Annotated in this window: 45 protein-coding genes, 1 pseudogene and 2 other annotated features; of the genes and pseudogenes, 40 read left to right on the top strand and 6 right to left on the bottom strand. The window is 35.8% G+C overall.

All coding sequences use genetic code 11. The features are described 5' to 3' along the window. Window positions 1-323 precede the first annotated feature (323 nt). The 14 genes from rarD to yihA all read left to right on the top strand — a co-directional run bounded on the left by rarD (window position 324) and on the right by yihA (window position 20,028). Window positions 324-1,256 carry an EamA family transporter RarD gene (rarD, locus tag FDO66_RS06770; protein WP_141431886.1) on the top strand — a complete coding sequence of 311 codons (933 nt, stop codon included), beginning with the start codon at window positions 324-326 and terminating at the stop codon, window positions 1,254-1,256. A gap of 549 nt (window positions 1,257-1,805) precedes the next feature. Next, window positions 1,806-2,045: a binding site (T-box leader), on the top strand. 82 nt (window positions 2,046-2,127) lie between these two features. Continuing rightward, window positions 2,128-3,870, top strand: coding sequence for an acetolactate synthase large subunit (gene ilvB / locus FDO66_RS06765; protein ID WP_141431885.1), 1,743 nt, complete (start codon window positions 2,128-2,130; stop codon window positions 3,868-3,870). Beyond that, window positions 3,867-4,382, top strand: coding sequence for an acetolactate synthase small subunit (gene ilvN, locus FDO66_RS06760; RefSeq protein WP_141431884.1), 516 nt, complete (start codon window positions 3,867-3,869; stop codon window positions 4,380-4,382). Before ilvB ends, ilvN begins: the two co-directional genes overlap by 4 nt. A 56-nt stretch (window positions 4,383-4,438) precedes the next feature. Beyond that, window positions 4,439-5,461 (top strand): ketol-acid reductoisomerase, encoded by a 1,023-nt coding sequence (gene ilvC / locus FDO66_RS06755; RefSeq protein WP_141431883.1) that lies wholly within the window; start codon window positions 4,439-4,441, stop codon window positions 5,459-5,461. Then, on the top strand, window positions 5,448-6,986 hold the full coding sequence (locus tag FDO66_RS06750) for a 2-isopropylmalate synthase (protein ID WP_141431882.1): 1,539 nt from the start codon (window positions 5,448-5,450) through the stop codon (window positions 6,984-6,986). Before ilvC ends, FDO66_RS06750 begins: the two co-directional genes overlap by 14 nt. A 20-nt stretch (window positions 6,987-7,006) precedes the next feature. Beyond that, entirely contained in the window at window positions 7,007-8,086 is a 1,080-nt protein-coding gene (leuB, locus tag FDO66_RS06745) for a 3-isopropylmalate dehydrogenase (RefSeq protein ID WP_141431881.1), read from the top strand. Between the two features lie 267 nt (window positions 8,087-8,353). Next, window positions 8,354-9,763 (top strand): 3-isopropylmalate dehydratase large subunit, encoded by a 1,410-nt coding sequence (leuC, locus tag FDO66_RS06740; protein WP_141431880.1) that lies wholly within the window; start codon window positions 8,354-8,356, stop codon window positions 9,761-9,763. A gap of 14 nt (window positions 9,764-9,777) precedes the next feature. Further along, on the top strand, window positions 9,778-10,365 hold the full coding sequence (leuD, locus tag FDO66_RS06735; protein WP_141431879.1) for a 3-isopropylmalate dehydratase small subunit: 588 nt from the start codon (window positions 9,778-9,780) through the stop codon (window positions 10,363-10,365). A 220-nt stretch (window positions 10,366-10,585) separates the two neighbouring features. Then, window positions 10,586-11,614, top strand: a complete 1,029-nt coding sequence (locus tag FDO66_RS06730) for a tetratricopeptide repeat protein (RefSeq protein WP_141431878.1) — start codon at window positions 10,586-10,588, stop codon at window positions 11,612-11,614. Window positions 11,615-11,852: 238 nt separating this feature from the next. Then, entirely contained in the window at window positions 11,853-13,139 is a 1,287-nt protein-coding gene (gene tig, locus FDO66_RS06725) for a trigger factor (RefSeq protein WP_141431877.1), read from the top strand. A 381-nt stretch (window positions 13,140-13,520) separates the two neighbouring features. Next, window positions 13,521-14,786, top strand: coding sequence for an ATP-dependent protease ATP-binding subunit ClpX (gene clpX / locus FDO66_RS06720; protein WP_141431876.1), 1,266 nt, complete (start codon window positions 13,521-13,523; stop codon window positions 14,784-14,786). 209 nt (window positions 14,787-14,995) lie between these two features. Beyond that, window positions 14,996-16,663, top strand: coding sequence for an ATP-dependent protease LonB (gene lonB, locus FDO66_RS06715; protein WP_141431875.1), 1,668 nt, complete (start codon window positions 14,996-14,998; stop codon window positions 16,661-16,663). Between the two features lie 456 nt (window positions 16,664-17,119). Next, on the top strand, window positions 17,120-19,447 hold the full coding sequence (gene lon, locus FDO66_RS06710; protein ID WP_141431874.1) for an endopeptidase La: 2,328 nt from the start codon (window positions 17,120-17,122) through the stop codon (window positions 19,445-19,447). Beyond that, a complete protein-coding gene (yihA, locus tag FDO66_RS06705) occupies window positions 19,444-20,028 on the top strand; it encodes a ribosome biogenesis GTP-binding protein YihA/YsxC (protein ID WP_141431873.1) in 585 nt (194 codons plus the stop codon). Before lon ends, yihA begins: the two co-directional genes overlap by 4 nt. Before the next feature lie 198 nt (window positions 20,029-20,226). Here yihA and FDO66_RS06700 read toward each other — a convergent pair whose 3' ends face one another. Beyond that, entirely contained in the window at window positions 20,227-20,712 is a 486-nt protein-coding gene (locus tag FDO66_RS06700) for a LiaI-LiaF-like domain-containing protein (RefSeq protein ID WP_141431872.1), read from the bottom strand. Window positions 20,713-20,925: 213 nt separating this feature from the next. On the opposite strand from FDO66_RS06700, the gene hemA reads away from it, so the two are divergent. The 7 genes from hemA (at window position 20,926) to FDO66_RS06665 (ending at window position 27,995) form a co-directional block, all read left to right on the top strand. Then, window positions 20,926-22,269: a glutamyl-tRNA reductase gene (gene hemA, locus FDO66_RS06695; protein WP_141431871.1), complete on the top strand. Its 1,344-nt coding sequence runs from the start codon at window positions 20,926-20,928 to the stop codon at window positions 22,267-22,269. A 14-nt stretch (window positions 22,270-22,283) separates the two neighbouring features. Continuing rightward, entirely contained in the window at window positions 22,284-23,117 is an 834-nt protein-coding gene (locus tag FDO66_RS06690; RefSeq protein WP_141431870.1) for a cytochrome C assembly family protein, read from the top strand. A gap of 35 nt (window positions 23,118-23,152) precedes the next feature. Then, window positions 23,153-24,076: a hydroxymethylbilane synthase gene (hemC, locus tag FDO66_RS06685; RefSeq protein ID WP_141431869.1), complete on the top strand. Its 924-nt coding sequence runs from the start codon at window positions 23,153-23,155 to the stop codon at window positions 24,074-24,076. 5 nt (window positions 24,077-24,081) lie between these two features. Continuing rightward, a complete protein-coding gene (locus FDO66_RS06680) occupies window positions 24,082-24,876 on the top strand; it encodes a uroporphyrinogen-III synthase (RefSeq protein WP_141431868.1) in 795 nt (264 codons plus the stop codon). Next, window positions 24,873-25,853 carry a porphobilinogen synthase gene (hemB, locus tag FDO66_RS06675; protein ID WP_141431867.1) on the top strand — a complete coding sequence of 327 codons (981 nt, stop codon included), beginning with the start codon at window positions 24,873-24,875 and terminating at the stop codon, window positions 25,851-25,853. The genes FDO66_RS06680 and hemB overlap by 4 nt, the downstream gene beginning before the upstream one ends. A 25-nt stretch (window positions 25,854-25,878) precedes the next feature. Next, the gene (hemL, locus tag FDO66_RS06670) at window positions 25,879-27,165 is read left to right on the top strand and encodes a glutamate-1-semialdehyde 2,1-aminomutase (protein WP_141431866.1); all 1,287 of its coding nucleotides are present in this window, start codon (window positions 25,879-25,881) and stop codon (window positions 27,163-27,165) included. Between the two features lie 104 nt (window positions 27,166-27,269). Then, window positions 27,270-27,995 (top strand): response regulator transcription factor, encoded by a 726-nt coding sequence (locus FDO66_RS06665; RefSeq protein ID WP_141431865.1) that lies wholly within the window; start codon window positions 27,270-27,272, stop codon window positions 27,993-27,995. Here the strand turns inward: FDO66_RS06665 and FDO66_RS06660 are convergent. Then, complete coding sequence (locus tag FDO66_RS06660; protein ID WP_141431864.1) at window positions 27,973-28,149, bottom strand: anti-repressor SinI family protein; 177 nt, start codon at window positions 28,147-28,149, stop codon at window positions 27,973-27,975. The two genes, FDO66_RS06665 and FDO66_RS06660, sit on opposite strands and share 23 nt — an antisense overlap. Before the next feature lie 440 nt (window positions 28,150-28,589). Between FDO66_RS06660 and FDO66_RS06655 the strand changes: the two genes are divergently transcribed. The 3 genes from FDO66_RS06655 (at window position 28,590) to ysxE (ending at window position 36,215) form a co-directional block, all read left to right on the top strand. After that, window positions 28,590-33,728: an AAA family ATPase gene (locus FDO66_RS06655; protein ID WP_141431863.1), complete on the top strand. Its 5,139-nt coding sequence runs from the start codon at window positions 28,590-28,592 to the stop codon at window positions 33,726-33,728. A gap of 103 nt (window positions 33,729-33,831) precedes the next feature. After that, window positions 33,832-35,022, top strand: coding sequence for a stage VI sporulation protein D (spoVID, locus tag FDO66_RS06650; RefSeq protein ID WP_141431862.1), 1,191 nt, complete (start codon window positions 33,832-33,834; stop codon window positions 35,020-35,022). Between the two features lie 134 nt (window positions 35,023-35,156). After that, window positions 35,157-36,215: a spore coat protein YsxE gene (gene ysxE, locus FDO66_RS06645; protein WP_141431861.1), complete on the top strand. Its 1,059-nt coding sequence runs from the start codon at window positions 35,157-35,159 to the stop codon at window positions 36,213-36,215. Between the two features lie 13 nt (window positions 36,216-36,228). On the opposite strand, the gene FDO66_RS06640 is transcribed toward ysxE, so the two are convergent. Then, window positions 36,229-36,423, bottom strand: coding sequence for a hypothetical protein (locus FDO66_RS06640; protein WP_141431860.1), 195 nt, complete (start codon window positions 36,421-36,423; stop codon window positions 36,229-36,231). Between the two features lie 199 nt (window positions 36,424-36,622). Beyond that, window positions 36,623-36,875 (top strand) — a binding site (T-box leader). 56 nt (window positions 36,876-36,931) lie between these two features. Here FDO66_RS06640 and FDO66_RS06635 point away from each other — a divergent pair. The 3 genes from FDO66_RS06635 to FDO66_RS06625 all read left to right on the top strand — a co-directional run bounded on the left by FDO66_RS06635 (window position 36,932) and on the right by FDO66_RS06625 (window position 42,979). Further along, on the top strand, window positions 36,932-39,577 hold the full coding sequence (locus FDO66_RS06635) for a valine--tRNA ligase (RefSeq protein ID WP_141431859.1): 2,646 nt from the start codon (window positions 36,932-36,934) through the stop codon (window positions 39,575-39,577). 230 nt (window positions 39,578-39,807) lie between these two features. Next, a complete protein-coding gene (locus FDO66_RS06630) occupies window positions 39,808-41,112 on the top strand; it encodes a bifunctional folylpolyglutamate synthase/dihydrofolate synthase (RefSeq protein ID WP_141431858.1) in 1,305 nt (434 codons plus the stop codon). A 142-nt stretch (window positions 41,113-41,254) separates the two neighbouring features. Beyond that, window positions 41,255-42,979, top strand: coding sequence for a diguanylate cyclase (locus FDO66_RS06625; RefSeq protein WP_141431857.1), 1,725 nt, complete (start codon window positions 41,255-41,257; stop codon window positions 42,977-42,979). Window positions 42,980-43,068: 89 nt separating this feature from the next. On the opposite strand, the gene FDO66_RS06620 is transcribed toward FDO66_RS06625, so the two are convergent. Genes FDO66_RS06620 through FDO66_RS06610 form a run of 3 tightly spaced genes read right to left on the bottom strand, consistent with a single transcriptional unit; the run spans window position 43,069 to window position 45,236 of the window. Beyond that, window positions 43,069-44,262: a hypothetical protein gene (locus FDO66_RS06620; protein ID WP_141431856.1), complete on the bottom strand. Its 1,194-nt coding sequence runs from the start codon at window positions 44,260-44,262 to the stop codon at window positions 43,069-43,071. Between the two features lie 2 nt (window positions 44,263-44,264). Continuing rightward, window positions 44,265-44,729: a PilW family protein gene (locus tag FDO66_RS06615; RefSeq protein WP_141431855.1), complete on the bottom strand. Its 465-nt coding sequence runs from the start codon at window positions 44,727-44,729 to the stop codon at window positions 44,265-44,267. 3 nt (window positions 44,730-44,732) lie between these two features. Then, window positions 44,733-45,236: a type IV pilus modification PilV family protein gene (locus FDO66_RS06610; RefSeq protein ID WP_141431854.1), complete on the bottom strand. Its 504-nt coding sequence runs from the start codon at window positions 45,234-45,236 to the stop codon at window positions 44,733-44,735. Window positions 45,237-45,418: 182 nt separating this feature from the next. Between FDO66_RS06610 and FDO66_RS06605 the strand changes: the two genes are divergently transcribed. The 13 genes and pseudogenes from FDO66_RS06605 to radC all read left to right on the top strand — a co-directional run. Next, on the top strand, window positions 45,419-45,673 hold the full coding sequence (locus FDO66_RS06605) for a hypothetical protein (protein ID WP_141431853.1): 255 nt from the start codon (window positions 45,419-45,421) through the stop codon (window positions 45,671-45,673). Between the two features lie 15 nt (window positions 45,674-45,688). Continuing rightward, window positions 45,689-46,999, top strand: a complete 1,311-nt coding sequence (locus FDO66_RS06600; protein ID WP_181444473.1) for a VanW family protein — start codon at window positions 45,689-45,691, stop codon at window positions 46,997-46,999. Window positions 47,000-47,023: 24 nt separating this feature from the next. Then, on the top strand, window positions 47,024-48,685 hold the full coding sequence (locus FDO66_RS06595) for a GspE/PulE family protein (protein WP_141431851.1): 1,662 nt from the start codon (window positions 47,024-47,026) through the stop codon (window positions 48,683-48,685). A gap of 13 nt (window positions 48,686-48,698) precedes the next feature. After that, window positions 48,699-49,736 carry a type IV pilus twitching motility protein PilT gene (locus FDO66_RS06590; RefSeq protein WP_141431850.1) on the top strand — a complete coding sequence of 346 codons (1,038 nt, stop codon included), beginning with the start codon at window positions 48,699-48,701 and terminating at the stop codon, window positions 49,734-49,736. Between the two features lie 2 nt (window positions 49,737-49,738). Continuing rightward, entirely contained in the window at window positions 49,739-50,953 is a 1,215-nt protein-coding gene (locus FDO66_RS06585; protein ID WP_141431849.1) for a type II secretion system F family protein, read from the top strand. Between the two features lie 108 nt (window positions 50,954-51,061). Beyond that, window positions 51,062-51,574: a type II secretion system protein gene (locus tag FDO66_RS06580; RefSeq protein ID WP_395939756.1), complete on the top strand. Its 513-nt coding sequence runs from the start codon at window positions 51,062-51,064 to the stop codon at window positions 51,572-51,574. A gap of 1 nt (window position 51,575) precedes the next feature. After that, window positions 51,576-52,340 (top strand): prepilin peptidase, encoded by a 765-nt coding sequence (locus FDO66_RS06575; protein WP_141431848.1) that lies wholly within the window; start codon window positions 51,576-51,578, stop codon window positions 52,338-52,340. 16 nt (window positions 52,341-52,356) lie between these two features. Continuing rightward, entirely contained in the window at window positions 52,357-53,346 is a 990-nt protein-coding gene (gene pilM, locus FDO66_RS06570; protein WP_141431847.1) for a type IV pilus biogenesis protein PilM, read from the top strand. A gap of 3 nt (window positions 53,347-53,349) precedes the next feature. After that, entirely contained in the window at window positions 53,350-54,000 is a 651-nt protein-coding gene (locus tag FDO66_RS06565; protein WP_141431846.1) for a hypothetical protein, read from the top strand. After that, complete coding sequence (locus tag FDO66_RS06560) at window positions 53,997-54,755, top strand: hypothetical protein (protein ID WP_141431845.1); 759 nt, start codon at window positions 53,997-53,999, stop codon at window positions 54,753-54,755. The genes FDO66_RS06565 and FDO66_RS06560 overlap by 4 nt, the downstream gene beginning before the upstream one ends. A 129-nt stretch (window positions 54,756-54,884) precedes the next feature. Continuing rightward, window positions 54,885-55,955: an SPOR domain-containing protein gene (locus FDO66_RS06555; RefSeq protein ID WP_141431844.1), complete on the top strand. Its 1,071-nt coding sequence runs from the start codon at window positions 54,885-54,887 to the stop codon at window positions 55,953-55,955. 527 nt (window positions 55,956-56,482) lie between these two features. Beyond that, window positions 56,483-57,055, top strand: coding sequence for a Maf family protein (locus tag FDO66_RS06550; protein WP_141431843.1), 573 nt, complete (start codon window positions 56,483-56,485; stop codon window positions 57,053-57,055). A 59-nt stretch (window positions 57,056-57,114) separates the two neighbouring features. Then, window positions 57,115-57,600: pseudogene (gene radC / locus FDO66_RS06545) on the top strand (RadC family protein); the annotation flags it as partial. Window positions 57,601-57,671: the final 71 nt, after the last annotated feature.

The raw sequence follows: 57,671 nt of genomic DNA, 5'->3' as shown, positions 1-57,671 counted from the left end.
TAGTCGAAAGTACGGACAAATGGTCGCTCAATGATCGTGTTCAAATAGCGGTATAGTAACGGTTGAATAAAACGTGGCACGTTCGCATGCGGGAGTTCGAATCTCTCCTGGGACGTAACAAGTAGAAAAGAGTCAAATCCTTCAAACATAGGATTTGGCTCTTTTTGTTATAATGAAAAACTTTTACCTTAAAATTTTTATTTTTTTAGAAAATAATATAAAAAATAGAATTGAAATGTATGCAAAGATAGGATAATTTTAAATTAGAGAGATCGGTTGTTAGTGAGATTGACTTAAATTTTTTAGGTTGTGGGGAATGTAAAATGAACAAAAATGATAAACACGTTGAAACCGTTGGTATGCTATATACCTTTTTTGCGTTTTTGATGTGGGCATTTTTAGCCTTGTATTGGAATGCATTACAGAGTGTATCCTCTACTGAAATATTAGCTCATCGTATTTGTTGGGCTTTTGTCTTTATGATTACCATTTTATGCTTAAAGAAAAATAAGCTTTCTTTATTTTATGCAAACTTTAAAACCCTCATTTTTACCCCTCGTTTATTGTTTTTAGTCATTTGTTCTTCTTTAGCTATTAGTGCAAACTGGGTTATTTATATTTGGGCTGTCAATCACGAACGAGTCGTAGAAGCAAGCTTAGGTTTGTACATAACCCCACTCGTAAGTATTTTGTTTGGGATGATATTTCTCAAAGATCGAACAAATTTGCTACAGATCATTGCCATCTCCATGGCGGCTTTTGGGGTTCTTATTTTAACATTGAAATACGGACATGTTCCTTGGATTGCGCTTTCCCTAGCTCTAACTTCTGGAATATACAGCTTATCGAAAAAATTTATTCATTTCGACTCCGTTATTGGAATGACTTTTGAAACGTTGATGGTCATGCCTTTTGCACTAATGTATTTAATTTATCTTCATGGTAAAGGAATTTCAGCTTTTGGGGCTGGGCCGATCCATATCACATTATTATTAATCGGAGCTGGAGTTGTAACGGCACTCCCTCTTATTTGGTTTGCTGAAGGTGCAAAAAGAATAACACTTACTATGATCGGATTTTTTCAATACATTACACCGTCGGTTACTTTTATTCTAGGTATTTTTGTTTTCAAAGAATCGGTAATTTTTATACAGTGGATTTCATTTTTATTTATTTGGGCAGCTTTGCTTGTTTTTACGCTTTCTAAGACTAAGTTAACTACTATAGTAAGGATTTCTGACAAAAAAGAAGCCTGATTTCTTATTCAGGCTTCTTTTTTTATAAAAATACATTTGAAAATGTTATCATTCGATAGAATTCGTGTAAACTAATGTAGTTTTCAGTAGCATAAATATTCATTCTGTGCTATTATATGACATAACGATGATAGATTTTACTTTCTTTTTTCATCACATACTTATTCCTTAATTAATTTAGGTGCAGAAATATACATAATTTACTCATAGATGACCAATTATTCAAAATACTTCATGAAATTTATTTTTATCCATCACAATTGTTTAAGTTGTAAATAATTGGATTAAAAACCAAAACAAAAATAGCAGAAAATAAAAAAATCTTACTTTTTTTCAAAGAAAAAATTAAGTGAGATATTCTTTATTTATCAATATTGTAAGCGTTCGCATAATTAAAACTTATTATAAATTATCAAATTATTCATGAAAATGGGTGTTGACTTAACTTCTAAATCAGCGTAAGATAGTCCCAACAAAGCAATACAATAACGTTGCTAATTAAAAATTAAATTTTAAATGAATGTTTAATGTAAAATTGGAAAATATATTGTTAAAGTGTTGAAGAGGATAAGTAATTTTATATTTGGATTCCACAGAGAGCCGGTAGTGCTGAGAGCCGGTGAACCAGTATAAGACGAACTCACCTCGGAGCATCGATTTGAACGTTAGTAGGATCGGTCGAGTGTTTTCACTCGTTATCAAAAGGACGCGATGTTGTCATAAGTGCACGAATTTTTCGTGAATTAGGGTGGTACCGTGGAATGGAAATAAAACCTTTTCACCCCTTTATTCTACTTTGATAGTAGATATTTAGGGGAGAAGAGGTTTTTTGTGTTTTATGGATATTTGAAATTTATAGGAGGTAAAAACAATGTTGCAAGAAGCTGCCTTTACTGAAAATAAGGCTGAACCTGAGACTGTAAACAAAAAGAAAACTGGATCTGATGTATTGTTAGAAGCGCTAGAAAAGGAAAATGTTGAAGTTATTTTTGGATATCCAGGAGGAGCAGTTCTTCCGTTATATGACAAAATATACGATTCCAAAATTAAACATATTTTGCCTCGTCATGAACAAGGTGGGATTCACGCAGCAGAAGGCTATGCAAGAATCTCTGGTAAACCAGGAGTTGTTATTGCAACATCTGGACCTGGTGCAACCAATGTTGTAACGGGTTTAGCAGATGCCATGATGGATTCTTTACCACTTGTTGTCTTTACAGGACAAGTAGCAACAAGTGTAATTGGTACGGATGCTTTTCAGGAGGCAGACATTCTTGGAATTACAACACCTATTACGAAGTACAATTACCAAATCAGAAGTATTGAAGAAATTCCACGTATCATAAAAGAGGCATTCTATATTGCTACTAGTGGAAGACCTGGTCCTGTGCTCATTGATTTTCCAAAAAATATTGCTGCTTTTGTATCAGAAGAGTCAACACAAAAACAGGAAGAAATCGAAGTTCATTTGCCAGGTTATCAACCAACGACGAAGCCTAATTATTTGCAGATTAGAAAGTTAACTGAAGCAGTAAGCAGAGCGAAAAAGCCTGTTATTTTAGCAGGAGCGGGTGTAGTTTTTTCAAAAGCTTCAGCAGAATTAAAGGAATATGTTGAACAGCAGAAAATACCTGTGGTTCATACTTTACTTGGATTAGGCGGCTTTCCTGCAGATAACGACCTATTTTTAGGAATGGGTGGTATGCACGGGTGTTACACTGCTAACATGGCTTTGTATGAATGTGATTTGTTAATAAACATTGGTGCTCGTTTTGATGATCGCTTAACAGGAAACTTACAGCACTTTGCACCAAAGGCAGTTATCGCTCATGTGGATATTGATCCTGCAGAGATTGGTAAAGTAGTGCCAACGCAAATTCCAGTGGTTGCTGATGCAAAAGAAGCTTTGCAGCAATTAATCCAAGCTCAAGGAAAACCGCCTGTTCATGATGAATGGTTGAAAACCATAAATGAATGGAAAGAAAAGTATCCATATCATTATGAAAATAAAGGTGGATTAAAGCCACAAAAAGTTATGGAATTGTTATTCTCAAAAACAAAAGGGAATGCAATTGTAACAACTGATGTTGGACAGCATCAAATGTGGACTGCACAATATTACAAATTTAATGAAGCGAACAAATGGGTTACTTCAGGTGGATTAGGCACAATGGGATTTGGTTTACCTGCCAGTATTGGTGCACAAATTGCTGATCCGAATGCATGTGTAGTATCGATCAGCGGAGATGGCGGTTTCCAAATGTGCGCACAAGAGCTAGGAGTTATTAGAGAATTAAATCTTCCGATTAAAATTGTGATTTTAAATAACCAAGCTTTAGGAATGGTTAGACAATGGCAGGAAATTTTCTATGATAATCGCTTCTCTCATAGTAAAAATTCAGTTCAACCGGACTTTGTGAAATTAGCTGAAGCATATGGAATTAAAGGTTATCAAATTCAAACTGAAGAAGAAGCTGAAGCAATTTTAGATGATGTGATCAATAGCAATGAACCAGTTTTATTGGATTTTAGAGTAGATCCAGATGAAAATGTCTTCCCTATGATCGCACCAGGAAAAGGATTGCATGAAATGGTAGGAGTGAAACCATCGTGAAAAGAATCATCAGTTTAACCGTTCTGAATCGGGCAGGTGTCTTGAACCGCATTACGAACTTATTTTCAAAAAGAAATTATAACATTGAAAGTATTTCGGTTGGGCTCTCAGAGCAAGAAGGAATTTCAAGAATCACTTGTGTCTTACATGTGGATAATAGTCAAGAAATCGAACAAGTAACGAAACAGCTTAATAAGCAGGTTGACATCATTAAAGTAACTGATATTACAGACCAATCGATTGTGGCTCGGGAGCTGGCATTAATTAAAGTGTTAGCAACCCCGCAAACAAGAAATGAAATTTATTCATTAATAGAACCATTTAGAGCATCTGTTGTAGATGTCAGTAAGGAAAGTGTCGTTATTCAAATAACGGGTGAATTCGATAAGGTGGAAGCCTTCATTGATTTGATTAAGCCTTATGGCATTAAAGAACTTGCAAGAACGGGGACAACAGCTTTTCCTCGTGGAACACAACGCAGTAGCTCAAAAAATTCGTTTTCAATTGTTTAATTATAACAATAGAATAAATCAAACTAATTCATAACATTCGAAAGGGAGTATTTAAAATGGCAAAAATGTATTATAACGGAGACGCAAATGCAGCATATTTAGAAGGAAAAACAGTAGCAGTAATTGGATACGGTTCACAAGGTCATGCGCATGCATTAAACATGAAAGACAGTGGCGTTAACGTAATCATCGGCTTAAGACAAGGAAAATCATGGGATAAAGCAGTTGAAGATGGATTTGACGTATTTTCAGTTAGTGAAGCAACTGCTAAAGCAGATGTTGTAATGATCCTATTGCCAGATGAGCTTCAACCTAAAGTATATAATGAAGAAATTAAACCAAACCTTAAAAATCAAGCTCTTATGTTTGCTCATGGCTTTAACATCCACTTCCACCAAATCGTGGCACCAAAAGAATGTGATGTATTGCTAGTAGCACCAAAAGGCCCAGGACATCTTGTAAGAAGAACGTTTGAACAAGAAGCAGGTGTACCAGCATTATTTGCAATCTATCAAGATGTGACAGGCGAAGCAAGAGAGCTAGCGTTATCTTATGCAAGAGCAATCGGTGCATTACGTGCGGGAGCATTAGAGACAACTTTCAAAGAAGAAACTGAAACAGATTTATTCGGTGAACAAGCTGTTCTATGCGGTGGATTAACTGCATTAGTAAAAGCGGGCTTTGAAACTCTTGTAGAAGCTGGATACCAACCTGAATTAGCTTATTTTGAATGTTTGCATGAATTAAAGCTTATTGTAGATCTAATGTACGAAAACGGTATGGCAGGAATGAGATATTCAATTTCTGATACAGCTCAATGGGGAGATTTTGTAACAGGACCAAGAATCGTAACTGAAGACGTGAAAAAAGAAATGAAAGCAGTATTAACAGATATTCAAGAAGGTAAATTTGCAAGAGGTTGGATCTTAGAAAACCAAGCAAATAGACCAGTATTTAATGCTATTAATGAAAGAGAAAATGAACACTTAATTGAAAAAGTTGGTAAAGAGCTTCGCGCAATGATGCCATTTGTTAACAGCGGAAAGAAGAAAGAAGTGGTTGGTAGTGGAAAAAATTAAAATATTTGATACGACATTAAGGGATGGGGAGCAATCACCTGGAGTTAATTTAAACTTCTCAGAAAAACTTGAAATTGCAAGACAGCTTGAAAAATTAAATGTCGATATAATTGAAGCTGGTTTCCCAGCTGCTTCAAAAGGAGATTTCTCTTCTGTTCACGAAATTGCAAAAACAGTAAGAAATTGCTCTGTTACTGGACTAGCTCGTGCTGTCCAATCAGATATTGACGCTGCGTGGGAAGCATTAAAGGTTGGAGCAGAGCCGAGGTTGCATGTTTTTATTGCAACCTCTCCCATTCATCGCCAATATAAGCTGAAGATGACAAAAGAGCAAGTGATTGAAAAAGCAGTAGCTATGGTTCAATATGCAGCAAAACGCTTCCCTGTTATTCAATGGTCTGCAGAGGATGCCTGTCGAACAGAATTGCCGTATTTAGCTGAAATCGTTGAAGCAGTCATTCAAGCTGGAGCCAGAGTTATTAACATACCTGATACAGTTGGTTACATTACTCCTCAAGAATATGGAGAAGTCTTCAAATATTTAAAACAAAATGTTCCTTCTATTGACAAAGTATCATTATCAACTCATTGCCATGATGATTTAGGGATGGCTGTTGCTAACTCACTTGCTGCTGTTCAGAATGGAGCGACTCAAGTTGAGTGTACACTGAACGGAATTGGTGAAAGAGCAGGTAATGCTGCTTTAGAAGAAATTGCAGTAGCGCTGCATATAAGAAAAGACTATTATCAAAAAGAAACTCGTCTTAATTTAAAAGAAATAAGTAAAACAAGCAGCTTAGTTAGCAAGCTAACCGGCATGATTGTTCCTAATAATAAAGCTGTTGTTGGTAAAAACGCATATGCTCATGAATCAGGAATTCACCAAGATGGAGTATTAAAAGAAAAATCCACATATGAGATTATTTCTCCTGAACTTGTCGGTTTTCAATCAAACTCGATGGTTCTTGGAAAGCATTCTGGCAGTCATGCGTTTAAAACTCGATTACATGAGCTAGGTCTAGAGGTTGGTGATGAAGATATTAAAGATCTTTTTGTCGCTTTTAAGGATTTAGCGGATCGTAAGAAAGAAATGACGGATGACGATTTAGTTGCTCTTGTGTTAGAGGAAAAGCTATCCAAAGAAGATCGTTTTTATAAATTAGAAACGATTCAAATCCATCATGATTCAAAACAGGTTCCATCAGCTACCATTACGTTATCTGGTATTAATAACGAGGTTATTCAAGAGACTGGAACTGGTGCGGGTAGTGTAGAGGCTTTATATAATACATTAGAAAAATGTATTCAAGGTGAGGTTGAACTTCAAGACTACCGGACACAATCTGTTGGCGGCGGAAGAGATGCGTTAGCCCATGTTTATGTCAAAGTACGTTTTAAAGGGATCGAAACAAGTGGTCGTGGCCTTGACCAAGACGTATTAGACGCTTCTGCTAAAGCCTATTTGAATGCGGTAAATAGAGCGATATATATGAAAGAAAAAGAAACAGCAACCGTTCAAGGGTAGTGTATTAGGAGGAAGCAAGCATGAACAAACGAATCGCCGTATTGCCTGGTGACGGAATAGGAAAAGAAATTATTCAAGGTGCGATTGATGTTTTACAAACGATTGGAGAACGTTTTAATCACCAATTTGAATTTCAATATGGATTAATAGGTGGTTCTGCAGTTGATGAAGCAGGATCTCCCCTTCCTGATGAAACAATTGAGTTATGTAAAAACAGTGACGCAGTACTTTTAGGTGCGGTTGGAGGACCTAAGTGGGATGGAAACCCTGTTCCCTTACGCCCTGAGCAAGGTTTGTTGAAAATTAGAAAAGAGCTTCAGCTTTTTGCAAATTTAAGACCAACCACTTATTATGAGAGTCTTGCAGATTCTTCTCCTTTACGCAAAGAAATTATTCAAGATGTCGACATGCTAATGGTGCGAGAATTGACAGGCGGTATCTATTTTGGGAAACCAAGTGAGCGTACTGAATTAAATGGAAAAAATGGTGCGGTGGATACATTGCTTTATCAAAAGGAAGAAATTTATCGTGTGGTAAAACAAGCATTTGAGTTAGCAAAAATCCGCGGTAAAAAAGTTACTTCCGTTGATAAAGCTAATGTACTAGAATCTAGCAGATTATGGCGAGAAACAGCAGAGGAAGTAAGCAAAGATTATCCAGATGTTGTTTTAGAGCATATGCTTGTGGATAATGCTGCGATGCAATTAATTAGAAATCCAAAGCAATTTGATGTAGTTGTTACAGAAAATATGTTTGGAGATATTTTAAGTGATGAAGCGTCCGTATTAACCGGGTCCTTAGGAATGCTGCCATCTGCAAGTATTTCAGAAAATGGACCGTATTTATTTGAGCCAATCCATGGATCAGCACCAGATATAGCTGGTAAAAATTTAGCAAATCCACTTGCAACTATACTATCAGCTGCTATGATGCTGCGACTGTCATTTGGTCTCGAGGATGAAGCGGCATTGATCGAAGCAGCCGTAAATGAAGTTCTGGAAAATGGCTATCGAACAAATGATATCGCTGCACCTAATAAAAAAATCGTTTCTACGACTGAAATGGTTCATGCGGTCATAGCAGTGATTCAAGAAAAATGAAGCTGTATCTAACATGGTTGATGCATGAATTAATGTAAAACCATCATTATGAGGGTGGCCCTAAACAAAGTAACAAGTACCTTTAAGATTATACTTTTTTCGACAGTATATCTTAGAGCCTTAATTGCTTTTGGGACACCCTCTTCATTTAGTGAACTTACTTTAGCAAAGAATAAGAATGATTCGAACAACCTGCCTTTATAGATTTAGGTAGGAAGTTTCTATAACATTTTAAAAAGAAAAATTCGATAATATAGGGGGATAGCTATGGGAAAGTCAATTATTGAGAAAATATGGGAAAAACATACCGTTTGCCAAGAGGAAGGGAAACCGGATTTATTATACATTGACCTTCATTTAGTTCATGAAGTTACTTCTCCACAAGCATTTTCTGGATTAAGAATGAAAAATAGAACGGTAAGAAGACCAGATAGAACATTTGCAACAATGGACCATAATGTTCCAACTGTCAATCGTTTTAACGTTGATGATCCAGTTGCTTTAAATCAGATGACAACATTAGAAAAAAACTGTTTAGAATTTAATGTACCTTTAGCAGGTTTAGATAGTCCAGAGCAAGGGATTGTTCATGTTATTGGACCAGAATTAGGCTTAACTCAACCTGGAAAAACGATTGTTTGCGGCGATAGCCATACATCCACTCATGGTGCTTTTGGCGCTCTTGCTTTTGGGATAGGAACGAGTGAAGTTGAACATGTTTTAGCGACTCAAACGCTGTGGCAAACAAAACCGAAGACTTTAAAGCTTGAGATTAATGGGAAGCTAGCACAAGGTGTTACAGCAAAAGATGTTATTTTATATGTTTTATCCAGGCACGGAGTAAATTTTGGTACGGGCTATGTCATTGAATATGCTGGTGATGTGATTAAAAATTTATCAATGGAAGAGCGAATGACCGTATGTAATATGTCGATTGAAGGTGGAGCAAGAGCAGGTCTTGTTTGTCCAGATGAAACAACATATAGCTATTTAAAAGGAAGAAAATATGCTCCGAAAGATTTTGAAAAGTATACACAAATTTGGAGTGAGCTAGTATCTGATAACGATGCAATTTATGATAAGGTCATTGTCATCGATGGAAATGATATTGCACCAATGGTAAGCTGGGGAACAAACCCAGCAATGACGGCAAAAATTACTGAATCTATTCCGACATTAGCTGATTGTCAGGATGAAATTGAACGTAAGTCTTTAACAAATGCTTTACAGTATATGGACTTAAAAGAAGGACAGAACATTAAAGATATAGAGATTCAACATGTCTTTATAGGCTCCTGTACAAATTCACGTATCGAAGATTTAAGAACGGCAGCTGATATGATCAAAGGGCAAAAGGTTCATCCAAATGTGAGAGCGTTGGTCGTTCCTGGATCACAGCAAGTAAAGAAAGTTGCTGAAGTAGAAGGTTTAGACATAGTGTTCAAGGAAGCTGGTTTTGAATGGCGTGAAGCAGGCTGTAGCATGTGTTTAAGTATGAATAATGATATTGTTCCAAGCGGTGAACACTGTGCATCCACTTCTAATCGTAATTTTGAAGGAAGACAAGGAGCTGGAGCGAGAACACACCTTGTCAGCCCATCAATGGCTGCTGCGGCTGCTATTTACGGCAAGTTTGTTGATATAAGAGAATGGAAGACTGCAGAAATTGTAAATTGATTGGAGGGATCATGATGAGTGGATTTAAAAAACTAACTGGTAAAGCTGTTGCAATGGATCGTGCAAATGTAGATACGGATCAAATCATTCCAAAGCAGTTTTTAAAAAGAATAGAGAAAACTGGATTTGGAAAATTTGCTTTTTATGATTGGCGCTTTAAAGAAAATGGAGAACCTAATCCAGAGTTCGAATTAAACTATCCTGAGAATCAAGGAGCATCGATTTTAATTGCGAATAAAAATTTTGGTTGTGGATCTTCAAGAGAACATGCTCCTTGGGCTTTACAGGACTATGGTTTTCAAGTGGTAATTGCCCCATCATTTGCAGATATTTTCTATCAAAACTGTTTAAAAAATGGTATGCTTCCTATTCAGCTTGAAAATGAGCAAGTAGATTACTTGTTAAAAGCTGCTAAAAACCAGCCTTATACTTTAACGATTAATTTAGAAGATGAAACCGTTAAAGATGACCAAGGATTTTCAGCATCATTCACGATCCATCCATATTGGAGAAAAATGCTTTTAAATGGATGGGATGAAATTGAAATTACGTTGCAATACGATGATCAAATTGGTGAATATGAAAAGCAAACGCAATTTTAGGAAATTAGAAATCTAATAAAAGAGGCTTATTCAAAAGGAAGGACTGCAAACTCCAATTAGAGTAAAGTTTTAAAAATTGGAGGGAACAACTAACTTTTGAATGAGTCTCTTTTTCTAATAGCTTTAGATCATCTTTTTTTAAGTCTGAGATCGTTTTTGTTTTTTTGTTATCTATGCTAAACTTACTTCAAATCAATTTTAACAAGGCGGTTATTTTCATATGAAAAAACGGGAAAAGCCAATGCAAAAAGGAAATGTCATACTTTTTCCCGATCTTGAAAGAAGACTAAAGGAAAAAGGTCTTGATTGTCTGAAGGAAAAAAAATATCGTGAAGCAATTGAGTTATTTGAAGAGGCAAAGAAATTAGAACCAGAAAACAGTGATATTTATATCGGCTTGATACTTTCTTATTATGAAACAGGTTCCCTTAACAAAGCAAAAAAGCTTGTTAGATTCGTCTTACAAGAAGGTATCGGTGATTATATAAAAATGGTCGATCTTTATATCATGATTCTAGTTCAACTGCATGAATATGAAGAAATTATTTCAACAATTGAAGGTTTGTTAGAAGATAACCAGATTCCAAAGGATAAGTATGAGCATTTTTCGAAAATGCTCCACTTTAGTAGAAAAATGTCGAGTGCTCGAACTGAGAAAAAAGAGAAGCAAGCAGATTACAAGCATGATGCTGATCAGGAACTAAAGCTATTTATTGATCAAGATCCAAGAGAAATGATGATGCGAATTGCAAAGCTCGCGGATGAAAATATTCGACCTTATTTAAAAGATATAAAAAGGTATTTACTACTAGCTGAGGGACATCCTTTTTTAAAAACAATGCTGCTGAATGTTTTAAAAGAACATGAGTATGATCAATCTGTTGATGTAGAAAAATTCGGGAAACAAAAATCGATTATCCCTATTGAGCTGGAAGATATTCATCGGCAGTCGCAAGCTAAAAGTATTAAAAAAATTGTAAAAGAAGCATTGGAAAATGATGATCCTATTTTATTTGAGAATATTAAAAGCTTAATTGAACGCCATTTTTTTCTTATCTATCCGTTTAAGCTTGAGCCTGTTACAAATGATGCATGGGCAGCTGCCTATCATTATATCGTCAATCAATATTACGGCAAGGATGAGAATATAACAAAGTATGCAGAGCTGTATAACATTGAAAAAGAAGAGATAGAACAAGCTCAAATGGTAATTAGAGAACTAGAAGAAATTTCTTACCCTAATATATAGTATGGCAGTTGAACAAATAAAAACGTATGGTATAATATAATGGTTGTATTATGTGAATTTAACTATGTTTACAATTAATAATGGGTTGAGGTCAACCAAAAGAAAAGTTCCAAGCAATTCTCAAATATATATTGTTTTCTATAATGACAATATCAAATACTTAGGAATTATTGGAGGATGACAGACCCTTTTGGGTAGTCCTCATTCATGATAATAGATGTTGGAGGGAATTTAACGAATGTCAGTAAAATGGGAAGCTTTAGAAGGTAATCGTGGAGTTTTAACAGTTGAAGTAGGTGCAGAAAAAGTAAACGAAGGTTTAGATGCTGCATTTAAAAAAGTTGTTAAACAAATAAATGTACCAGGATTCCGTAAAGGTAAAATGCCTCGTGGAATGTTTGAAAAACGTTTTGGTGTGGAATCATTATATCAAGATGCAATTGATTTTCTTTTGCCTGAAGCTTATGCTAATGCAGTAGAAGAAGCAGGAATTGACCCTGTAGATCGTCCTGAAATCGATATTGAAAAAATCGAAAAAGGAAGCACTCTTGTTTTTAAAGCAACTGTAACAGTAAAGCCAGAAGTGAAGCTTGGCGAATATAAAGGGATTGAAGTAGAAGCCTTCAATACTGCTGTAACAGATGAGGATGTACTAGCGGAAATCAAAACTCTACAAGGAAGACAAGCTGAGCTTGTGTTAAAAGAAGAGGGTGCAGCTGAAATCGGAGATACAGTTGTAATGGATTTCGAAGGCTTTGTAGATGGAGTGGCTTTTGAAGGAGGTAAAGGTGAGAATTATTCACTTGAGCTTGGTTCTGGACAATTTATTCCTGGATTTGAAGATCAATTAGTAGGTCTTGCTGCTGGTGAATCAAAGGATGTTGAAGTAACTTTCCCTGAGGAATACCACGCGGCTGATTTAGCTGGAAAGCCTGCTGTTTTTAAAGTTACGGTACATGAAATTAAAGCGAAAGAACTTCCAGAATTAGATGACGAGTTTGCAAAAGACGTAGATGAAGAAGTTGAAACTTTAGATGCGCTTAAAGAAAAAATTAAAGATCGTCTAGTTCACGATAAAGAACATCAAGCTGAACATTATCTACGTGATACTGTTGTTGAAAAAGCAGCTGAAGTTTCTGAAATCGATATTCCAGCTGTTATGATTGAAACTGAAATTGACCGTATGGTAAGAGAATTCGAGCAACGCCTTCAAGGTCAAGGAATGAATTTAGAACTTTACTACCAATTCTCTGGTCAAAATGAAGAAGCACTTCGTACGCAAATGAAGGAAGATGCTGAGAAGCGTGTGAAGAACTCTTTAACTCTTGAAGCCATTATTCAAGCTGAAAAAATCGAAGTAACAGATGAAGAAGTAAATGAAGAGCTTCAAAAAATGGCAGATATGTATAATATGAAGGTAGAAGATGTTCAAAAAGCTCTTGGAAGCTTAGAAGGCGTTAAAGCTGACCTTCAAATGAAAAAAGCAGTTGATTTTCTTGTAGAAAACAGTAAATCTGTTGCATAATAGAAGTAATTAAAACAAGGCACGATTTAATCGTGTCTTGTTTTATACAAAATTTTTTTACATATAATTTGTTAAAGGGTCACTGGTATATAAGCAATTGATCAATGGATTGTTAGTCAAGCCAGTATTTTGGGTATGATGTACAGGAAAGGTTACATAAAGGAGCTTCTTTCATTTCATAATAGTGATAAATGGATGCGCTGATAAAATTCTTTTGGTGTGGATCACAATAAAATACCTTCTAAGAGTTTTCATTTCCTGTACATTGTCAAAATGTGTTACAATGCAATACATAATTAAAGGATGTTTTAAACAAATTCAGATTAACTGTGATCCGCAAGCTTTCTATAAACAGTAGAAGTTTTACAAGGGGTGAAGGCATTGTTTAAGTTCAATGATGAAAAGGGACAATTAAAATGTTCTTTCTGTGGAAAAACACAAGATCAAGTGCGTAAGCTAGTTGCCGGTCCAGGTGTATACATTTGTGATGAATGTATTGAGCTTTGTACGGAGATTGTAGAAGAAGAGTTAGGTACTGAAGAAGAAGTAGAATTTAAAGATGTACCAAAACCAGCAGAAATTAAAGATATTTTAAATGAATATGTAATTGGTCAAGATCAAGCAAAAAAATCGTTATCCGTTGCTGTTTACAATCACTATAAGAGAATTAACTCTAACAGCAAAATTGATGATGTTGAGCTTTCAAAAAGTAATATTTGTATGATTGGTCCAACTGGTAGCGGGAAAACCTTACTTGCACAAACACTTGCACGTATACTTAATGTTCCATTTGCCATTGCAGATGCTACGTCGTTAACTGAGGCAGGATACGTTGGTGAGGATGTTGAGAATATTCTTTTAAAGCTTATTCAAGCGGCAGATTATGATGTGGAAAAAGCTGAAAAAGGAATTATTTACATTGATGAAATCGATAAGATTGCAAGAAAATCTGAAAATCCGTCCATAACGAGAGATGTTTCAGGTGAAGGTGTTCAACAAGCGTTATTGAAAATTTTGGAGGGGACCGTGGCTAGTGTACCTCCTCAAGGTGGAAGAAAACATCCGCATCAAGAATTCATTCAAATTGATACGTCAAATATCTTATTTATATGTGGTGGAGCATTTGATGGAATTGAGCCAATTATTAAGCGCCGCTTAGGTCAAAAGGTAATTGGTTTTGGGTCAGATCCTAAACAAAAGGAAATTGAACCAAAAGATTTATTATCAAAGGTTTTACCAGAGGATTTACTCAGATTTGGATTAATTCCAGAGTTTATCGGACGTCTACCTGTTATTGCTAGTCTAAATTCTCTTGATGAAAAAGCATTAATTGAAATATTAACAAAGCCGAAAAATGCTCTTGTTAAACAATATCAAAAAATGCTTGAGCTTGATAATGTAGAACTAGAATTTGAAGAGGCTGCGTTGCATGAAATCGCTAAGAAAGCGATTGAACGTAAAACAGGAGCTCGTGGATTGCGTTCTATCATTGAAGGAATTATGCTTGATGTAATGTTTGAGCTTCCTTCAAGAGATGATATCGTTAAATGCATCATAACGAAAGAAACGGTTATAGAGAATAGCACACCAAAGCTAATCTTAGCTGATGGTACGATCATAGAAGAAGAAACAAAAACATCTGCATAAGATAAAAAAATCAAACCCTTTGTGGTTTGATTTTTTTTAGCCAATTGAAATGTAAGGCTTGTAGAAAAACTTATTAGGAAAGCGATGTTGAATTAAATAATCCATTCAATTTTCCCTTCCAATTTTTCACTATTTCTTTTTGTTTATTCCTATTGTCTGAGGGAGATACTAGCAATTAACAACAAGATATAGTTTCAGGAGGGAATGCGATGAGTTGGACGGGGATCGCTTTATTTATTCAGCTTTTTTTTGGGGTTGTGATAGGGCTTTATTTCTGGAATTTATTAAAAAACCAGAGATCACAAAAAATTTCAATTGATCGTGAGTCAAAAAAGGAAATGGATCAGCTTAAAAAGATGAGATCAATCTCATTGACTGAGCCTTTATCAGAAAGAGTTCGACCAACAAGCTTTAGCGATATTATTGGACAGGAGGATGGTATTAAATCATTAAAAGCAGCTTTATGTGGACCCAATCCTCAGCATGTCATTATATACGGACCTCCAGGAGTGGGCAAAACAGCAGCTGCTCGATTAGTATTGGAGGAAGCTAAAAAAAATAAGAAATCACCATTTCATCTATCGTCTGTTTTTATCGAGCTTGATGCGACTACAGCTAGATTCGATGAGAGAGGGATTGCAGATCCATTAATTGGTTCAGTTCATGACCCTATTTATCAAGGAGCAGGGGCTATGGGGCAAGCAGGGATTCCACAGCCGAAACAAGGAGCTGTGACGAATGCTCATGGAGGGGTATTGTTCATTGATGAAATTGGAGAGCTGCATCCAATTCAAATGAATAAATTATTAAAGGTATTAGAGGATAGAAAAGTATTTTTGGAAAGCGCTTATTATAGTGAAGAAAATACTCAGATTCCTACTCACATTCATGATATTTTTAAAAATGGACTGCCAGCAGATTTTAGATTAATAGGAGCAACCACACGAACCCCAAGCGAAATTCCTCCTGCCATTCGATCAAGATGTATGGAAGTGTTTTTTAGAGAATTAACGGAGGATGAAATAGCAAAGGTTGGGAAAAAAGCAGCTGAAAAAGTAAAAATGAATATAAGTGAAAAAGGGATACAAACACTCTCTTCTTATGCAAAAAATGGAAGGGAAGCTGTTAATATGATTCAAACATCAGCGGGCTTAGCGATTACAGACGATCGCAGCTTTATAAGGGATGAAGATATTGAATGGGTCATTCATTCAAGTCAGTTGACTCCAAGATTAGAAAGAAAAGTTCATTCCTTTTCTACAGTTGGGCTGGTCAATGGCTTGGCGGTTCAAGGTGCAAGCATGGGTACTTTATTGGAGATTGAGGTAACGGTTATACGAGCAAAAGACAAAGGGTCGATTAATATTACAGGAATTGTAGAAGAAGAAAGCATTGGAAACCAAGGTAAATCCATTCGGAGAAAAAGCATGGCAAAGGGATCAATTGAAAATGTGATAACGGTTCTGCGATCAATGGGTGTCCCAGCTGATGAATATGATATCCATGTTAATTTCCCAGGAGGAATCCCTATTGATGGCCCATCAGCGGGAATTGCCATGGCCACAGGAATATATTCTGCGATTTATAAAATCCCGATCGATCATCATATTGCTATGACAGGGGAGCTTAGTATACATGGAAATGTTAAAGCAATTGGCGGGGTATACGCGAAAGTCCAAGCAGCAAAAAAGGCAGGTGCAACAAGTGTTATAATCCCAAAAGAAAACATGCAAGGTATGCTTAAGGAAATAACCGACATTAACATTATTCCAGTTACACATCTTCATCAAGTTCTGGATCATGCTTTAGTTAAAAAATTTTCAGAAAACAAAACGATAACAGCTTCAGTTGAATTAACAAAAAAAGAAAGTATTTAAACAAGAAAAGCGGCCGATTAAAAACGCCACGTCCTGTGGCAACATCGGCACTCATACATCCTGTACGTCGGAAGCGCCTTGATCATCGTCGTACTAACTGGGGGTCTTCGACTGAGATAAAGGAAACACGATGAGCAAAAGCGAATCGATGTTGACTTATCGCAGGGAGAAGACCTGAAGTTTGATAGACGATAGGCGCTGTAGCTAGACACCAGTCGGAGTTCTGAAAACTTATATTTTCTTAACCAGCTAAAAGCTTCGTTTCGGTAAATATGACATCGAATCGAAGCTTTTTCGAAGGGATCAAATGAATAGGATATAGATATATTTCTTACTTCTAGTTATTAAGTAGGAAGGGAATAGTCATGTTGATAGACACTGGTTCATAAATAAGTTAGAATTGTACAAAGAATTATTCTTGTAATGGAAAGTAGATTTTCATTTTGGAGGTGCATTATGGAAGAAACGAAAGAAATTATTGTTCCCCTCCTGCCGCTTCGAGGTTTGCTTGTATATCCAACGATGGTCCTTCATCTTGACGTAGGGCGTGAAAAATCGGTTCAAGCTCTTGAAAAAGCAATGGTTGATGACCATTTAATTTTCTTAACCACTCAAAAAGATGTATCGATAGATGAACCATCAGAAGAGGATTTTTATAATATTGGAACATTATCAAAAGTAAAACAAATGTTAAAGCTTCCGAACGGTACTATTCGTGTATTAGTAGAGGGACTGAATAGAGCTGAAATCATTGATCTCGTTGAAGAAAATAATTATTATGTTGCGAGCTTGAAATTATTTGAAGATCGTACAACAAAAGACGCAGAAGATCAGGCGCTTATGCGAACGATGCTCGAATATTTTGAACAGTACATAAAAATTTCTAAGAAAGTGTCAGCTGAAACGTATGCTTCTGTTACAGATATTGAAGAGCCTGGTCGTATGGCAGATATAATTTCTACACATTTGCCATTAAAGCTTAAAGAAAAGCAAGAAATATTAGAAACACTTGATATTAAAAAGCGGATGAATTTAGTTCTTGAAATTATTCATAATGAAAAAGAAGTCGTTAATCTTGAGAAAAAAATTGGTCAACGCGTCAAAAAATCAATGGAAAGAACACAAAAAGAATATTACTTACGTGAACAAATGAAAGCTATTCAAAAAGAGCTTGGTGATAAGGAAGGAAAAAGCAGTGAAATTGCAACTTTAACTGAAAAAATTGAGGCTGCTGGAATGACAGAAGAGGTAAAGAAAACAGCCTTAAAGGAATTAGAAAGATATGAAAAAATCCCAACAAGCTCTGCGGAAAGCTCAGTAATCCGCAACTATATTGAATGGCTTATCTCATTGCCGTGGACAAAGACAACAGAAGATGATTTGAATATTCACAAGGCTGAAAGAATTTTAAATAAAGAACATTACGGTCTAGAGAAGGTAAAAGAACGTGTTCTTGAATATTTGGCTGTTCAAAAATTAACTGATTCATTAAAAGGGCCTATTCTTTGTTTGGCTGGACCTCCTGGTGTGGGAAAAACAAGCTTGGCTCGTTCCATTGCAACCTCATTGAATCGCCATTTTGTTCGTGTTTCGCTTGGTGGGGTTAGAGATGAATCTGAAATTAGAGGACATCGAAGAACATATGTTGGAGCCATGCCAGGCCGGATTATTCAAGGAATGAAAAAAGCTGGAACGATTAATCCTGTATTTCTTTTAGATGAAATCGATAAGATGTCAAATGATTTTAGAGGAGACCCTTCAGCTGCTATGCTTGAGGTCTTAGATCCAGAGCAAAATCATCATTTTAGCGATCATTATATTGAAGAATCTTATGATTTATCGAAGGTGATGTTTATTGCTACTGCAAATAATTTGGCGACAATTCCTGGTCCATTACGAGATCGGATGGAAATCATTACGATTTCTGGTTATACAGAATTAGAAAAAATTCATATTGCTAAAGACCACTTGCTTCCAAAGCAAATTGCAGAGCATGGACTTAAAAAAACACAGTTGCAAATTCGCGAGGATGGTATTCAACAGATCGTAAGGTACTATACAAGAGAAGCCGGAGTTCGTAGTTTAGAACGCCAATTAGCAACAATTTGCCGAAAAACAGCCAAAATCATTGTCTCTGGAAAGAAAAAAAAGGTCATCATCACAGAAAACAATGTAGAGGAATTTTTAGGCAAGCGTCGATTCAGATATGGGCAGGCTGAATTAGAGGATCAAGTTGGAGTAGCAACTGGGCTTGCCTATACGACTGTTGGTGGAGATACTCTTCAAATAGAAGTTTCTCTCTCACCAGGAAAAGGTAAATTAGTTTTAACTGGTAAACTTGGAGATGTAATGAAGGAATCTGCACAGGCTGCATTTAGCTATATACGATCAAAAGCGGATGAGCTCGGAATTGATCCTAATTTCCATGAAAAATATGATATTCATATTCATGTTCCAGAAGGTGCTGTTCCAAAGGATGGTCCATCAGCTGGAATTACAATGGCAACTGCACTTGTGTCTGCCCTCTCAGGGAAACCAATTCGCAAAGAGGTTGGCATGACTGGAGAAATTACACTGCGGGGAAGAGTACTTCCTATTGGTGGATTAAAAGAAAAAACATTAAGTGCTCATAGAGCAGGGTTAACAAAAATTATTCTACCAAGGGATAATGAAAAGGACATAGATGATATACCTGAAAGTGTCCGTGACGATTTAGAATTTGTTCTTGTCTCACATGTTGATGAAGTTCTGAAGCACGCATTGAACGGGAGTGCGCATCATTGAAAATAACTAGTGCGGAAATAGTAATTAGTGCGGTAAGGCCAAATCAGTATCCTGAGACGGCCTTGCCTGAATTTGCTTTAGCTGGGCGTTCAAATGTGGGTAAATCCTCTTTTATAAATAAAATGCTAGGTCGGAAAAGCTTAGCAAGGATTTCTTCAAAGCCTGGTAAAACTCAAACATTGAACTTTTACTTAATTAATGAAAAATTGCATTTTGTTGATGTTCCGGGATACGGCTATGCAAAGGTTTCTAAAAAGGAACGGGAAGCATGGGGGAAAATGATTGAAACGTACTTAACATCGAGAGAGCAGTTACGGGCGGTTGTCCTCTTAACGGATGTTCGTCATCCTCCTACTGCGGATGATCTGATGATGTACGAGTTTTTAAAGCATTATGGTTTAAGGTGCATTATCATTGCCACAAAAGCGGATAAAATTCCTAAGTCCAAATGGCAAAAGCATTTAAAGACTACGAGGGAAACATTAAATCTTGACCCTGAAGATCACCTAATCCTTTTTTCATCAGAAACGGGACTAGGCAGAGATCAAGTATGGAAGATTTTTGAAAGCTATATGGTATAGAAAAGCGGAAGCGCCTTGATCATCGACGTACAAACTGGAGGGACTTCGACTGAGATAAAGGATACACGATGAGCGATAGTGAATCGATGTTGACTTATCGTAGGGAGGAGGCCTGAAGTTTGATAGTCGATAGGCGCTGTAGCTAGAACATTAAAACAAGCCTGGCGGATTTCCGTCAGGCTTGTTTTAATGTTCTTGTTATTTTCTTTTTATAAATAGTAGATATATGCCAGCTAGGAAGCAAAATCCTGGTACGAAGTATTTTACATCTATGATACTATTTTTTAAAAACGTTAGACGATTGATAATATCATCGTAAAAAAGCAAAATTATGGATAAAATAAGGAAGAGAACGCCTTGGAAGGATCCCGATCCCGATTTTTGACTTCTTAGAAGAAAGCCTAATGCGATAATGAAAATAAACATTCCAATTTGATCAGGCCAGATGCTGATTCGATTGACTAGATGAAAATGTAAGCCAAATCCAGTTAGTATAACCCCGGGAAGAATAGAATCGGCATTTTTTGAACCATAGCCTTGAAATAAAAAAGCAATTCCTACAATGATTAATAGAGTAGGCCATGTGAAGTACGGTTGTAGCATTGTAAAAGTTGATTGCTGTAGAAAAATATAGGCTCCAAAGCCTAATAATATAATTCCAGCAAAAACCCTCTGAGTTTTCATATATTATCACCACTTCCAGTAAGCTATACTTGAATATGCCTGTAATTTTTGATACTGTACAGAAGAAAGTGATTTTGAAATTTCTTCTGTCTTCAATCATATATCTTATCATATGAATTCATCAATTGTTCATATTTTTTCATAAAAGTAAAATAGCAAAATGGTATAATAAAATGAGGTTATTTGCAACTTTTTTTGGGGGGTGTAAAGGTCATGCATATCATTGTAGTTGGTTTAAATTATAAAACGGCCCCTGTCGAAATTCGTGAACGATTAACATTTAATCCGTTGGAATTAGGAAACGCCATGAAGCAATTAAAGGATCAAAAAAGCATCCTTGAAAATATCATCCTATCTACCTGTAATCGTACTGAAATCTATGCAGTTGTGGACCAATTGCATACTGGTCGGTACTATGTCAAAGAGTTTCTATCGAATTGGTTTGGAATCGAGCAAAATGAATTTTCACCTTATTTGTTTATTTATGAACAGGATGGAGCGGTTGAACATTTATTCAATGTAGCATGCGGATTAAATTCCATGGTTCTAGGAGAAACACAAATTTTAGGACAGGTCCGGACAAGCTTTCTATTTGCACAAGAACAAAACACTATTGGCACTGTGTTTAATCAACTTTTTAAGCAAGCGATTACCCTTGCAAAAAAAGCTCATTCTGAAACAGAGATTGGGGCTAATGCTGTTTCTGTCAGCTATGCGGCAGTAGAGCTTGCCAAAAAGATTTTTGGTTCATTAGAGGAAAAGCATGTTCTCGTTATCGGAGCAGGAAAAATGGGTGAATTGGCTATTCAAAATCTTCAAAGCAATGGAGCTAAGCAAGTTACCGTCATTAATCGAACGCTTGAAAAAGCTCAAGCACTGGCGAATAGATTTGCTGGAGAAGCAAAGTCTCTCGATGAATTACAATGTGCCTTAATGGATGCAGATATTCTGATTAGCTCAACTGGTGCGAAGAACTACGTAATCACAAAAGAAATGATGGCTTGTTTAGAGAGCGGGCGTCGTGGGAAGCCTATTTTTATGGTGGACATTGCTGTACCTCGCGATCTCGATCCGCGTCTTGTTGAGCTTGAAAGTGTCTTTCTTTATGATATCGATGATTTAGAGGGAATTGTAGAAGCAAATTTGCAAGAACGGAAAAAAGAAGCAGAAAAAATTAGGATCATGATCGAAGCTGAAATCGTTGAGTTTAATCAGTGGTTAAATATGCTTGGAGTCGTGCCTGTGATTTTTGCTTTACGTAAAAAAGCACTCGCTATACAATCGGAAACGATGAACAGTATTGAAAGAAAGCTCCCTAATTTAAGTGAGCGTGATAGAAAGCTTTTGAATAAGCATACAAAAAGCATCATCAATCAGCTGTTAAAAGATCCAATTTTGCAGGCAAAAGAATTAGCAGCTGAAAAAGATGCAAAGCAATCGTTAGAGTTATTTATGAAAATTTTTAATATTGAGGACCTCGTTCAAGAAATACAAGAAATGAAAGAAGCCGAGTCAGGAAACGTTTCAATCCCAATTCAAGCTTCCTTTCAACCGTAAGAGAGGGTGCTCAAGTGGTTGATTTATATATGACGAGGCTTCACGAACTAACTGTGGTTCTATATGCCTTATCTGTCCTGTTATATTTCATTGATTTTTTGCATAATAACCGGAAGGCCAATAAAGCTGCTTTCTGGTTACTTGCAGTTGTTTGGATTTTACAATCGGTCTTTTTCTTTATGTATATGGTGACGACCAATAGATTTCCTGTCCTGACGATACTTGAAGGGCTCTATTTCTATGCATGGGTGTTAATAACCTTATCACTAGCGATTAATCGGGTACTGAAAGTAGATTTTATCGTCTTTTTTACAAATATTCTTGGTTTTATGATTATGGCCATTCATACTTTTGCTCCTGTTCAGACTCATACGAATGTGATAGCCCAGAAATTGATGTCTGAGCTTTTGCTCATCCATATTACAATCTCTATACTATCTTATGGAGCCTTTTCCATATCCTTTGTCTTCTCATTTCTTTACCTTCTTCAATATGATTTATTAAAAAGGAAAAAATGGGGAAAGCACCTTATTCGAATACCTGATCTGGCAAGGCTTGAGCGAATTTCTTATGTATTCAATCTTATCGGCTTTCCACTCCTGTTAGTCGGAATCATTTTAGGTGTACAATGGGCTTATATAAAAGTTCCGGATTTAACTTGGTATGATGCAAAAATTCTCGGTTCTTTTTTTGTTGTTATTATTTATAGCATTCTTTTTTATTTGTATAAGAAAAAAGGGTGGAGTGGCAAAAATTTAGCTTTATGGAATGTTGCTGCTTTTTTAATATTATTAATAAACTTTTTTCTAATTGGAAAGCTCTCTACTTTTCATTTCTGGGTTTCATAGAAAAATGCTTTTTTAGAATTTGCAGGAGGAATTTTATGAGGAAAATTGTTGTAGGATCTAGGAAAAGTAAATTAGCGTTAACACAAACACAATGGGTCATTGATCAGTTAAAGCTGCTAGATGATTCGATTGATTTTGAAATCAAAGAAATGGTTACGAAAGGCGATCGTATCTTAGATGTCACACTTGCTAAAGTTGGAGGAAAAGGCCTTTTTGTGAAGGAAATTGAACAAGCTATGCTGAATAAAGAAATTGATATGGCTGTTCATAGTATGAAGGATATGCCAGCGATATTACCTAATGGTTTGATGATTGGTTCGATTCCCATCCGAGAAGATCATCGAGATGCGCTTATTTCTAAAAATCATATCCGTCTTAATGATTTAAAAAGTGGTGCCATTATCGGAACAAGCAGTCTTCGTCGAGCATCTCAAATATTAGCTCTACGTCCTGATTTAGAAATTAAATGGATAAGAGGGAATATCGATACTCGTTTAAAGAAATTAAACACAGAAGAATATGATGCCATTATTTTAGCAGCTGCTGGACTGGCAAGAATGGGCTGGACCTCTGATGTCGTGACGGAGTTTTTGGAACCAGAGATTTGTTTACCTGCTGTTGGTCAAGGAGCTTTAGCCATCGAATGCCGTGAAAATGATGAAGAGCTATTAACGCTCTTAAGAAAGCTTTCGTGTGACCTAACAGCCAAAGCCGTTACAGCTGAACGAGCGTTTCTGCAAAAAATGGAAGGCGGCTGTCAAGTTCCTATTGCTGGATTTGCGCAATTTGATAAAAATGGAGAGCTGCAATTAACAGCATTGGTCGCTTCTTCAGATGGGAAAATAGTTTTAAAAGAAACGATAAAGGGAAAAAACCCAGAGGAGCTTGGATTGTTAGCTGCGGAGCGATTGATTCAGAAGGGTGCGAGAGACTTAATAAAAATGGTTAAAGAGGATTGATAGAGATGATCACTTCACTCCCTTTAAAAGGAAAAAAGGTACTTATACCTAGAGGAAAAAAAGAGGCAAGTTCAACTTCAAAGCAAATTATTAAATATGGAGGAATACCAGTTGAGATTCCTCTTATCGCATTCAAGCCCGTCCCTTTATCAGAAGAAATAAGCAAATGTTTCATGCAGCTACATACATATGATTGGATTATTTTCACTAGTAAAATGGCTGTTAAATCTTTTTTCTCATTGCTGGAGACGCATCAGCCTAACACTTTTCCAAAAATCGCTGTGATTGGAGAAAAAACAAAAAAGGTACTGGAAAACAGAGGGTATAAGGCAAATTTTATGCCTTCTAAATACGTCGCAGAAATGTTTGTAGATGAATTCTCAAACGTAATTCAGCCAGGTGAAAGGGTATTAATTCCCAAAGGAAATCTTGCAAGAGATCTTATTTACCACTCCCTTCAAATAAAAGGGGCAAGTGTAGATGAAGTGATTGTCTATATCAACTATTTTCCAGAGGAAAGCCAAGAAAAGCTTGCTAAGATGCTGAAGGAAAAAGAGCTTGATATTCTCGTATTTACAAGTTCATCGACAGTGGATCATTTTATGAAGGTAGCAAAAGAATATTCACTCATAAATGAGTGTGATCAATGTATCACTGCCTGCATCGGACCTATTACAAAAAAACGAATGGAACACTATGGTCTGAGTGTAGATGTTATGCCTTCCATCTACACTGTGGATGGGATGCTGAAAAGTATTATTAACTATATAGACAATTCGTTAGGAGGAGAACAAAAATGAAGGGATCATTTACTCGTCATAGACGATTGCGACAATCTGCTAATATGCGTGCATTAGTTCGTGAAACACATTTACATACAGAGGATTTTATTTATCCGATTTTTGTTGCAGAAGGAAAAAATATTAAAGTGGAAGTGCCATCTATGCCGGGTGTTTTTCAATTATCCATTGATCATCTAACTGAGGAAATGGATGAAGTCGTTTCATTAGGCATAAAATCTGTTTTACTATTTGGGATCCCAATTGAAAAGGATGAATGCGGAAAAGAAGCGTACCATGATCATGGGATCGTTCAAGAAGCAACTCGATTTATTAAACAAAACTATCCTGATGTCATTGTCATTGCAGATACTTGTTTATGTGAATATACAAGTCATGGCCATTGCGGTGTTATTGAAAATGGCAAAGTACTAAATGACCCTTCTCTCGAGCTGTTAGTGAAAACAGCTGTTAGCCAAGCGAGTGCTGGAGCTGATATTATCGCTCCATCAAATATGATGGACGGCTTTGTTGCAGCGATTAGAGCAGGCTTAGATAAAGCAGGTTTTGAAGAAACGCCGATTATGTCTTATGCCGTTAAGTATTCCTCTGCCTTTTATGGACCTTTCCGCGATGCTGCCGATAGTGCGCCGCAATTTGGTGATCGAAAAGCTTATCAAATGGATCCAGCCAATCGGTTGGAAGCTTTTCGAGAAGCGGAATCAGACGTTTCAGAAGGAGCCGATTTCCTCATCGTCAAGCCAGGAATGCCGTATTTAGATATTGTTAGAGATGTGAAAAATCATTTTCATGTGCCAGTTGTTATTTACAATGTAAGCGGCGAGTACTCTATGGTGAAGGCAGCTGCTCAAAATGGCTGGATTGAAGAGAAAAAAATCGTACTTGAAATGCTTGTCGGTATGAAAAGGGCTGGAGCTGACTTAATTATTACTTATTTTGCGAAAGATGCCGTTCGCTGGTTAAATGAACAAGCATAATCTACAAAGGGAAAAGAGGGATAATATGAGGTCGTATGATTCTTCGGTAGAAGCATACAAGGAAGCAATTCAGTTAATGCCTGGCGGTGTCAATAGTCCTGTCAGAGCGTTTAAATCGGTTCACATGGATCCCATTTTTATGGATCGTGGAAAAGGATCGAAAATAGTGGACGTTGATGGAAATGAATATATCGATTACGTTCTTTCTTGGGGTCCGCTTATTTTAGGACATGCTGATGATCAAGTAGTAGAAGCAATCAAAAAAGTAGTGGAGAAGGGGACGAGCTTTGGAGCTCCAACTCTGATTGAAAATAAGCTTGCGAAGCTTGTGCAAGAAAGGGTACCTTCTATTGAAATTATTCGCATGGTTTCATCAGGAACAGAAGCAACCATGAGTGCGCTTCGGCTAGCGCGCGGATATACTGGGCGAAATAAAATTATTAAGTTTGAAGGCTCTTATCATGGACATGGAGATTCTTTATTAATTAAAGCGGGATCTGGAGTAGCTACACTAGGTTTGCCGGACAGTCCAGGAGTGCCAGAAGGAGTCGCCAAAAACACGATTACGGTCCCATATAATGATCTTAAAGCTGTCAAATTTGCTTTTGAGCAGTATGGAAACGACATTGCCTGTGTAATCGTAGAGCCTGTTGCTGGTAATATGGGCGTCGTGCCTCCATTACCAGGCTTTTTAGAAGGCTTAAGAGAGCTGACAACTGAATTTGGTTCGTTATTAATCTTTGATGAGGTAATGACGGGTTTTAGAGTTGATTACCATTGTGCTCAAGGATTTTTCAATATCACACCTGATCTAACATGTCTCGGCAAAGTAATTGGTGGAGGTCTTCCGGTAGGTGCCTATGGCGGAAAAGCTGAAATTATGTCACAAGTTGCACCAAGTGGTCCGATCTATCAAGCAGGCACTTTATCAGGGAATCCACTCGCAATGACAGCTGGTTATGAAACCCTGCGTCAGCTAACCCCTGACACATACAAGGAGTTTACTCGTAAAGGAGATATTCTAGAAAAGGGATTAACTGAAAAAGCAGCCAAGTATCAGGTTCCTCTTACTGTTAATCGTGCAGGCTCCATGATTGGATTCTTCTTTACGAATGAAAAAGTATTTAATTATGAAAAAGCAAAAACCTCTAATTTAGAATTCTTCGCGTCGTTTTACCAAGAAATGGCGAATCAAGGTATTTTCTTGCCGCCGTCTCAGTTTGAAGGGTTATTTTTATCAACCGCACATTCGGATGAAGATATAGCAAAAACACTGAATGCTGTTGATGTGGCTTTTTCAAAGCTTAAATAATTGAACTTGAAAACACACTTTTCCAATTGAGAAAAGTGTGTTTTTGTATATAATTATTAATAAGTGTCCTTCGGTATTAGGATTTTAGCTTAGGAGGAATATGAATGGATGGGGAAAAAATCTTGATTGTAGATGATGATGATGACATCAAAGAAGTATTAAGTTTGTATTTACATAAAGAAGGTTTTCAAATTTTTTGCGCATACAATGGAAATGAAGCTTTAAAAATAATCGATACGAAAGCACCAGATCTAATCTTCCTTGATATTGTTCTTCCGGATCTTGACGGATTTGAAATTTGTCAGCTAATAAGAAAGAAAACGGATGTTCCAATCATATTTCTAAGTGGAAAGCAAGACGATATCGACACAATACTTGGATTAAGAATTGGCGGAGACGATTATGTAACTAAACCTTTTCATCCAGGTGTGTTAATTGCTCGTATAAAAGCACACTTAAGGAGAAGCCGACAAAACCAATTAAAGCAAATGAAGAGCAAAGAAACAGATCAGATGGATCGTTTATTAAAATTTCCTGACTTAACGATTGACACTAAAAGCTGTGTTGTAAAGAAAAATCAGCATACGATTATACTTTCCGCAAAAGAATATCGCTTATTGTGTTTGTTAGCTAAAAATCCCGATCAGGTTTATCAAGTTGAGCAATTATTTCAGCTTATCTGGGGTGAAGATAGCTTAGGGGATTACCGAACAGTCATGGTGCATATTAGCAACTTAAGAAAGAAAATAGAATATGATCCTTCAAATCCTATTTATATTAAAACGGTTAGAGGAATTGGATATAAATTTAACGGTTTTCAAGATTTGTAAAACGTTGTTTTTGTAAAAATTCTCTAACCTCTGTTTTTGATAGTCCTAGACTTTTTGCTTGCATAATAAGAAGGTACCATTCTAGATCAAGATGTTGTTCTAAATTATTGATATTAGTTGTTACTAATTGAGTATTTTCAGCAAGCTTTTTCATTTTTACCCCCATTAATGATAAATTCTATTAATAGAATAATAGAAATTTTATAAATTCCGTATAAATCCACCTTAAGTTTTGTTAAAGTTTTGAATTTATCCCGCATTAACGGTCAGTAAGACCCCACCTCAAGGTTATGAGTGTAAATAAGATATTCTAGGTGGGGGATAACTGACCGTAAAAGCCCGACGACGGACAGGACGTCCTAGTCAGGCGAATGCCACATGATGTGGCATATATGAGCGTGATTAGTGAAATAAGACTTTTCTTTGGGCTTCAGCCCTTAGAAAAGTCAATCAGGCTCGGCGTGAATAACCATCAGTGGGGGATGAAGCAGACAAAAGAGCGAGATCCTGTCGCATTGTCTGCACTAGTACTTCCTGTATGTCGGAAAACCCCCACTGATTGAAGTTACACTTTATCGTAAGGAATGAAGATAAATGTTAAATTTAATTGGCTATAAAATAGATAAATTAATAGAGTCAAACACATTTTGGACATTTTACTCAGCCTCCACTGTTATTGATAATAGTAAAGTTATCATTAGATTGTTAAATCCGCGTTATACAGATATTTATCAATCAGATGATTTAAAAAAGGAATTTCAATTAGTATCAACGTTTCAATTTCCTGCAAATATAACGCTATTGACATACGATGAAGAGAAAAACGGATTTTTTGTATATATGCCTTTTAATGCAAAGTCACTAGAAACATTATTATCTTTAAGGCCTGTAACCTTAACTGAATTTTTTGCTATTGCTCTGCAGTTGACAGAGATAATAATCAATATTCACTCCGAAAATATTTTGATACGGAATCTTCATCCAGCTAATATCCTCATTGATTTGAACAGTATACATATCGATTTAATTGGTTTGCATGAAGCCGTTGATTACCGTGAAATAAATGCATCTACAGCTGTAATAAAAGAAATAAATGATGTCAACCAGATTGCTTATTCTTCTCCAGAAATGACAGGTAGAATGGATAGAAAAGCTGATATTCGAACAGATCTATATGCCCTTGGGGTTATTTTCTATGAAATGCTTACCCAGACGCTACCTTTTATTAATAAAGACATCTCAGACCTAATCTATGCTCATTTTACAAAGATTCCTAAATCACCTACTGTTGTGAATTCACAAATACCTGAAAATTTATCAAATCTAATTTTAAAGCTACTATCGAAAATGCCTGAAGACAGATATCAAACCGCTAATGGTCTATTGTTTGATTTAAAAAAATGCGCAAAAGATTATAGTGAAACAGGGAATATTCAAGATTTTATTCTTGGAAGCTATGATCGGAAAGTATCAATAGAACAGACAATATATGGACGAAGTGGGGAGCTTAATCTCCTTTTTAATACTTATGAGAAAGTAAGAACGGGAAAGGTAGAAACTTTATTTATTTCTGGACCGTCTGGCTCTGGTAAAACGAGTCTTGTCAATCAATTGAAAATAATGACAGAAGAAAATGAAGGTTTTTTTCTTTCTGGTAAATTTGATCCGTTTTCAAAAAATACACCATTTGTTCCGATTACTCAAGCTTTTCAAACTTTTGTTAGAAAAATACTATCATCAGGTAAAAAAACGATTCAAGAATGGAACACCTTATTAATAAGCAAATTAGGAGAGCAAGTAAATGTACTTACTTCATTTATTCCTGAACTGGAGTGGATCATTGGTAAACAGCTACCACCAGATTATTTGTCCTCTATGGAGAGTCACACGCGATTTCTATTAACCTTTCAGTCCTTTATTCAGGTAATTGCCGAAAAAAACCCATTTGTCCTTTTTATTGATGATATTCAATGGGGAGATTCAGCCACTTTTGATTTACTTGAATATTTAATCAAAGCTCCTGAATTAAAAAATATCTTATTTATTTTCGCTTTCAGAAATGATAAGGAGTCTGGAAATATTGAGTTTGTTAAAAAACTTCAAACAGATATGCAAGAAAGTCACAGGTCTTACGTTCATATACCATTAACTCTCCTTCAAAAAGAAGATGTACAAACATGGATTTCCAAACAATATGAACTCTCTGCTTCTCAGATTAGTGATCTGTCATCTTATATTTATCATGTTACTTTTGGGAACCCTTTTTATATAAATCAGCTATTGCAAACTTTTGAATTTAATAGACTCGTTGAAACGCACCTTTCTGAAAAGGATAAGAAGATCAATTTAGAGCCTATGATTCAGCTGAACTTAAATGATAATGTCCTTGATTATTTAATGTTCATCATTAAGAAACAACCAGATGATTTACAAGTTCTTTTAAAAATAGCCTCCTGCTTTGGGAATGAACTGAACTTAGAAGATCTTTCAATTGTTCTTGGCCAAGCTAGTGAAAGTGTGAGAACACAGCTTTTCAAAGCGGTAGAAGAAGGTTTTATCATTCAAAAATTTTCTTCATTAGATCAAAACGAAAAAGGGAATCTACATTTTATTTTTATTCATGACAAGGTCCAACAGGCACTTTATCAAATGATGTCAACTTCTGAAAAAGAAAAGAATCATTTGAAAATTGGTCAGTTTTATGCTCAAAAGCTTCACACGCAAGCAGACCAAAGTGGTATTTTTAACGCTGTCGAGCACTTGAATTTTAGTAAGAGTATGTTAGATGAAAAAGAACGATTGCAATTATCGATTTTGAATAAAGAGGCGGGTGAAAAAGCTAAGCTTGCATCTGCTTTTGAATCAGCTTTGCAATATTTTCATAATGCAAGGGAGCTCCTTCCTAAAAACGCTTGGATTTATCACTATCCATTAACCTTTCAAATCTATATAGGCTTCGGTGAAACTGCTTATTTGAATAGACAGTTTGAAATATCGGAGCTTGCATTTAATCAATTACTTGAACAGGGAAAAACAATAGAGGAAAAGCTTGAAGTTTATAACTTGAAAATTATTTTATACAATTATTTATTTCGAGTCGAAGAGGCAGTTCGTACTGGAATTGAGGCACTAAAGCTAGGCGGTTGGAAAGTATCAAAAAATCCCCATAAGTTTACCATTCTTAAAGAGCTTTTATTAGTAAAATGGGGATTAACGAAAAAGAAAAATAAACACCTTTTGGAATTGCCAAAAATAAAGGAAAAACAAAAAAGATTAATGCTTCAAGTAATTAATAATATGAATGGTTCAGCATATCATGATGATCAAAATTTATCGGCCTTATTAATGCTTAAAGCATTTTCATACACGTTAAAATATGGAGATACAGACATTTCTGCGATTGTATATAATAACTATGCCTTAATTCAAAGTGCTGCTTTTGGAAACTTAGATAAAAGTGATGAATTTGGGAGACTGTCGATAGAACATGCAAAAAGAGAAGGAAAAAAGGGCATTTTAGCACAAGTGTATCTTGTGTATGGAATATTTATTAATCAATGGAAAAATCATACCCAGCATAATATTACCTACTTACAAAATTCTCAACAGTATAGTCTAGATTCAGGTAATCTTTTCTTGGCAAATGCGGTAAGTTCATTTATCCCTTTAATAAAGCTGATAAATGGAGATTCAATTGAAAATGTATTAGAAGAAGTAAAGAAGCAGTTTAAATTTGTAAAACGAATGGATCATAAGTTATCAATAGAATATCTTTATGAAATAGAGCATTGGCTCCAATTCTTGATGGATAAAGACTTTAAACCTAACTTTGACCTTCCTTTTTTTCAAGACAGTTCTTCAAATGAAATTATGCATTATACGTTACGATTGCAAATGGTGTATTTAATCAATGAAAAGGATCAAGCCGCACAATTAATAAAAAAATTAGAACCGTTGATCGACAATACTTTTCGTTTAGTCAATGCGCCAGAATACTATTTTTATCATACATTATGGGTATGCCGCTTTTATAGAGAGGCATCAAGAACAAAACAGAGAAAATATAAAAAAGCGCTCATGCATGATTTGAAAATCATGAAAAAATGGGCCGGATACTCGCCAGTAAATTATCAGCATAAATACTTAGCGATGAAAGCTGAAATTAGTTCTATCCTATTATTAAAGAGAAAGAACGAAGAATTTTTTGCACAAGCTATCCATTTGGCTCTGAAAAATGGTTTTGTTCAAGATGCAGCTATTATTAGCCAAAGTACAGCGGAGTTTTACTATGAAAAGGGACTTTCGAGATTAGGCAACATATTTATGAAAGATGCTTATGATCTATTTCATGCCTGGGGTGCTGTTAGAATTGCGGAAAAAATTTTAGAAAAATATCCAACTATTATAAAGGAATTTTCAGATATAAATAGGAAAAATAAACTTCCGGAAAGAATGGATGTAAAAGCTTTTGTTAAAGTCTCGCAAGCTTTATCCAGTGAAATAAAACTAGAGCAGCTCGTTAGAAACATGATGCAAATTTTAATGGAGAATGCAGGTGCAGAAAAAGGATTTTTACTAATAAAAGAAAAAAATGATCTTCAAAAAGTGATTAAAGGGAGTAATCAAAATGGAGTAAGTCTACTTGGAAATATTGAACTAGATGCCCTTAATAATGAATTAGCTGTGGAATTAATACATTACGTTAACACAACATTAGAGCCGATTGTTCTTGAAGATGCTGCAAATAAAGGACTGTTCACGAATGAATACTATATTAAAGCCTATAAGCCTAAATCCGTTCTCGCTTTTCCCATTTTGCATCAAAACCGTTTAATCGGAGTTTTGTATTTAGAAAACAATTTAATTACGCATGCCTTTACACAAGAAAGAATTGAAATTCTCTCATTATTGGCTTCTCAAGCAGCAATTTCTATTCAAAATGCTCAAATATATTCGATTCTTGAGGAAAAGGTTAAAGAAAGAACAATTGATTTAGAAAAAGCAAATCAACAACTTGAAGAAGAAAAGAAAAAAAGAAGTGAGCTTTTATCTAATATATCGCATGATTTGAAAACACCGATCACTTCTATTCAGGGCTATATTGAAGCGATTCTAGACGGTATAGTGGAAAATCCAAGACAGCAAAAGTTCTATTTAGAACGTAGTCTAATTCGTATTAAATCCTTAAATCGACTTATTCTTGATTTATTTGACTTATCACAGCTCGAGATGGGAAGTATTTCCTTTTCTTTTGAAGCTGTTACGATTAGCAAATTATTTATTCATATTACTGGTTTATTTGAATTAGATGTGAAGGCAAGAGGTCTAGAATATCAAGTTAGCATGCCAAATTTGAATGAACTAGAGTTTCCGCTGGTTTTTGCAGATCCTGTGAGAATAGAGCAAGTTGTTGCAAATTTAATATCCAATGCAATAAAGTTTACGCAAAAAGGTATTATTGAGCTTCGACTTGAAGTTAATAAGGATCAATCAGCTGTGACAATATTTGTAACTGATACTGGCTCTGGAATTGAACCAGAGGATACACAGAAGATTTTTGAACGGTCTTTCACAAAGAGAGGAAAATCTAATCAGGAAGGCTACGGATTAGGTCTTGCGATTTGTAAAGAAATCATAGATGCACATAATGGAAAGATCGGAGCCATGAGTCAAGTAGGCAGAGGAACGACCATATATATCAACCTCCCTATCATTGAGATGATTCAGGAATGATCCTTAGCGATTTCCACACTTTTCATACATAATCCTCATTATCATTTCATAGAGTGTTAATGACATAGTGATTAGACGTAAAGCTTGGAAGGGAGGAGTCGCTTTGTCTCAAGAGAATCATACTTTTTTACGCTTTTCCTTGGAAGAATCGGTATGGTTTAAGAAAGGACAGGAAGTAGCCGAATTGCTTTCAATTTCATTAGATCCGAAAATTACGATCCTCGAAAACGATCAATTTATTACTATTAATGGATCGTTAGAATTATCGGGAGAATATATGCGAAACGAGTATGAAGCCGAGATTGAGAGTGCTGATTTTGAGGAAGGATTAAATGCACCAAAATTTATTAGCTCTATTTTAGAAAGAGCAGAGGGGGGCTGTGAATTTTCACATAACTTCCCTGTCGATATATCGATTCCTCTCAGTCGTATCCAAGGAATTGATGATCTAAATATAGAGGTGGAATCGTTTGATTATGTTTTTCCTGAAGCAAGCTGTATGAATGTATCAGCTGAGATAATCGTTTCAGGTCTCGTTGAATCCGTTCAGGCAGAAGTTGATACAACCGAAAGAGATGATGGGGCGGAGCAGGAGGATTATGAAGAGCAAGAAGTTCTTTTGGAGATAGAGCCAACCCTCCGTTCAACCGATGAGGTCATAATAGAGGATGCACCTCTTCTTATGCCGCTTGATGAAGCGACATTTATTGAGAAGGATGAGTCTGCTCAATTCGAAGATGAGGATGATTTATATGCTCCATTTGAAGCAGTAGCTAGGAAAGAACCTTCTCCAGCACCAGAAGTGGAAATGGATGCACCTCTCGGCTTAAACACGCATAAGGAGGAAATAAAGGGGGAGAGCTATATTCCTCCATATCTCATTCCAGACTTCTCATTTTTAACGAATCGATATGAAAAAAGTGAGCCTTCCGTTCAAGAAGCAGCAGAACCAGAACAAGTAGAAATGAAGGATGAACCTGTGGAAGTAGAAATGAAGGATGAACCTGTGGAAGTAGAGTCTCCACAATTAGAAGAGCAGCCTGAAGAAAAGCAGAAAAAAGCATCTAAAAAGAAAAAAAGCCTTTCAATCTCTGAATTTTTAGCAAGAAAAGAAGGAGAAGAGCATGCAAAGCTCAAGGTTTGTATTGTCCAACAAGGTGATACAATTGACTATTTAGCAGAAAGATATGAGGTATCTGTGCCTCAATTGCTTAAGGTTAATCATCTTGAAATTAGTCAGGACATTTATGAGGGGCAAGTATTATATATTCCAGTTGAAGTTGCCCACAATTAGGAGATGAAAGAAATTTGAGCGGGAATCAAATCCTGCTCATCATTTTTGTTAAGGGATGGCCAATAAGTGATAGTAAAATGATCTTTCATCATATAGTCGAATAAATATGAATGAAAGGGGAGTAAATGCGATGTATGAGTGAGAAAAATTGGCTGGTAGAGCTTTCTCCAATTTTAAAGGAGTATTCCATTGAACCTTATTTTATAGAATCGTTTGGCCGAATTCTAAAAATATATTCCTCTAAAGGTGTTTTTGCGTTAAAAACAATTGACCCACACCATGGGACAGATTTTATTCGTTATGTTCAAGCGCTTTATCAAAAGGGCTATAACCGAATTGTTCCTATTTTTCCTACTGCTGATGGGAGATATGCTGTTTTACATGATAAAAACCTATATTATTTAATGCCATGGCTTTCCAATGAGATAAAAGAAGATCGCTTGGAACGACATAAGCAGCTATTTAGAGAACTGGCACGGCTGCATACTTTATCTGCTAAGGAAATGAATATTAGCAAGGAGGATAGAAAAGAGCATTACGAGAACACACAGCTGGTTCTAGATAAAGACAAAGAATTTTTAGAAGGCTATATAGAGGAATGTGAGCGAACAGAATACACTTCTCCATTTGAATTATTGTTCTGCCTCTATTTTCAGGATATTAGCCAAGCTTTGAATTTTTCAGAAAAAAAATTAAAGGAATGGTATGATCAAACAAAGGACCATGAAAAGGTTCGTACGGTGATTATTCATGGAAAGCTTTCTACCGAGCATTTCTTATTTGATGATAGAGGATATGGATATTTTATTAACTTTGAAGAATCAAAAGTAGGGTCTCCAATCCATGATTTATTGTTATTTTTATCGAGATCATTAAAAGGGTATCCAATGCAAAATGAGGAAAGTGTTGAGTTGATGAGTTTGTATTTTAAATATTTTCCATTTAAAGAAGAAGAGATGCTCCTATTTCAAAGTTATTTTGCCCATCCGGGTGTTTTGATCAAGTATCTTAATCGATATCACCAAACCGGCAGGAAAAAAAATGAGCGTAAGCATGTCCAACAATTACAAAGGCAATTCTGGCAATTTAAAAATATAGAGTACGTCGTCATGAGAATTGATGAAATTGAGAAACAAAAGCAGCAGGCTGCACAAGCTCAAGCTGCACAGCAGGAAGGAGCCCAGAGCGAATAGTTGCCATGGGCTCTTAAATAATTTCTAAGTAAAGGGCTAAAGCAAGTACGATCAATGCAGATAATAGCAAAACATCAAAGGTTGTAGGAAGTAATAACGTACGTATTCCTTGAAATATGCAAAAGGGGATAACAAACTGTGAACATACATTTCTTACTGTTCTGAGCCAAGGAGGCATCGTATAGTGATTGAATTTTCTTCTTTTCATGTTCTGAAGTCCTCTTTTCACAAGTCGTATATTCTATTGTATGTATAAGCACTTTTGAAAGTACCAAAAAAAGAAACGTATTTATCATTCATCCATATTTAACAAAAGCTGATATAAACTCTTATAAAATTAAAATAATTGGTTATCCTTATTGACGATACACCCGTTTTTTTATAGTATATGTTATATAAAATTGAATACATAAGCATTGACAGGGAAGAGTACAATGATGATCATGTTTTTAGAGAGGGAAACCATTAGCTGAAAGGTTTTCTAAGCAGCACATTGGAAGGTCGCCCGAGAGCTTCTTTCGCGAAAGGGTACATTTTAGAGGATGTATCTTATTAGTGAAAGACGGGAAAAACCGTTATGAATTGAGCGCTGTTAGAAAGGCTTTATTTTTCTAACGGAAAAAAGGTGGTACCGCGAACAATACTCCATTCGTCCTTTTAAGACGATTGGGGTTTTTTTATTTCGTTTGAAAATAAAATAAATGGAGGAAAATAAAGTGGAAATTAAAGAAGTAACGATGCCCACAAAATATGATCCGAAGGCGATAGAGCAAGGGAGATATGACTGGTGGCTAAAAGGGAAATTTTTTGAAGCAAAGGATGATAAAGAAAAAGAACCCTATACGATTGTTATTCCACCACCAAATGTAACAGGGAAACTACATTTAGGGCACGCATGGGATACGACGCTGCAAGATATCATTACGAGAATGAAAAGAATGCAGGGATATGACGTACTATGGCTTCCAGGAATGGATCATGCAGGGATCGCGACTCAAGCAAAGGTGGAGCAAAAGCTAAAAAGTGAAGGCAAAAGCCGTTATGATTTAGGCCGGGAAAAATTTGTTGAGGAAACGTGGAAGTGGAAAGAGGAATATGCAAGTCATATACGTGCGCAATGGTCGAAGCTTGGACTTGGCTTAGATTATACTCGTGAAAGATTTACACTAGATGAAGGTTTATCAAAGGCTGTAAGAGAGGTTTTTGTAACCCTTTATAAAAAAGGGCTGATCTATCGTGGAGAATATATTATCAACTGGGATCCATCCACTAAAACAGCTCTTTCAGATATTGAGGTTATTTATAAGGATATTCAAGGTGCTTTTTACCATATGAAATACCCTCTGGCAGATGGCACGGGTTACATTGAAGTAGCAACAACTAGACCTGAAACAATGCTTGGTGATACAGCTGTTGCCGTTCACCCTGAGGATGAAAGATATAAGCATTTAATTGGAAAGTTGGTTACACTTCCGATTGCTGGCCGACAAATCCCGATTGTAGGCGACGACTATGTAGATCGTGAATTTGGTTCTGGAGCGGTAAAAATAACTCCAGCACATGATCCGAACGATTTTGAAATTGGAAATCGTCATAGCTTAGAGCGAATTTTAGTAATGAACGAAGATGGTACAATGAATGATCAAGCAGGTAAATATAAAGGGATGGATCGCTTTGAATGCCGCAAGCAAATCGTTAAGGATCTCCAAGAAGCAGGTGTATTGTTTAAAATTGAAGATCATATGCATTCTGTTGGTCATTCTGAACGCAGCGGTGCTGTTGTTGAGCCTTATTTATCAACACAATGGTTTGTAAAAATGCAGCCTTTAGCGGATGAAGCGATCGCTTTACAGCAAAAAGAAGAAAAAGTTCATTTTGTTCCAGATCGTTTTGAAAAGACATACTTGCGTTGGATGGAGAATATTCGAGATTGGTGTATTTCACGACAGCTTTGGTGGGGGCATCGAATTCCTGCCTGGTATCATAAAGAAACAGGTGAAGTGTATGTAGCCCACGAGGCTCCAGCTGATATCGAAAATTGGGAACAGGACAATGATGTATTAGATACGTGGTTTAGCTCTGCTTTATGGCCATTTTCAACAATGGGCTGGCCTGATACAGATGCATCAGACTATAAGCGATACTACCCGACGGATGCTCTCATTACAGGATACGATATTATTTTCTTCTGGGTATCCCGAATGATTTTTCAAGGCATCGAGTTTACGGAGCAACGTCCGTTTAAAGATGTTCTGATTCACGGTTTAGTACGTGACGCTGAGGGAAGAAAGATGAGTAAATCTCTTGGAAACGGTGTAGATCCAATGGATGTAATCGCTCAATACGGAGCGGATTCATTACGTTATTTCCTATCAACTGGAAGCTCTCCTGGTCAGGATCTTCGCTTTAGCATAGAAAAGGTAGAAGCTACATGGAATTTTGCCAATAAAATTTGGAATGCTTCAAGATTTGCTTTAATGAATATGGATGGCTTAACCTTTGAAGAAATTGATTTATCCGGTGAAAAATCAGTGTCTGATAAATGGATTCTAACTCGTTTAAACGAAACGATAGAAACAGTTACAAGACTTTCTGATCGATATGAATTTGGAGAGGTTGGCCGTGTTCTCTACAACTTTATATGGGATGATTTCTGCGATTGGTATATTGAAATGGCGAAGCTTCCTTTATATGGGGAAGATGAAGAAGCTAAGAAAACTACTCGCTCCATTTTAGCCTATGTATTGGATCAAACGATGCGCCTATTGCATCCGTTTATGCCGTTTATTACAGAGGAAATTTGGCAAAACCTTCCTCATGAAGGAGAGTCCATTACTGTAGCTAATTGGCCAAAAGTGAACGCTGAGCTATCTGATCAAAAAGCGGCAAGCGATATGAAGCTGTTAGTAGAAATTATTCGTTCCGTACGTAATAGCAGAGCGGAAGTGAATACGCCTTTAAGTAAAAAAATTAACATTCTATTGAAAGCAAAAGATGAAGAAACGCTAAGTACATTAGAGAAAAATCGCGGGTATTTAGATCGTTTCTGTAATCCAGAAGAGTTAATCATTCAAACAGAAATAGAAGCACCTGATAAAGCGATGACATCCATAGTGACTGGAGTAGAAATCATTCTTCCTTTAGCAGGCTTAATTAATCTGGATGAAGAAATTGCACGTCTTGAAAAAGAACTAAGCAAGCTTGATAAAGAAGTTGAGCGAGTACAAAAGAAATTGGGCAACGAAGGGTTCTTGAAAAAAGCACCTGAAAAGGTTATTGAAGAGGAAAAAGCAAAGGAAAAAGACTATACTGAAAAAAGAGCGGCAGTACAAGCACGCATTTCAGAGCTTAAAGGAGAATAATTGCTAAATAAAAAAGTATAACTTTTTTGAAGATAGACAGGTGTCTAGCTACAGCGCCCAGCCCCTCGAGTCATAAGTCAAATCACTCCAGAAATCAGGATTTCCTGCGTGATTCGCCTTATGCTTGTCGGGCGGGGCTAAACAGGGCGCTTCCGCTTTTCTTATAGGACGAATCAGATAATATGGTTCGTCTTCCTCCTGTTTACATTACTTTGTATTGAGGTGCAAATATGTTTCATACATATGAAGAAGCAGTTGATTGGATACATACACGATTAAGATTGGGCATAAAGCCAGGGTTGAAACGAATGGAATGGATGATGGAGCGGTTAAATCATCCTGAAAGAAGAATGAAATCAGTCCATATTGGAGGAACAAATGGGAAAGGTTCAACCGTTGCGTACCTGCGATCTATTCTTCAACAAGCAGGCTATCAAGTAGGGACGTTTACTTCACCTTACTTCGAGCATTTTAATGAGAGAATTAGCAAAAATGGCGTACCGATCAATGATGAAGACATAATCCAATTGGTGAACATCATTTATCCACTTGCTCTAGAGCTAGAAAAAACAGAACTAGGTGGTCCTTCTGAATTTGAAATCATCACTGTTATGGCGATGGTTTATTTTTCTGATCTATCACCGGTAGATATTGTGATTTTCGAAGTCGGTCTCGGCGGCAGATGGGACTCAACCAATATTATTTATCCGCTTATTTCTATCATTACAAGCATCGGTCTTGATCATACGAATATTCTTGGAAACAGTTACGAAGAAATAGCTTTTGAGAAAGCGGGTATTATTAAAAACGGTATTAGTCTTGTAACGGCAGTAAAGCAAGTTGAAGCACTCGAGGTCATTAAAAAAACAGCTCAAGAAAAAAAAGCGTCATTTTATGAATTAAATCATCAATTTGAAATAATAGATAACCATTCTCTCCAAGCTGGCGAAGCGTTTTCATTACGTACTGTTTTTGAAACTTTCCATCAGCTTGAGATTTCGATGGTAGGAAAGCATCAAGTTGAAAATGCCTCCCTTGCGGTTATGGCTTCTATTTTGTTAAAAAAATACTATTCCTTTATGATCGAAGAAACTCATATACAATCTGGATTAAAGGCTGCATACTGGCCAGGACGATTTGAATTTATTTCTCAAAATCCAGTCGTTATTATTGATGGAGCTCATAATGAGGAGGGAATTGAGGCACTTGTAAGTGAACTAAAAAAAAGATATCAAGACAAAAAGATCCATATTGTTTTTTCTGCTCTTCGTGATAAAAAACTTGATAAAATGATTTGGAATCTGGATCAGGTTGCGGATAAAATCATGTTTGTGGAATTTGATTTCCCTCGTGCCTCAAAAGCAGAAGACTTATTCCACATTAGCACCTCAAATAACAAGGATTATCGTCATAATTGGAAAGAAGCGATTCAGGAAGAATGGACGAAAATTAAAGAGAAAGAAATTCTCGTCATTACAGGTTCCCTTTATTTTCTTTCAGATGTAAAGCCTTATATAATGAATTTAATAAAGTGAAACTTTAATCAGTGTGGATGTTTAAGTGTCCATACTGATTTTTTTGATAGAATTTATTGGAAAATGCAAATGACATAATGAGGTCCATTTGTTAGAATGATAATATTATAAGACTATTTTCCTAAAATAAGGAGAGATTTAGATGGTACATCAGACTGCCAATAAAATATTGTGGCTCCTTTGGATTTTGATTGTGCCATTTGGCCTGTGGTTAACTTATCGTTATTTTCCACCTTATTTTGAAGAAGTTAATGTACATATTATTGGATTTATTATTCTCATGTTGATTGCTGCATTAATGCCCTTACAGATCAATCATAGGTCTATTTTTCTTATCCAATGGGTTTCACTAGCTGTTTTTTTTATTTTTGGGATTTTTATTGAAATGGTTCTCACACAAATTGCGATCATAATGATGCTACTTCGAGTAAGGATAAAAAAAGAAGACTCTTTTCGATTTCCATTGAACTCAATAATGTATTTTTTCATTTCCTTGTTAAGCGGGTGTTTTTACTATTCCTTTGGAGGGGAACATGATACTTCTTTGAATCCAACCTCACCCTCATTTTGGCTGTTTATAGCTTATCCAGTCGTTCACTACGTACTTCAAGAAGCCTGTTTTATTTTTATTTCTATTTCTCTTTATCAAAGAAAAGAATTTTTTGGAAAGGATTTTCTTTGGGAATCGATCACATCTCTTATTACTATTCCAATTGGTTTTGTACTATACATTCTTTACAAACATGTTGGAGTGATATCTATTTTTTTCGTGGGTCTTTCATTTGCAAGTCTATTAATCATCCTAAGGCTTTATTTTAGGAGCGAAGAAGTTAACGAAAATATAAAAAAAGCTGTTGAAATTGGTCATGAATTAGCTGTGAACCTGAAGGTTCAAGACGTCATCGACGTATTTAAGGTGAAGCTTAGAGACATGTTAAAGATTGACTATTTATTTATTTTCGAGGTCACCGATGACAATAAATTAACATTGCTTAGTCGAGTTGAACATGGAGAAAGCATTGAAATGGAACCTTCATGTAACGAAAGTCTTGACCAAATCGTATGGTCAGATACGAAAGCAGTCATGTTTCACTCAAAAAAAGATCGATCTCCAAATGCAAATGACTATTTACCTGAAAGAGCAGAAAGTGTTTTAAGCGTACCTATTACTTATCATAAAAAAATAGTAGGTGTTCTCATCCTCGCATCTGATGAAAAAAAAGCCTTTCAATGGCTGCAATTAAATATTGTCGATATCCTTTGTTCCCACTTTGCTATTGCCTTAGAAAATGCAAAAAATTTTGAGCGTGCGAAACGATTAAGTGAACGATGTGAGTTGACAAAGCTCTACAACTTCCGTTATATGGATAGCCTTTTAGATAAGGAATTTTTAAAGCTTCAGCGTAAGCAGAGGAGCAAGCTTTCTTTCATCATTCTTGATATTGATCATTTTAAAAAAATCAATGATACATATGGTCATCAAAGCGGAAATGAAGTCTTATTCCACTTAGCAGAAAGATTAACTAGGCTTATACAAAATAAAGGAACGATTGCTCGTTACGGTGGGGAAGAGTTTGTCATCCTGCTGCCGGATGTTCATAAACAAGAAGCCATGGCCATTGCTGAATCCGTAAGACTTGCGATTGCAAATAAACCATTTATATTAGAAGAGCATTTTGAGCATGAATTGAATAGGAAGCTTCAAATTCATGTAACGGTTTCTATAGGAGTTTCAACCGCTCCTGATGATGGAGATGATGCCATTTCCCTTATACGTCATGCAGATCGTGCCCTATATTTTGGCGCTAAACAGGCAGGGAGAAATCGGGTAGGGAATTTTGGAGAAGTAGTTGGGGAAAAGTTTTAATACCAAATCCAAAATAAAAACAGTTGATTTTAAATGGCAGCTGTTTTTATTTTGGATTAACGGTTAGAAATTAAACTATTTTTGAAATACTAATTAGAATAGTCTGTTGATATAGAAGGCTTTAACCATTCCATTTTTATATTTGGAACTTGTTCCTGATTATTGAATCGGCTGCATTCTCTATTAAAATCTTCTGAATTCGTATTTACTTCGGAATTATTACTAGTTTTTGCGTAGATTTTAGTTCCGGAATTTTTATTGTAATTTTTAATAGTTAAATTTCCATTTACACAAATTTTTGAATTGCTCCCTGAATTAGTTCCTTTAATTTCAGCATCACCACCGATTTCAATAATCGAATCTTCTAGGTTGTTTAAATTAGCAAAGGTAGCTGCATTACCTATGTATATTTTCATATTTTTTAAACTATTCCCATTTCCATTATTATTTCCATTCACATTAATATCTAATCTACCAATAATATAAAGAGTTGAATGATTCCAATCTTGATTTATATTTCCAGTTACTGTCATATCCCCTAAAACTTTTAATGTGGATTGATTAAAGATTAAATGATTGGTTGAAAAGCTTATGTTTCCATCAAATTGGCACGAATTATTTGAAAAATCTGTATTACTGTTATCACATTTAGCTAATGTTCCAGGATCTAAAATTTGATTGCTATTAGGTGATTCAAAGGAAATGCTTGAAAGCTTAATAGGGATGGCAACCTCGGTTTTCAAGTTGAATGTTTTATTTTCAAATGTTCCAACACTATTAAAATGATAGATAATGTCAGTGCTATTACTACTAATGGTGTTGTTCATTTCAGTAATTTCATACGATGCGTTTGTTTTACTGTCTACTTTAAATGGATTTTTAATAGATGGGAAATTTCGGTTTATTTCATCTCTCCAAGCTTCAGTTAAAATTCGATTAAGAGTCTCTTTATGATTAGCAATATAAGTTTCTGCCTGTGTCATCTTTTCATTTGTAACTTTACCAAAGTCAGTTTTAATTTTATCTTGAATCTTCTGATTAATTGCTTTTATTAAATTAGGATCATTTTTTACATCATTTAATGCGGTTAGGATGGCCGTTTTATAATAGATTACACCCATCTCTGATAAAGAAACTACTTGGTAATTTTCTTCTGTATGTTTAATTTGCTTTGCATTATGAATAGAAGAGGCCATTAACATTAAGAACAGCAAAGAGAAGATCGTTATAACGATTAAAACAAGAAGAAGTGCATTTCCTTTTTGATTAGTCAGTGTGTTCATTGTTATTCACCTTTGATTCTAGAAAGTATGGTTTTTACTTCATATGTAAGATTTGGGGATTCTACATCGGTAATCATAATCTTTATTGGTAAATCTACTTTATTAGGTTTGATTACATAATGGTTAGACATTAAGGAGTATGTATTACTATCATCACTGATATAAATTGAATATTGATAGTTTGAATCATTCAATCTGAATGATTGATCCCCAGTAATACTAATAAAACTTGCTTTTGGGTTTTGATCAAAAGAAATAACATATTGAGAAGCGGATGTTTGATGGATTTTCGTTAGTGTACGAATGATATAATTAGCTTCTTGTTGTAATTGGGTTTTATCGCTTACTACTTTAGAAAAATGGATCCCCTGTACAAAAATACTCCAAACTAATCCTAAGATAATGGTCGCGATACTTAATGATAACAATACCTCTATGAGTGTTATTCCTTTTTCATTTCGCAGCATTGATTAATCCCCACTTAATTTGTAAATGACATACCCAAATATATCACTAACTTTTTTTTCAGAACGATTTTGAATCATAATATGAGTTTGGTATAACTCTTCTGAACCAATAAAATTAGGATCTATTCTTAACATAATGTTAATCTTATATGTATTTTCATATGTAATCAAAGTAACTTGACTATCCGTCTTCTGGATATTCTCAGCTAAATTTAATGAAGCATATTGTACATTATCCTTTGACAGGGTTAAACTTGAATTCGGATTATTTTTCAAATTTGTTAATAAATTTGTAATTCCTTCGCTTTTTTGTATTTTAACTAAAACCTCTTTTGCTAAATTTGCACCAGTAAATCTTTCATCTGTTCTTTCATTTGTTTTAGAAGCTTGGGGAAACAAAGAAAGAAAAGAAAAAATGAGAATAGTTAAGATAACAAAAGCCAATAATACCTCGATTAATGTAAAACCACGTTGGTTTCTATATAGAAAGTTAATGTTTATTTTCATTTTATCTCCCAAAATAAGAAAATTTGTGTTTATTCTCAAAAAGATTTTCAAATCTACCAAGAATTAGATACAATAGACTTAGTTGGTTTTTAGGACTATTATATCAAATTTTTCTGATTTCAAGAAGGTGATATAGGTTTTTTCACCTAATTTTTCACCGAAATACATAATGAGGTGTTTTTATGGGATGGTTTTTATTTTCCGTTATTTCCTTGTTGCTCCTTTATCCAATACTCACTTTTTTACCTTTAAAGCTTTCGAGAAACGGAAAATTAAGCTTAATGTCAATAGCGTTTTTGATCGCCAATTTAGGGCTATTTTTGTTTCAATTGTATTCAGTTTGGATATCGGTTTTAGCACTTTTTCTACTTTTAACTCTTACTTTTTATCTATTAAAAGATAAAAAAGTAAATACATTTATAGATAGTGATTCTTAAAAAGGAATGGTCAATGTGAGAAAGAGGTCCAACTTAAAGCTTTTTGCCATCCTAGTAGTATGTACATTCTATATATTTGGATTTTCTTTGGTTGGAGTGAAAGCCTTTCAAACATTATTTAAAACTAATAAGTTTGATATAGGAACAACACTTGGAGTTATGGATATTTCTGATAAATCATCAGGAGAAGTTAACACAATTCTGAACGAAGCTATTCAAAATTGGACGAAGAGCACGAAAATTCACCTTCAATATAAAGAAAAGAAGATAGATGTAGACGTGAATGAATTTAAATTTGACGCGGCTCAAACCATGTTAAATATTAAGAACGGACAATCTAACAGGGTAACAGTAACGATGGATGATCGTGTTGTAGAGAAGATTCTATATACACTTTCACCTAGCATGACTAAAAGGGATGTTGATTTCGACAAATTTAAAGAGGATTTACTTCAAAATGCAGCGATGATTAAAGCTGAGAATGTCTATTTGAATATAGATTCTTATTTACTTGTATCAAATAAGGAAGAAACCTTAAGTGAAACGCGGATCAACTTTTCTAGCTCAAATATGCCTACCAATGATAGGTTAACTAGCTTATCCGTTATTAAAATTGAGCCAGAATCAGAATTTTCACTTCTTCGCTTTTTAAAAGAAAATGGCATGGAGTCTGCTTCTACAGAATCTTCCAGTATTTTAGCAACTGGTTTATATCAAGTCATTAGTCAATCTAATTTTCTTATTTTAGGGAGAAGTATTAGCAGTAGGATTCCTTCTTATGCAACATTAGGCTTTGAAGCGAGGGTAGATAGAGAAAATAAGATGGATTTTCGATTTAAAAACCAAAATAATCAACCATTTTCGATTCACCTAACGTGGAATAACCAATCCCTAGAAGTAAGGTTAAAAGGGCAAACCTTGTTAAATAAATATATAGTGAAAGCAGAAAATGAACAGCATTTTCTGCCTAAAACAATCATTCAATATAGTCCACTATTGAATGCAGGTCAGGTTTCGATTAAAAAAGAGGGAATACAAGGCTCTTCGATTGAAACGTTTCGTGAGGTTTATAATGATCAGGGGGAATTATTAAGTAGAGAGCTTGTCTCGAAAGACGTTTATTTACCAGTACATAAAATTGAAGTTCATAGTTTAATAGGAACGGATGAGTCTTATGTAGACAATGAGATAGAAGCTATACCTCCGACGGAGCAGCCTCCTTTGAGTAACGAACAAATAAATGAAGCAGGAACAGAAAATAACGATGTGACTAAGAAGGATAACTATTATGATGATCTTTTTGAAAGTCCAAATATACTAAAATAATGAATGGAAAAGCTGGGATGAAAGATGAAATATACGAGAAAACGTCTTGGTGAACTTTTAATAGAAGCTGGAATGATTAGCAAGGAACAATTGCAATCTGCTTTAAATGAAAAAAATGCTGATCAAAAGCTTGGAGATGCTTTATTACAGCAAGGCTTTATTACCGAGCAGCAATTAATAGAAGTGCTGGAATTCCAGCTAGGAATCCCGCATATTAGCTTATATCGTTATCCTTTTGATACGGTTCTTTTTTCATTGATTTCAAAAGAAACGGCGAAAAGAAACCAGCTCATCCCTTTGAAAAAAAATGGAGATAAGCTTTTTGTCGCTATGGCCGATCCGATGGACTATTTAGCTATTGATGATTTAAGGCTTTCGACAGGCTTTCAAATTGAACCAGCCATTGCCACAAAGGATGATATTTTACGCTCCATTAATAAATTTTATGAAGTAGAAGATGGATACGAAGACTTCTTGCAATCAGCACCAGCTGAATCGAATATTCAGGAAGAACAGATTTCTGAAGATGATTCTCCAATAGTTCGTCTAGTTAATCGTATACTTTTAGACGCTATCGGCTACAAAGCAAGTGACATCCATATTGATCCTCAAGAATCTAAGGTCGTTGTTCGTTACAGAATTGATGGTGTTCTTAGGGTTGAACGTGTGCTGCCAAAGCATATGCAGAGCATTGTAACCGCAAGAATTAAAATTATGTCTAATTTGGATATAACAGAGCATCGAATTCCACAGGACGGAAGAATCAAAATAAACTTAGACTTTCATCCAGTTGATATGCGGATTTCTACATTGCCAACTGTGTACGGAGAAAAAATCGTGATGCGAATTCTTGATCTTGGAAGTGCATTAAATGATATTCAAAAGCTTGGTTTTAATCATATAAATTTACGCAGGTTTCTCAATATGATTGAAAAACCAAATGGAATGGTGTTAATTACAGGGCCGACTGGTTCTGGAAAATCATCTACCTTATATGCTGCGTTAAATCATTTAAATAATGAAGAAGTAAATATTATTACGATTGAGGATCCAGTTGAATATCAGGTTGAGGGAATTAACCAATTACAGGTCAATCCTACGATTGGATTAACTTTCGCAAAAGGCTTGCGTTCTATATTACGTCAGGATCCGAATATCATTATGGTTGGTGAAATACGGGATAAGGAAACAGTCGAGGTTGCGATTCGTGCATCGCTCACTGGACATCTTGTCCTTAGCACTCTTCATACAAATGATTCCATTGGAACCATCACACGGTTAATGGATATGGGCGTCGAACCATTCCTTGTTGCTTCTTCTGTATCAGGCATAGTGTCTCAGCGATTAGTTCGAAAGGTTTGTCGTGATTGTAGACAAGAGGTGCAGGCAACTCAAAGGGAAAAAGAAATTTTCGCTAAAAGAGGAATAACCATTGAAAAGGTTTTTCGGGGAAAGGGCTGCTCATCGTGTAATATGACGGGCTATAAAGGAAGGATTGCTATTCACGAGGCTTTAGAACTGAATGATGAAATCAGAAAATCGATTATGAATGGTGAATCAATTATGAAACTAAGGGAGTTAGCGCTAAGAGATCCAACGATTTTTTTATTAGATGATGGCTTATTAAAGGTTAAGCAGGGCATAACGACAACAGAAGAAATATTGAGGGTAGCGATTTCAGATTAGGTGGTGAAAAATAATGAAGGAGCGAATAGATTACTTACTGAGCTCAGCTTTTGAATTAAAAGCATCTGATATTCATTTAACGGTAGGTGTTCCACCTATAATGAGAATAAATGGAGATTTAAAACCATTTGGTCAGGAGATGTTAAAACCATTTGACACGGTTGAAATGGCACAAGCCATTATCCCTGATCAAATGATGAACGTTTTTAAAGAGAGAGGTGAATTAGATCTTTCCTATGAGATTGATGGACTATCAAGATTTCGTGTCAATGTATATCGACAAAGAACAAGCACGGCGATGGCTATCCGAATTGTTCCTTCGAAAATCCCAACGATTGAAGAGCTGCAGCTCCCTCATACGATAAAGAAAATGGTTGAAAAGCCGCAAGGGCTCATTCTCGTTACAGGACCAACAGGCAGCGGGAAATCAACAACGCTGGCAGCTATGATCCAATACATGAATCAAACAATGAGAAAGCACATAGTGACTTTAGAGGATCCGATAGAGTATTTACATAAGCATGGGAATTCCATTATAGAACAACGGGAGGTCGGCTCTGATACGAATAGCTTTGCAAACGGACTAAGAGCATCACTGCGACAAGATCCAGACGCTATTTTGGTAGGAGAAATGAGGGACCTTGAGACGATTCAAACCGCGATTACCGCCGCTGAAACGGGTCATTTAGTTTTTGGAACCTTACACACTTCAAGCGCACCGGACACGATCAATCGCATCATTGATGTTTTTCAACCTTCTCAGCAGCCACAGGTTCGAGTTCAGCTTGCAACGGTATTAGTGTCAGTTATTTCTCAAAGACTTTTTCAAACGCTTGATCGAAAAAGACGGAGAGCTGCAACGGAAATATTAATTAATAATTCAGCAGTAGCAAATTTGATTCGAAATGAAAAAATACATCAAATTGTCAGTGTGATGCAAACTTCGAAGGCATTAGGGATGCATACACTTGAAAATAGTATTCTAGAGCTAGTCAAAGAAGGGATTATACATAGTGATGCAGCTGAACCTTATCTTCAAAAGAGGGTCTAATAATGGGACGTTATAAATATATTGGCAGAGGCAGAACGGGAAAGAAGGAAGGCACAATCAATGCTGCTTCAAAAAGAGAAGTGATGCTTAAATTAAGAGAAGCAGGCATCAGAGTCATTGATATGAACGAAGTGAGAGAGTCGATTTTTACAAAGGATCTCGCTTTTATAACGCCTGTAAAGCTTGAGAGCTTTGTGATATATTTACGGCAATTTTCAACGTTGCTAAAAGCTGGGGTCACAGTAGTGGATTCTACAAGAATATTAGCAGCACAAACAGAAAGCAAGCCATTAAAGCAAGCATTACTCCAAATTGAGCAGTCTTTAAGAGAAGGGAATCCATTATCAGAAGCAGTCGCAAATCATCGGTCTATTTTCTCTCCGATGTTTATTTATATGATTCGAGCGGGAGAAGCAGGGGGAAATATGGATGAAGTGCTTGAGCGTTTAGCGACACACTTTGAAAAGCAGCATCATACGAGGCAAAAAATTAAGTCAGCATTGGCATATCCAATCGCAGTTGGGATCATCGCTTTGATTGTCGTCAATTTTTTACTCGTCAAAATTGTTCCAACTTTTGTTGATATGTTTGCAGATTTTGGTGGTGAGCTTCCAGCAATTACAAGGTTTGTTTTAAATGCGAGCGGCTTTATGCAACAATATTGGTGGCTCTTTCTATTAGGATTGTTCGGGTTTGTGTTAGCGATTATGGTGTTCCGTCAAAATATACAGACAAAATATTATTTAGACTATATGACACTTAGAATTCCTGTCTTCGGGAAAATATTACAAAAATCAGTGCTTTCAAGAATGACTAGAACACTCAGCTCACTCTTTACAAGCTCAGTTCCTTTTCTCCAATCGCTCTCTATCGTAGAACACATCGTTGAGAACGAGGTGATTGCGAAAGTAATCCGACAATCGCGGGAATCTCTAGAAAATGGTCAATCCATAACGGAACCAATGAAAACACATTGGGCCTTTCCTCCTCTTGTTACTCAAATGATGGCGATCGGAGAAGAAACGGGTGCCTTAGATGAAATGCTCAGCAAGGTAGCCGATTTTTATGAAAAGGAGGTAGACCTACAAACGGACCGTTTTAAATCATTAATTGAGCCAATGATGATTGTATTTTTAGCTGTTGTGATTGGAACGATTGTTACATCCATTATGGTTCCTATGTTTGAAATATTTAACCAAATTGACAATGTTAAGTAGAATTTTTCACTTCTGTATCTATTTTTGGAAAAAATCTATCATTTTTCTAGTAAATTTGATATATTACTATTGTAATAGATCTATTTTACTAGTGAAGGAGATATTTTTATGGATAAAATGAAAAAATACCTAAAAAGTCAACGAGGATTGACATTAATAGAATTATTGGCAGTGGTTGTTATTTTGGGAATTATTTCAGCGATTGCAATTCCAAGCATTGGGGGATTAATTGATAATTCTAAAAAAGATGCTCATGTAGCAAATGCACAACAAATGGTCAATGCAGCAAAAATGGCTGTTACTGGAGATGAATCAGTGGAGCCAACATCTGGTGGATCAAAAATAATAAATTTAGCTTATCTTGAAGGAAATGGGTTTTTAGAAACTTTAAAAGACCCGGATCGCAATACTACCGGTTATAAAAGAGCAAATGCTTCAGCAAGTGGTACATCGGAGTCACAAGATGATTCTTATGTAGTTATTAATAAAGATACAAATCAAAAATTATCATACAAAGTAAAGCTTGTTAATACAACAAGAGGGGTTCAAACTGCAGGTACAGGTGGTAAAGTAGCGGTTACTGAAAATGATTTAAAAAGATCAAGTGTAATTAACAATTAATATGCTTAATCTCACCTTTTCATATCTTTTTATCGTAGGTATGGTTCTAGGCTCCTTCTATAATGTTGTCGGACTAAGGGTGCCCATACAGCAATCGATTGTGTCACCTCGCTCGTCCTGTCCACACTGCAAGCATCAGCTGACACCAATAGAGCTGGTGCCTGTTTTTTCCTATCTTTTTCTTAGAGGGAAATGCCGCAGCTGTAAAGCGCGCATTACTCCCATTTATCCTCTTATGGAGCTGTTAAGCGGAATTCTATTTGTCACAGCTCCCCTCGTGATAGGATGGACAACTGAACTGATTGTGGCTTGGACACTCATATCCTTATTTATGATTATTACGGTTTCTGATATGATATACATGATCATCCCTGATAAAGTATTGGTCGTATTTGCAGGGATTTTTTTATTTGAAAGGATCTTTCTCCCATTAGAGCCATGGTGGGATTCCGTGTTAGGCGGATTACTAGCCTTTATTGTGTTGCTGCTTATTGCGATGATAAGCAGAGGAGGCATGGGCGGAGGAGATATAAAGCTATTTGCTTTAATCGGATTTGTTGTCGGGACAAAAACGGTGCTCTTATCTTTTTTTCTTTCCTCTCTACTTGGTGCTTTAGTTGGCGTCATCGGCTTAACTTTTCGCTTTTATCAAAAGAAGCAGCCGATTCCATTCGGTCCATTTATTGTAGCCGGAACATTAGCAGCTTATTATTTTGGAGATTGGCTAGTGAATACATATTTAAAGCTATTAACAACAGGACTATAACCAAGGGGTTTTTTAAATGGTATTTTCTCTTTTTGCTCGAAAGAATAAATTCATTAATTTTGCGATCAATGATCATTCCATTCGCTTTGTTGAATTAAAGCAAAAAAATCCGCCTACCCCTCTAAGATGGGGGGAAAGAAAGATTCCCGAAGGTATTGTAAGAGATGGGAAAATCATAGACTTTGAAACATTGTCTCTTATTTTAGAAGAGTGTGTCGATGAATGGAAAATAAAAAATCGCAGTGTGCGCTTTATTGTTCCTGATCCTTTCGTTATCATTCGAAAAGCTTTGATTCCTAATTCGATAAAAGAAGACGAGCTGAAGAACTATTTATTTTTAGAGTTTGGTTCAAGCATTCATTTACCATTCGAAGACCCTGTTTATGATACGGTTTTACTGGGGCAAAAAGATGAAAAGCAAGAAATTCTGATCATTGCTGCACCAGAAGAAAAGGTGTTAGAGTATCAGGAATTATTTTTACATGCAAAATTAAACCCCACTACAGCAGATATATCCCCGCTTGCCTTGTATCGTTTGTATCATCAAGTGAATGATTTTGCCAATGACGAAAGGCTGTTAATAGTTCAGCTTGATTTTAATATGCTAAATATCTCTATTTTAGAGAATACTATTCCATCCTTTATGTATCACATGATGATGGACATTGATTTAGATAAGTTAAACATGGACAGGATGAGCAAAGGTTTGGATCATGATCAAAATATAGATGAACTAGATGAGCTTCACCTGCAATTTGAAGAAATGTATAAGGAAATAAGCAGAATCATGGACTTTTATCGATACTCTATTCAAAAAGGACAAGATTCAATTTCAAAAATTTTACTAAATGGGGACCATCCTTTCCTTGACCAATTTGAAATAGACCTTGCTAATCAATTTGATATCCCTATTGAGACGATTCATTTTCAAGAAATGACTGATAAAGAGAGATGTATACCGAGGTCCCATCTACTAGCATTTGGTTTAGCATTAAAAGAGGTGTAGAATATGCTCGTTGAAATTAACTTACTACCCAAAAGAGAAACTAAAAATATGACTCTTTTAATGCTAAGCGTTGTCCTAGTTTGCATGTTAGTCATAGAAATAGGAATTATTTATTTTCTAGGGAACGCTCATAAACAAACAATAGCAGCTTTAGACGAGCAAATTTTTACCATTCAGCAGCAGGCAGCGGCTGATCAACAAAAGCTTAAAGATGTTCAATCAAAGGATTCCGTTTTAAAGCTTCAAGAAGCAGTTAAATGGGCTGAAAAATATCCGATTAAAACCATTCCCATTATCGAAAAACTAACTGTTTTGCTTCCAGAAAGGGGTTATTTCTTAGCCTTGAATTATAATGAGTCTGGGAAATTAACCTTAAAGGTTCAATTTGATTCGAGCAGGGAAGCGGCCTATTATTTGGAAGATTTATCTATTGCAAACTGGGTTTATACAGTGACTATGACATCTCTTTCTACGAATCAAATGAGTATACTTGGCAAAGAAGCGTTGACAAAAACGAAGGAAGAATCCATCGTTCCGAGATATACAGCTGACTATGAGATTACTCTTAATCGCTCTTTTGTTAAAGCAGATGAACAAAGTAAAGGAAATGGAACAGATCATGAATCTTCTAAACAGGAAGGAGAAGATTCATGAGAATACAGCTTACAAGAAAACATACAACTATATTTTTTATAAGTTTTTTGTTGATTATGCTTATTTTTTCCAGTTTATATTATTTTTATTTAAGACCACAAAAGATTGAGATAATCAATAAGCAAAATCAATTACAGAAAGTAAAAATGGATTATGCCCTTTTAAAAGCTAGTTTTAATCAAAAGAATACGGATACGGATCAAAGTACAAAGGAGCTGCAAAGAAAGGTTCCAGTAAAACCTTTACTAGATCAGGTGATCCTTGATATTGAAAAAGCTGAAATGATCTCTAACAGCTTTGTCTCACAAATGAGTATTCAAGATAGCTCTCAGAGTAAAGATTTTTCACAAGCGACAGGTCAGAACAAAACGAAAGCAGAGCTTGATTTAGAAAAAAAAGCGACAAATCAAAATGATCAACAGACAGAATCGACGTTTACGCTGCCAAATGGCATGAGTAAAATAACCATTACTTGTAATATAGAATCTCCTAACTATTTTCAGCTAGAGAAATTTATAAATTCATTAGAAGAAATGGAGAGAATTTACATAACAGAATCGCTTAGCTTTAATGGTCCTGTAGAAGCTACATCTCTTCAAAGTGAAAAAGAAAAGCTTTCTTATAGTCTAGTAATCTCTGTTTTATATTTACCATTGCTGACTGATTTAGAGAAGGATTTGCCAAAAATTGAAACTCCTCCTTCAAGCCATAAAAGAAATCCATTATATCAATCTCCAAATCTTGATAATGATTGATTGAAAGTAGAAAATGAAGGAGTTATTTGACGAAAGCATTTTAGAGCAGGACGACAAAAGTCTTGTTCTTTTTTTTGTTTCGTATGCTAGGATGAAGCAAAACGTCAAAGGACTTGGAGGTTGGACGAGTTGGATCAATATAATCGCAATAAAACCATTACCATCAAAATAAATAGAGAAGATCGTCCTCACCAGGAAAATACACATAATAACCACAATAATCAAGAGGACTATAAACATAAAGACAGTCAAAAGTCTGATGCTAACTACGTAAGTGAAGCAGCAGCATCACAGGAATCAATTGAAGAAGAAAGCTTTGACTGGATTTTACCTGAAGAGGATGAAACAATCGAATCAAATGAAAATAATTCGCTGCCGAAAAAAAAGTTGGGAAATCCTTTTCGAAAGAATCCCAAAAAAACTCCTCCTACTAAAAGAAGAGGATCTTCAATCTTTTTTGCTGTTATCATGGCGATTTTATTTGGGACAAGCCTTGGATTTATTCTGCTTAAAATGGTTATTACAGAAGATCTAACTAAACCAGCGACCACAGCACCTGTAACAGATATAAATGCTGAACCACAAGCTGAAAAAAAACAATCTGAAGGAAAACAGACGATTTCAGCTCCTAGTGATCAAAAGGCTCTTACAGCTTTTATAATTCAAAATGGTGTATGGTCTAATAAGGCTGCCGCTGAACAAGCACAAAAAAAGCTGAATGAACAAGGAATCGTTAGTCAATTAATTGACATAGATGGGAAAACAGCTATTTATCTAGGTGCTTCTGATACGCTAGCCCATGCCAAATCGATAAGTGAAGACATAAAGACAAAGGGTGTAGAGGTATTCGCAAAAGAAATAGCCATTGAAGGAAAAAAACTAGAGGGGTTAAATAAAGAAGAAAAGAGCCTTATAGAAAAATTCCCATCGATTTATCAACTGCTAACTGAGGCCCTGTCGTCTGCTCAGCTTGAAGGGGCTATTTCCAAACCTTTAATCGATAATGTGAATAAGGAAGCGGCTTTTCTCACAAACATTAATAATGATCGTTTGCAAAATAAAAACATCATACAAATGAAGAAGAATTTAGAGCTAGCGATTGTAAATATTAAAGAGCTTCAAAAGAAAAAAGATGAAATAAAAATCAATCAAGCACAAAAACAGCTGCTTACCTTTATCGCAAGCTATAAAAGCTTATAAGATGGGGAAAGATTTTAAAATATTTTCTGGGAAATTAAACATAGTAAAAAAGTCTGTTATAACGAACAGACTTTTTTTATTGTATTAGGAATTATAAGATAGTTAGTTGTTGAAACTTTTGAAAGCTATGTATCGACATCCAGCTCCAACGTCTATCGACTATCAAACTCCAAGCCTTCTCCCTACGATAAGTCAACATCGATTCGCTGTCACTCATCGTGTATCCATTATCACGTTTTAACGGGCAGTAAGATTTTACATAAAAAATGGATAGTAGATAAAAAACTGCGCGTAAAAATCTGATCGGCTTAGCTAACTATCAGGGGAAAAGAACATCCCCTGATAGAAGGTTCGCCTTATCTCAGTCGAAGTCCCTCCAGTTTGTACGTCGAGATCAAGGCGCTTCCGCTTTTGTTATTTGAATTTTTCTTTAACAATCCGGCAAAAAATTGTGTACGAACATTTAATTTGGTACGATTAAGTGGTATCTCCCACATTTTGATAAAGTAAAGGTAAGGTGAATTTCAATGCAAGACCTCATTTTGGCCTCTTCTTCTCCTCGACGAAAAGAACTTCTCGCACATTTGCAACATTCATTTAAGGTAATAAGCAGTGATGTAGATGAAACCTTTAACCCATCACTATCACCTGAAGAAATCGTCATTGAACTCGCTGCAAGAAAAGCAAACGATATTTTCCAACAACATCCAACCTCTTTTGTCATTGGTGCAGACACCCTCGTTGTTAATAGTGGCAAAATATTAGGTAAACCAAAGGATCGTCAAGAAGCTTTTCGCATGCTTAAGGATTTGTCAGGAAAAAGTCACTCTGTTTTCACAGGTGTTTGTATTTGCTCTCCTGATCAATTCATTCGCTTTTATGAAAAAACAGATGTCGTTTTTTGGGATTTGTCAGATGAAGAAATAGACGCTTATATACGCAGCGGTGAGCCGTTCGACAAAGCTGGAGCGTATGGTATTCAAGGACTAGGCAGTCTATTTGTACAAAAAATAGAGGGAGACTACTTTAATGTTGTTGGTCTGCCGATATCGAAAACATTCCGAAAGCTTAAAGAGGCTGGCTTCAAGCTCCCATATTAAGATAATGTCTGAAACTTTTATCGGACACTTCCCGTTTAATAAATAAGGGAGGATAAAAAATGGATTCATTAATGATACGAGATTTTCCGCAGGATGAGCGGCCTCGGGAGCGTTTTATTCAAAGTGGGCCAGAGAGCCTATCTAACCACGAACTTATTGCTTTATTACTCCGTACAGGAACAAAGGAAGAATCTGTTCTCCAATTATCAAATCGCTTATTAACTCATTTTGAAGGCTTAAGGCTTTTGAAGGATGCAAGCCTTGATGAAATTACGTCTATTAAGGGTATAGGCATGGCTAAAGCCATTCAAGTTCTTGCAGCAGTCGAATTAGGGAGGAGAATTTCCAATCTTAGCTATGATGATCGTTATGTCATTCGTTCTCCTGAAGATGGGGCAAAGTATGTTATGAACGACATGCGATTCCTCTCTCAGGAGCACTTTGTCACCTTATACCTCAACACCAAAAATCAAGTTCTTCACAAACAGACCATATTTATCGGAAGCCTAAATGCTAGCATCGTCCACCCAAGGGAGGTGGTGCGCCCATAAGGGCATTTAGAAAATCTGCGTTAGCAAAGCAGTGGGGAAATATCACAATCTTTACCCTATCATCA

It is taken from the genome of Bacillus sp. 03113 (assembly GCF_006546985.1).
Classification (GTDB): domain Bacteria; phylum Bacillota; class Bacilli; order Bacillales; family Cytobacillaceae; genus VATK01.
The sequence above is the reverse complement of the archived record's forward strand: the minus strand, read 5'-3'. Positions and strand labels throughout refer to the sequence as shown.

Excerpts from the sequence above, each read along its gene's own strand:
- leuD (WP_141431879.1), top strand. The coding sequence starts at position 9,778 with ATGAGTGGATTTAAAAAACTAACTGGTAAAGCTGTTGCAATGGATCGT.
- FDO66_RS06595 (WP_141431851.1), top strand. The coding sequence starts at position 47,024 with ATGAAATATACGAGAAAACGTCTTGGTGAACTTTTAATAGAAGCTGGA.
- FDO66_RS06625 (WP_141431857.1), top strand. The coding sequence starts at position 41,255 with ATGGTACATCAGACTGCCAATAAAATATTGTGGCTCCTTTGGATTTTG.
- FDO66_RS06580 (WP_395939756.1), top strand. The coding sequence starts at position 51,062 with ATGGATAAAATGAAAAAATACCTAAAAAGTCAACGAGGATTGACATTA.
- ysxE (WP_141431861.1), top strand. The coding sequence starts at position 35,157 with ATGAGTGAGAAAAATTGGCTGGTAGAGCTTTCTCCAATTTTAAAGGAG.
- FDO66_RS06575 (WP_141431848.1), top strand. The coding sequence starts at position 51,576 with ATGCTTAATCTCACCTTTTCATATCTTTTTATCGTAGGTATGGTTCTA.
- FDO66_RS06585 (WP_141431849.1), top strand. The coding sequence starts at position 49,739 with ATGGGACGTTATAAATATATTGGCAGAGGCAGAACGGGAAAGAAGGAA.
- FDO66_RS06560 (WP_141431845.1), top strand. The coding sequence starts at position 53,997 with ATGAGAATACAGCTTACAAGAAAACATACAACTATATTTTTTATAAGT.
- ilvB (WP_141431885.1), top strand. The coding sequence starts at position 2,128 with ATGTTGCAAGAAGCTGCCTTTACTGAAAATAAGGCTGAACCTGAGACT.
- rarD (WP_141431886.1), top strand. The coding sequence starts at position 324 with ATGAACAAAAATGATAAACACGTTGAAACCGTTGGTATGCTATATACC.
- FDO66_RS06680 (WP_141431868.1), top strand. The coding sequence starts at position 24,082 with ATGATCACTTCACTCCCTTTAAAAGGAAAAAAGGTACTTATACCTAGA.
- pilM (WP_141431847.1), top strand. The coding sequence starts at position 52,357 with ATGGTATTTTCTCTTTTTGCTCGAAAGAATAAATTCATTAATTTTGCG.
- FDO66_RS06565 (WP_141431846.1), top strand. The coding sequence starts at position 53,350 with ATGCTCGTTGAAATTAACTTACTACCCAAAAGAGAAACTAAAAATATG.
- FDO66_RS06660 (WP_141431864.1), bottom strand. The coding sequence starts at position 28,149 with ATGAAAAAGCTTGCTGAAAATACTCAATTAGTAACAACTAATATCAAT.
- lon (WP_141431874.1), top strand. The coding sequence starts at position 17,120 with ATGGAAGAAACGAAAGAAATTATTGTTCCCCTCCTGCCGCTTCGAGGT.
- lonB (WP_141431875.1), top strand. The coding sequence starts at position 14,996 with ATGAGTTGGACGGGGATCGCTTTATTTATTCAGCTTTTTTTTGGGGTT.
- FDO66_RS06620 (WP_141431856.1), bottom strand. The coding sequence starts at position 44,262 with ATGAACACACTGACTAATCAAAAAGGAAATGCACTTCTTCTTGTTTTA.
- leuC (WP_141431880.1), top strand. The coding sequence starts at position 8,354 with ATGGGAAAGTCAATTATTGAGAAAATATGGGAAAAACATACCGTTTGC.
- FDO66_RS06730 (WP_141431878.1), top strand. The coding sequence starts at position 10,586 with ATGAAAAAACGGGAAAAGCCAATGCAAAAAGGAAATGTCATACTTTTT.
- FDO66_RS06665 (WP_141431865.1), top strand. The coding sequence starts at position 27,270 with ATGGATGGGGAAAAAATCTTGATTGTAGATGATGATGATGACATCAAA.
- FDO66_RS06655 (WP_141431863.1), top strand. The coding sequence starts at position 28,590 with ATGTTAAATTTAATTGGCTATAAAATAGATAAATTAATAGAGTCAAAC.
- FDO66_RS06640 (WP_141431860.1), bottom strand. The coding sequence starts at position 36,423 with ATGAAAAGAAGAAAATTCAATCACTATACGATGCCTCCTTGGCTCAGA.
- tig (WP_141431877.1), top strand. The coding sequence starts at position 11,853 with ATGTCAGTAAAATGGGAAGCTTTAGAAGGTAATCGTGGAGTTTTAACA.
- FDO66_RS06615 (WP_141431855.1), bottom strand. The coding sequence starts at position 44,729 with ATGCTGCGAAATGAAAAAGGAATAACACTCATAGAGGTATTGTTATCA.
- FDO66_RS06630 (WP_141431858.1), top strand. The coding sequence starts at position 39,808 with ATGTTTCATACATATGAAGAAGCAGTTGATTGGATACATACACGATTA.
- hemC (WP_141431869.1), top strand. The coding sequence starts at position 23,153 with ATGAGGAAAATTGTTGTAGGATCTAGGAAAAGTAAATTAGCGTTAACA.
- FDO66_RS06700 (WP_141431872.1), bottom strand. The coding sequence starts at position 20,712 with ATGAAAACTCAGAGGGTTTTTGCTGGAATTATATTATTAGGCTTTGGA.
- FDO66_RS06590 (WP_141431850.1), top strand. The coding sequence starts at position 48,699 with ATGAAGGAGCGAATAGATTACTTACTGAGCTCAGCTTTTGAATTAAAA.
- hemA (WP_141431871.1), top strand. The coding sequence starts at position 20,926 with ATGCATATCATTGTAGTTGGTTTAAATTATAAAACGGCCCCTGTCGAA.
- hemB (WP_141431867.1), top strand. The coding sequence starts at position 24,873 with ATGAAGGGATCATTTACTCGTCATAGACGATTGCGACAATCTGCTAAT.
- FDO66_RS06605 (WP_141431853.1), top strand. The coding sequence starts at position 45,419 with ATGGGATGGTTTTTATTTTCCGTTATTTCCTTGTTGCTCCTTTATCCA.
- hemL (WP_141431866.1), top strand. The coding sequence starts at position 25,879 with ATGAGGTCGTATGATTCTTCGGTAGAAGCATACAAGGAAGCAATTCAG.
- FDO66_RS06610 (WP_141431854.1), bottom strand. The coding sequence starts at position 45,236 with ATGAAAATAAACATTAACTTTCTATATAGAAACCAACGTGGTTTTACA.
- FDO66_RS06550 (WP_141431843.1), top strand. The coding sequence starts at position 56,483 with ATGCAAGACCTCATTTTGGCCTCTTCTTCTCCTCGACGAAAAGAACTT.
- leuB (WP_141431881.1), top strand. The coding sequence starts at position 7,007 with ATGAACAAACGAATCGCCGTATTGCCTGGTGACGGAATAGGAAAAGAA.
- ilvC (WP_141431883.1), top strand. The coding sequence starts at position 4,439 with ATGGCAAAAATGTATTATAACGGAGACGCAAATGCAGCATATTTAGAA.